Source organism: Pseudomonas sp. BN102, assembly GCF_029871245.1.
Classification (GTDB): domain Bacteria; phylum Pseudomonadota; class Gammaproteobacteria; order Pseudomonadales; family Pseudomonadaceae; genus Metapseudomonas.
Window position 1 is genome coordinate 1 of record NZ_SSON01000031.1, and the last position, 56,580, is coordinate 56,580.

At 66.3% G+C, this 56,580-nt stretch carries 48 protein-coding genes and 1 tRNA gene (1 of these 49 only partly in view); 19 read left to right on the forward strand and 30 right to left on the reverse strand.

All coding sequences use genetic code 11. The features are described 5' to 3' along the window. The first annotated feature begins 123 nt into the window (after positions 1–123). The 5 genes from E8F12_RS04945 to E8F12_RS04965 all read left to right on the forward strand — a co-directional run bounded on the left by E8F12_RS04945 (position 124) and on the right by E8F12_RS04965 (position 2,986). Positions 124–199: transfer RNA gene (locus tag E8F12_RS04945), tRNA-Glu, on the forward strand. A gap of 174 nt (positions 200–373) precedes the next feature. Next, the gene (locus E8F12_RS04950; protein ID WP_280324177.1) at positions 374–913 is read left to right on the forward strand and encodes a TetR/AcrR family transcriptional regulator; all 540 of its coding nucleotides are present in this window, start codon (positions 374–376) and stop codon (positions 911–913) included. An 11-nt stretch (positions 914–924) separates the two neighbouring features. Further along, on the forward strand, positions 925–1,773 hold the full coding sequence (locus E8F12_RS04955; protein ID WP_280324178.1) for an alpha/beta fold hydrolase: 849 nt from the start codon (positions 925–927) through the stop codon (positions 1,771–1,773). 116 nt (positions 1,774–1,889) lie between these two features. Continuing rightward, the gene (locus tag E8F12_RS04960) at positions 1,890–2,540 is read left to right on the forward strand and encodes a bifunctional 4-hydroxy-2-oxoglutarate aldolase/2-dehydro-3-deoxy-phosphogluconate aldolase (RefSeq protein ID WP_280324179.1); all 651 of its coding nucleotides are present in this window, start codon (positions 1,890–1,892) and stop codon (positions 2,538–2,540) included. Continuing rightward, positions 2,537–2,986, forward strand: a complete 450-nt coding sequence (locus E8F12_RS04965; protein ID WP_280324180.1) for a thioesterase family protein — start codon at positions 2,537–2,539, stop codon at positions 2,984–2,986. Before E8F12_RS04960 ends, E8F12_RS04965 begins: the two co-directional genes overlap by 4 nt. 3 nt (positions 2,987–2,989) lie before the next feature. Here the strand turns inward: E8F12_RS04965 and E8F12_RS04970 are convergent, their stop codons facing one another. Beyond that, positions 2,990–3,379 carry a hypothetical protein gene (locus E8F12_RS04970; protein WP_280324181.1) on the reverse strand — a complete coding sequence of 130 codons (390 nt, stop codon included), beginning with the start codon at positions 3,377–3,379 and terminating at the stop codon, positions 2,990–2,992. Between the two features lie 126 nt (positions 3,380–3,505). On the opposite strand from E8F12_RS04970, the gene E8F12_RS04975 reads away from it, so the two are divergent. Further along, complete coding sequence (locus E8F12_RS04975; RefSeq protein ID WP_280324182.1) at positions 3,506–4,480, forward strand: tRNA-dihydrouridine synthase; 975 nt, start codon at positions 3,506–3,508, stop codon at positions 4,478–4,480. A 101-nt stretch (positions 4,481–4,581) separates the two neighbouring features. On the opposite strand, the gene E8F12_RS04980 is transcribed toward E8F12_RS04975, so the two are convergent. Together E8F12_RS04980 and ada are read right to left on the reverse strand one after the other, a co-directional pair. Beyond that, a complete protein-coding gene (locus tag E8F12_RS04980) occupies positions 4,582–4,815 on the reverse strand; it encodes an Ada metal-binding domain-containing protein (RefSeq protein ID WP_280324223.1) in 234 nt (77 codons plus the stop codon). 20 nt (positions 4,816–4,835) lie between these two features. Further along, positions 4,836–5,900, reverse strand: a complete 1,065-nt coding sequence (gene ada, locus E8F12_RS04985) for a bifunctional DNA-binding transcriptional regulator/O6-methylguanine-DNA methyltransferase Ada (RefSeq protein WP_280324183.1) — start codon at positions 5,898–5,900, stop codon at positions 4,836–4,838. Positions 5,901–6,065: 165 nt separating this feature from the next. On the opposite strand from ada, the gene E8F12_RS04990 reads away from it, so the two are divergent. Beyond that, on the forward strand, positions 6,066–6,695 hold the full coding sequence (locus tag E8F12_RS04990; protein WP_280324184.1) for a class I SAM-dependent methyltransferase: 630 nt from the start codon (positions 6,066–6,068) through the stop codon (positions 6,693–6,695). 236 nt (positions 6,696–6,931) lie between these two features. Here E8F12_RS04990 and E8F12_RS04995 read toward each other — a convergent pair whose 3' ends face one another. Continuing rightward, entirely contained in the window at positions 6,932–7,174 is a 243-nt protein-coding gene (locus E8F12_RS04995) for a hypothetical protein (RefSeq protein ID WP_280324185.1), read from the reverse strand. 178 nt (positions 7,175–7,352) lie between these two features. Here E8F12_RS04995 and E8F12_RS05000 point away from each other — a divergent pair, with 178 nt between their 5' ends. Together E8F12_RS05000 and E8F12_RS05005 are read left to right on the forward strand one after the other, a co-directional pair. Continuing rightward, complete coding sequence (locus tag E8F12_RS05000) at positions 7,353–8,003, forward strand: FadR/GntR family transcriptional regulator (protein WP_280324186.1); 651 nt, start codon at positions 7,353–7,355, stop codon at positions 8,001–8,003. A 28-nt stretch (positions 8,004–8,031) separates the two neighbouring features. Beyond that, the gene (locus tag E8F12_RS05005) at positions 8,032–9,312 is read left to right on the forward strand and encodes a CynX/NimT family MFS transporter (protein WP_280324187.1); all 1,281 of its coding nucleotides are present in this window, start codon (positions 8,032–8,034) and stop codon (positions 9,310–9,312) included. Between the two features lie 121 nt (positions 9,313–9,433). On the opposite strand, the gene E8F12_RS05010 is transcribed toward E8F12_RS05005, so the two are convergent. Beyond that, positions 9,434–10,366, reverse strand: a complete 933-nt coding sequence (locus E8F12_RS05010) for a LysR family transcriptional regulator (RefSeq protein ID WP_280324188.1) — start codon at positions 10,364–10,366, stop codon at positions 9,434–9,436. 119 nt (positions 10,367–10,485) lie between these two features. Between E8F12_RS05010 and E8F12_RS05015 the strand changes: the two genes are divergently transcribed. After that, complete coding sequence (locus E8F12_RS05015; protein ID WP_280324189.1) at positions 10,486–11,235, forward strand: 3-oxoacyl-ACP reductase family protein; 750 nt, start codon at positions 10,486–10,488, stop codon at positions 11,233–11,235. A 203-nt stretch (positions 11,236–11,438) separates the two neighbouring features. On the opposite strand, the gene E8F12_RS05020 is transcribed toward E8F12_RS05015, so the two are convergent. The 9 genes from E8F12_RS05020 to E8F12_RS05060 all read right to left on the reverse strand — a co-directional run bounded on the left by E8F12_RS05020 (position 11,439) and on the right by E8F12_RS05060 (position 22,201). After that, positions 11,439–12,362 (reverse strand): aldo/keto reductase, encoded by a 924-nt coding sequence (locus tag E8F12_RS05020; protein WP_280324190.1) that lies wholly within the window; start codon positions 12,360–12,362, stop codon positions 11,439–11,441. Beyond that, positions 12,359–13,651, reverse strand: coding sequence for an MFS transporter (locus E8F12_RS05025; protein ID WP_280324191.1), 1,293 nt, complete (start codon positions 13,649–13,651; stop codon positions 12,359–12,361). Before E8F12_RS05025 ends, E8F12_RS05020 begins: the two co-directional genes overlap by 4 nt. 223 nt (positions 13,652–13,874) lie before the next feature. Next, complete coding sequence (locus tag E8F12_RS05030; protein WP_280324192.1) at positions 13,875–15,197, reverse strand: sigma-54 dependent transcriptional regulator; 1,323 nt, start codon at positions 15,195–15,197, stop codon at positions 13,875–13,877. Beyond that, positions 15,194–17,107 carry a sensor histidine kinase gene (locus E8F12_RS05035; RefSeq protein ID WP_280324193.1) on the reverse strand — a complete coding sequence of 638 codons (1,914 nt, stop codon included), beginning with the start codon at positions 17,105–17,107 and terminating at the stop codon, positions 15,194–15,196. The genes E8F12_RS05030 and E8F12_RS05035 overlap by 4 nt, the downstream gene beginning before the upstream one ends. A gap of 112 nt (positions 17,108–17,219) precedes the next feature. Then, complete coding sequence (gene ggt, locus E8F12_RS05040) at positions 17,220–18,893, reverse strand: gamma-glutamyltransferase (protein WP_280324194.1); 1,674 nt, start codon at positions 18,891–18,893, stop codon at positions 17,220–17,222. Positions 18,894–18,972: 79 nt separating this feature from the next. Continuing rightward, on the reverse strand, positions 18,973–19,707 hold the full coding sequence (locus E8F12_RS05045; protein WP_280324195.1) for an amino acid ABC transporter ATP-binding protein: 735 nt from the start codon (positions 19,705–19,707) through the stop codon (positions 18,973–18,975). Then, complete coding sequence (locus tag E8F12_RS05050; protein WP_280324196.1) at positions 19,704–20,372, reverse strand: ABC transporter permease subunit; 669 nt, start codon at positions 20,370–20,372, stop codon at positions 19,704–19,706. Before E8F12_RS05050 ends, E8F12_RS05045 begins: the two co-directional genes overlap by 4 nt. Further along, positions 20,369–21,115: an amino acid ABC transporter permease gene (locus E8F12_RS05055; RefSeq protein WP_280324197.1), complete on the reverse strand. Its 747-nt coding sequence runs from the start codon at positions 21,113–21,115 to the stop codon at positions 20,369–20,371. The genes E8F12_RS05050 and E8F12_RS05055 overlap by 4 nt, the downstream gene beginning before the upstream one ends. 177 nt (positions 21,116–21,292) lie before the next feature. After that, on the reverse strand, positions 21,293–22,201 hold the full coding sequence (locus E8F12_RS05060) for a glutamate/aspartate ABC transporter substrate-binding protein (RefSeq protein WP_280324198.1): 909 nt from the start codon (positions 22,199–22,201) through the stop codon (positions 21,293–21,295). Positions 22,202–22,940: 739 nt separating this feature from the next. On the opposite strand from E8F12_RS05060, the gene E8F12_RS05065 reads away from it, so the two are divergent. From E8F12_RS05065 to E8F12_RS05075, 3 genes are all read left to right on the forward strand, one after another. After that, a complete protein-coding gene (locus E8F12_RS05065) occupies positions 22,941–23,873 on the forward strand; it encodes a peptidoglycan-binding protein (RefSeq protein WP_280324199.1) in 933 nt (310 codons plus the stop codon). A 67-nt stretch (positions 23,874–23,940) separates the two neighbouring features. After that, the gene (locus tag E8F12_RS05070) at positions 23,941–25,515 is read left to right on the forward strand and encodes a hypothetical protein (RefSeq protein ID WP_280324200.1); all 1,575 of its coding nucleotides are present in this window, start codon (positions 23,941–23,943) and stop codon (positions 25,513–25,515) included. Between the two features lie 62 nt (positions 25,516–25,577). After that, a complete protein-coding gene (locus tag E8F12_RS05075; RefSeq protein WP_280324201.1) occupies positions 25,578–26,975 on the forward strand; it encodes a tetratricopeptide repeat protein in 1,398 nt (465 codons plus the stop codon). A gap of 130 nt (positions 26,976–27,105) precedes the next feature. On the opposite strand, the gene E8F12_RS05080 is transcribed toward E8F12_RS05075, so the two are convergent. Next, entirely contained in the window at positions 27,106–28,020 is a 915-nt protein-coding gene (locus tag E8F12_RS05080; protein ID WP_280324202.1) for a LysR substrate-binding domain-containing protein, read from the reverse strand. Between the two features lie 229 nt (positions 28,021–28,249). Between E8F12_RS05080 and E8F12_RS05085 the strand changes: the two genes are divergently transcribed. The 4 genes from E8F12_RS05085 (at position 28,250) to E8F12_RS05100 (ending at position 34,110) form a co-directional block, all read left to right on the forward strand. Beyond that, positions 28,250–29,740 (forward strand): aldehyde dehydrogenase, encoded by a 1,491-nt coding sequence (locus E8F12_RS05085; RefSeq protein ID WP_280324224.1) that lies wholly within the window; start codon positions 28,250–28,252, stop codon positions 29,738–29,740. 165 nt (positions 29,741–29,905) lie between these two features. Further along, complete coding sequence (locus E8F12_RS05090; RefSeq protein ID WP_280324203.1) at positions 29,906–30,961, forward strand: ABC transporter substrate-binding protein; 1,056 nt, start codon at positions 29,906–29,908, stop codon at positions 30,959–30,961. 146 nt (positions 30,962–31,107) lie between these two features. Beyond that, complete coding sequence (locus tag E8F12_RS05095) at positions 31,108–32,529, forward strand: APC family permease (protein ID WP_280324204.1); 1,422 nt, start codon at positions 31,108–31,110, stop codon at positions 32,527–32,529. Positions 32,530–32,727: 198 nt separating this feature from the next. Beyond that, the gene (locus E8F12_RS05100) at positions 32,728–34,110 is read left to right on the forward strand and encodes an aspartate aminotransferase family protein (RefSeq protein ID WP_280324205.1); all 1,383 of its coding nucleotides are present in this window, start codon (positions 32,728–32,730) and stop codon (positions 34,108–34,110) included. 195 nt (positions 34,111–34,305) lie between these two features. Here the strand turns inward: E8F12_RS05100 and E8F12_RS05105 are convergent, their stop codons facing one another. Beyond that, a complete protein-coding gene (locus E8F12_RS05105; RefSeq protein WP_280324206.1) occupies positions 34,306–35,190 on the reverse strand; it encodes an SDR family NAD(P)-dependent oxidoreductase in 885 nt (294 codons plus the stop codon). Further along, entirely contained in the window at positions 35,187–36,743 is a 1,557-nt protein-coding gene (locus tag E8F12_RS05110; RefSeq protein ID WP_280324207.1) for an NAD(P)/FAD-dependent oxidoreductase, read from the reverse strand. The genes E8F12_RS05105 and E8F12_RS05110 overlap by 4 nt, the downstream gene beginning before the upstream one ends. Positions 36,744–36,858: 115 nt before the next feature. On the opposite strand from E8F12_RS05110, the gene E8F12_RS05115 reads away from it, so the two are divergent. Beyond that, positions 36,859–37,563: a TetR family transcriptional regulator gene (locus tag E8F12_RS05115; RefSeq protein WP_280324208.1), complete on the forward strand. Its 705-nt coding sequence runs from the start codon at positions 36,859–36,861 to the stop codon at positions 37,561–37,563. Between the two features lie 15 nt (positions 37,564–37,578). Here the strand turns inward: E8F12_RS05115 and E8F12_RS05120 are convergent, their stop codons facing one another. The 4 genes from E8F12_RS05120 to E8F12_RS05135 are packed head-to-tail and all read right to left on the reverse strand — an operon-like array spanning position 37,579 to position 46,484. Next, positions 37,579–43,287, reverse strand: a complete 5,709-nt coding sequence (locus tag E8F12_RS05120) for an EAL domain-containing protein (RefSeq protein WP_280324209.1) — start codon at positions 43,285–43,287, stop codon at positions 37,579–37,581. A gap of 46 nt (positions 43,288–43,333) precedes the next feature. Further along, the gene (locus tag E8F12_RS05125; protein ID WP_280324210.1) at positions 43,334–43,870 is read right to left on the reverse strand and encodes a response regulator; all 537 of its coding nucleotides are present in this window, start codon (positions 43,868–43,870) and stop codon (positions 43,334–43,336) included. Further along, the gene (locus E8F12_RS05130; protein ID WP_280324211.1) at positions 43,870–45,213 is read right to left on the reverse strand and encodes an HD domain-containing phosphohydrolase; all 1,344 of its coding nucleotides are present in this window, start codon (positions 45,211–45,213) and stop codon (positions 43,870–43,872) included. The genes E8F12_RS05125 and E8F12_RS05130 overlap by 1 nt, the downstream gene beginning before the upstream one ends. After that, entirely contained in the window at positions 45,210–46,484 is a 1,275-nt protein-coding gene (locus E8F12_RS05135; protein WP_280324212.1) for an ATP-binding protein, read from the reverse strand. The genes E8F12_RS05130 and E8F12_RS05135 overlap by 4 nt, the downstream gene beginning before the upstream one ends. A 166-nt stretch (positions 46,485–46,650) precedes the next feature. On the opposite strand from E8F12_RS05135, the gene E8F12_RS05140 reads away from it, so the two are divergent. Then, positions 46,651–47,358: a hypothetical protein gene (locus tag E8F12_RS05140; RefSeq protein ID WP_280324213.1), complete on the forward strand. Its 708-nt coding sequence runs from the start codon at positions 46,651–46,653 to the stop codon at positions 47,356–47,358. A 167-nt stretch (positions 47,359–47,525) separates the two neighbouring features. Here the strand turns inward: E8F12_RS05140 and E8F12_RS05145 are convergent, their stop codons facing one another. The 9 genes from E8F12_RS05145 to ccoG all read right to left on the reverse strand — a co-directional run. Then, entirely contained in the window at positions 47,526–48,362 is an 837-nt protein-coding gene (locus tag E8F12_RS05145; protein WP_280324214.1) for a metal-dependent hydrolase, read from the reverse strand. A gap of 245 nt (positions 48,363–48,607) precedes the next feature. Next, positions 48,608–49,156, reverse strand: coding sequence for an adenine phosphoribosyltransferase (locus E8F12_RS05150; protein ID WP_280324215.1), 549 nt, complete (start codon positions 49,154–49,156; stop codon positions 48,608–48,610). A gap of 67 nt (positions 49,157–49,223) precedes the next feature. Continuing rightward, positions 49,224–49,958 carry a fumarate/nitrate reduction transcriptional regulator Fnr gene (gene fnr / locus E8F12_RS05155; RefSeq protein ID WP_280324216.1) on the reverse strand — a complete coding sequence of 245 codons (735 nt, stop codon included), beginning with the start codon at positions 49,956–49,958 and terminating at the stop codon, positions 49,224–49,226. Positions 49,959–50,232: 274 nt separating this feature from the next. Next, positions 50,233–51,615: an oxygen-independent coproporphyrinogen III oxidase gene (gene hemN / locus E8F12_RS05160; RefSeq protein ID WP_280324217.1), complete on the reverse strand. Its 1,383-nt coding sequence runs from the start codon at positions 51,613–51,615 to the stop codon at positions 50,233–50,235. Positions 51,616–51,696: 81 nt separating this feature from the next. Further along, positions 51,697–52,422 carry a sulfite exporter TauE/SafE family protein gene (locus E8F12_RS05165; RefSeq protein WP_280324218.1) on the reverse strand — a complete coding sequence of 242 codons (726 nt, stop codon included), beginning with the start codon at positions 52,420–52,422 and terminating at the stop codon, positions 51,697–51,699. Then, positions 52,415–52,636 (reverse strand): cbb3-type cytochrome oxidase assembly protein CcoS, encoded by a 222-nt coding sequence (gene ccoS / locus E8F12_RS05170; protein ID WP_280287741.1) that lies wholly within the window; start codon positions 52,634–52,636, stop codon positions 52,415–52,417. Before ccoS ends, E8F12_RS05165 begins: the two co-directional genes overlap by 8 nt. 27 nt (positions 52,637–52,663) lie before the next feature. Continuing rightward, positions 52,664–55,063, reverse strand: a complete 2,400-nt coding sequence (locus E8F12_RS05175; protein ID WP_280324219.1) for a heavy metal translocating P-type ATPase — start codon at positions 55,061–55,063, stop codon at positions 52,664–52,666. 9 nt (positions 55,064–55,072) lie between these two features. Then, complete coding sequence (locus tag E8F12_RS05180) at positions 55,073–55,573, reverse strand: FixH family protein (protein ID WP_280324220.1); 501 nt, start codon at positions 55,571–55,573, stop codon at positions 55,073–55,075. Positions 55,574–55,587: 14 nt separating this feature from the next. Then, positions 55,588–56,580, reverse strand: partial view of a cytochrome c oxidase accessory protein CcoG gene (gene ccoG / locus E8F12_RS05185; protein ID WP_280324221.1) — the 3' portion only. It continues 423 nt past the right edge of the window; the window shows 993 of its 1,416 coding nt (coding positions 424–1,416); the start codon falls outside the window, past its right edge — the gene reads right to left on this strand; its stop codon occupies positions 55,588–55,590.

Genomic DNA, 56,580 nt, shown 5'->3' on the forward strand with positions numbered 1-56,580 from the left:
TGGGAGAGCGCTTGCATGGCATGCAAGAGGTCGACGGTTCGATCCCGTCTAGCTCCACCAAATCGATGCCTCGCGCATCACTCAGGGCCAGCCCAAGTGCTGCTCCTGCTGTTCGAAGGTTCTGTCCCCTTCGTCTAGTGGCCTAGGACACCGCCCTTTCACGGCGGTAACAGGGGTTCGAGTCCCCTAGGGGACGCCACTTTCCGATTTCCCGCACTGCGGGCTTTTCAAGGGTCATTCCTGTTTGGGATGGCCCTTTTGTTTTTCTGGCCTCCCAAAACCCTCAGAGCCGTGCCGACGAACGGAGCAAGGAACGCCTTGCCAATTTGTATTACGCAAATAATATTATGACTGTAATTAAAAGGAGGCCGTGATGAGCGACAAGAAAGCCCAGACCCGCGAACGCATTCTTCAGGCCGCCGCCTCGGCCATGCTGCAGGGCGGCCCCCAGGAGCCGGGGGTGGCCGATGTAATGGGCGCCGCCGGGCTCACGGTGGGCGGCTTCTATGCCCACTTCGCCAGCAAGGACGCACTGATGCTGGAAGTCTTCGAACAATTGCTGCGCAAGCGCCGGGAGCTGATGGCCCAGGTCGACCGGACCCTGCCCGGCGTGGAGCGCCGCGCCCTGGCCGCCGGCTTCTACCTGTCGCGCAAGCACCGCGACTCCACCCGTTCCGGCTGCCCGCTGCCGAGCTCCCTCGGGGCGCTGCCGCAATTGCCGGACGCCTATCAGACCATCCTGGCGGAGCACCTGGAACTGATGAGTGCCGAGATGAGCGAAAACCCCGAGGAGGCCGACAAGGCGCTCGCCGACCTTGTCCTGATGGTGGGTGGACTGGCCCTGGCGCGGGCGTTGGGCCCCTGCGACCTGTCCGACCGAGTACTGCGTGCCGCCAAGTCTGCGGTGATCTGAGGAGTCGAACGATGAACCACCTGAGCCTGATTCGCGGATTCCACGCCACCATGGGCCGTCTGGCGCCGAAGACCATCGCCCGCCGCATGCGCCGCCAGTTCATGACACCGCGCAACCAGCCGCCGCGGGACTGGGAGATGCCGCTGCTCGGCAGCGCCGAGCGCATCACTCTGCGCTTCGGCCTGTCCGCCCTGCGCTGGGGCAGCGGCCCCACGGTGCTGTTGATGCACGGCTGGGAAGGGCGGCCGACCCAGTTCGCCAGCCTGATCGAGGCCCTGGTCGCTGCCGGCTATGGCGTGGTGGCGCTGGATGGCCCCGCCCACGGACGTTCGCCGGGGCGTGAAGCCAGTGTGGTGCTCTTCGCCCGTGCCTTGCTGGAGGCTGCCGGCGAATTGCCGCCACTGCATGCGGTGATCGGCCACTCCATGGGCGGTGCCAGCGCGCTGCTGGCCAGCCAGATGGGCCTGCGCGCCAAGGCACTCGTGAGCATTTCCGCGCCCAGTCGCATCCTCGGGCCGCTGCGTGGCTTCGCCAATTACATGGGCCTGCCACCGAAGGCGCGGGCACATTTCGTCCACCAGGTGGAAACCCATGCCGGGATGCCGGCGGCACACCTCGATGTGAAATGCTACCAGTTGGATATCCCCGGCCTTGTGGTGCATGCCAAGGACGATCCGGTGGTGCCGGCGAGCGAGGCAGAGGTGATTCACGACGCCTGGTTCGACAGCCAGCTGTTGCGCCTGGAGCGGGGCGGCCACCAGCGCCTGCTGGCCGATCCGCGGCTGATCGGCGCGGTGGTTGGGTTGCTGGAGGAGCTTCGCGAAACCCAGGCGAGTGGCGTGGCCGCCGCGCAATGCTAGAACCCGTGCGCGGGGCTGGCAGGTGACCCGCCGTCAGTGCTCTACTTCCAAGGTTCGCCGGCCCGGCATGGTGGGATCTGACACGGGCCTGGGAACTTTGCAATGGGAGAACAGACATGAGCCTGACGATGGATGTGGTGCTGCAGCGGGCGCGACCGGTTCTGCCCGTGCTGGTGATCGAGGATACCGGGCTGGCCCTGGACCTAGCGGGGGCACTGCGTGCCGGCGGCGTCGAAGTGCTGGAGGTGACCCTGCGCACGCCGCGGGCGCTGGATGCGCTGGCGGCGATCCGCAAGGAATTCCCCGACCTGCTGGTGGGGGCGGGCACCTTGATCCACACCGAACAATTCCTGGAGGCGCGCGACGCCGGGGCGCATTTCGCCGTCAGCCCCGGCTGCACCGAGCGCCTCGCCGCGGCCGCCGAGGATTCCGGCCTGCCTTATCTGCCCGGCGTGATGACGCCCTCCGAAGTCTTGCTGGCGCTGGAGTACGGCTACCGCTCGTTGAAACTGTTCCCGGCCAATGGCAATGCCAGCGTGAAAATGCTGAAAAGCTTCAAGGGGCCTTTCACCGGCATCCGCTTCTGCCCCACGGGCGGGATAACCCCGGACAACCTGCTGACCTTCCTGGGGTTGCCCAATGTGGCCTGCGTTGGCGGCACCTGGATCGCACCGTCGAACCTGATCCGCGCCCGCGCCTGGGACCAGATCACCCAACTCGCCAGCGAAGCCCGCGAACTGGCCTCCAGCCTGGAGCTCCACCCATGAACTGGGACATGCCCAACCCCTTCGTCATCGATATCAAGGTCGCTGCCGACGACATAGATGGCCTCGGCCATGCCAACAACGCGGTCTACGTCAGCTGGCTGGAGCGCTGCGCCTGGCGCCATTCCCAGAACCTGGGCCTGGACCTGGCCGAATACCGGCGGCTGGATCGCGCGATGGCGGTCCTGCGCCACGAGATCGACTACCTGGCCGCCGCCTACGAGGACCAGGAACTGCAGATGGCCACCTGGATCGTGGAGTCGGACCATCGCCTGAAGATGGATCGGCGCTTCCAGCTGGTGCGTCCGGAAGACGGCTCCACTCTGTTGCGGGCCAGGACCACTTTCGTCTGCATCGAACTCTCCAGCGGCAAGCCCAAGCGCATGCCGGAGGAGTTCGTCGAGGGTTATGGTCGCGCGCTGCAGCCGCCATTCCCGATGGAGCTTTGAGGGTCAATCCGCCGCCGGCGCGAGGAATACCTCGTGCTGGTTCTGCACGATGCGCAGGTGGCGAACTTCGCCGGGCTGGATGATCGCCGACTGCGGGCCGCCGGTGGCCTTGTCGCAATAGCCGGAGCCGTTCTGGGCCACCCGCACGGCGATTTCCCCGGCGGGCACCGGGATGCTCACCGACTGGCCCGGCGCTATCTGCGCCACCAGCTCGTTCTGTACATACAGTTCGATGTCGCAGGCGTTCGCTGCATTCTCGTCGCGGCTGACCAGCAGTTCGCCAAGGGCGTCCGGCGCCGACTGCGACGGGGGCGAAAGGATCGCCTCGCTGGCGGCGAACACCGCGGTGGTCGCCAGCATAAGGGCGGCAAGGACGGGGACGAGCGAGTTCATCCTGGCAGTTCTCCTGCGTCGAGCGGGTGAAAATTCGACCATCAGTCCAGCCGGATGCTCCCCGGGATACTCGCCGTCCGTCTTGCTGCGTAAACTACGCGCCTTTTTCCTGTGAGCCTGTCATCCATGCAAATCGCCCTGGCACCCATGGAGGGGCTGGTCGACGAGATCCTCCGCGATGTGCTGACCCGTGTCGGTGGCATCGACTGGTGCGTGACCGAATTCATCCGGGTCTGCGACCGCCTGCTGGCGGCCAGCACCTTCGAGAAACTGGCCCCCGAGCTGGCGCAGGGCGCGCGCACCCGCGTCGGCACGCCCATGCGTGTGCAGCTGCTGGGCTCCGACCCGGTCTGCCTGGCGGAGAACGCGGCGTTCGCCTGCGAGCTGGGCGCGCCGGTGATCGACCTCAATTTCGGCTGCCCCGCCAAGACGGTGAACAAGTCCCGTGGTGGTGCGGTGCTGCTCAAGGAGCCTGAACTGCTCCACGCTATCGTTCGCGAGGTACGCCGTGCTGTGCCGGCGGCCATTCCGGTGACGGCGAAGATGCGCCTCGGCTTCGACAGTCCGGACGGCGCGCTCGATTGCGCCCGGGCGCTGGCCGAAGGCGGCGCCGAGCAGATAGTGGTGCACGCGCGGACCAAGGCCGAGGGCTACAAGCCGCCGGCGCACTGGGAGTGGGTGGCGCGAGTGCAGGAAGCGGTCAAGGTGCCGGTGTTCGCCAATGGCGAGGTCTGGACCCTGGACGACTGGCGGCGCTGCCGCGAAGTGAGCGGGGTGGAGGACATCATGCTCGGCCGCGGCCTGGTGTCGCGCCCTGACCTGGCACGGCAGATCTCCGCCGCGCGTGCGGGTCGGCCGGTGGTGGAAATGAGCTGGTACGAATTGCAACCGCTATTGCAGGACTTCTGGCGCCAGGCCCGGCGCAAGTTGGCGCCGCGCTATGCACCGGGGCGCCTCAAGCAGTGGCTGGGCATGCTCACTCGCGGCTATCCGGAGGCCGTGGTGCTGTTCGCCGAGGTTCGTCGTGAGAACGACTGCGCGCGAATCGATGCACTGCTTGGTGCTCCCAGTCTGGAAGAGGCCTGGGCCGAGGCGGTCTGAGGCGCAGAGGGTGGTAGAGGCACCGGGCTGCGGTCTGGTGAGGTAGGGTGCGCCGCGCGCACCGGCCCTTGGCGGCGGCAGGCCCTGGTCGCGTTCGGGGATTACCGGCGCAGCGCTTTCCAGCGCAGGTAGTCCTCCGTCATGCAACGTGCGCAAGGCCGGTACCCTGCCGCCCAGGCCGTGGCTTCGTCGAGGAAGAACACCCGCTCCTTCACATAGCCGCCCCGCGCAATGGCGCGCAGGGCAGTGGGACAGTCGAGTCGGCCATAGACGCCTGTTCTCCGGTGCCCGCCAAGGGTGCCAGGCACGGCGCTCTGATAGGGTCCACCGTCCATCCCCAGCAGCGTCCAGCGCCTCACCCCTCGGCCTCGCGCTCCAGCAGGCGGCGCTTGCGTTCCACGCCCCAGCGATAGCCGGAGAGGTTGCCGTCGCTGCGTACCACCCGGTGACAGGGTATCGCCACCGCCAGGCTGTTGGCCGCGCAGGCCTTGGCCACGGCGCGCACGGCGCGGGGCGAGCCGATGCGTTCGGCGATTTCCGCATAGCTGGCGGTGCTGCCCGGCGGTATCTCCCGCAGGGCCTGCCAAACCCGCTCCTGGAAGGCCGTGCCGCGCACATCCAGGGGCAGGTCCAGGCCCAGGTTGGGCGCCTCGATGAAGCCCACCACCTTGGCCACCAGTTGCTCGAACTCGCTGTCGCCGCCGATCAGCCGGGCGCGGGGGAACTTGTCCTGCAGGTCGCGCAGCAGCGCGTCCGGGTCGTCACCGAGGAGGATGGCGCAGACGCCTATGCCACTCTGCGCCACCAGGAAGTGCCCCAACGAGCATTCCCCCAGGGCGAAGCGAATCTCGGTATTGGTGCCGCCGGCGCGGTAGTCGGCGGGCTTCATCCCCAGCACCTGGGTGGAGGCGGCGTAGAAACGGCTGTTGGAGTTGAAGCCGGCGTCGTAGAGCACCTCGGTCACCGAGGCGCCCGGGCCGAGCTGGTCGCGTACGCGCCGGGCCCGCTTGGCCAGGGCGTAGGCCTTTGGCGTGAGCCCGGTAACGGCCTTGAACACCCGGTGGAAGTGCGAGGGGCTCATGCCCGCCGCATCGGCCAGGGAGTCCAGGCCGGGGGCGTCCTCGGCTGACTCGATCTGCCGGCAGGCGGCGGAGACCAGCGCCGCATGCTGTGCGGCGACGCTGGTCATATCGGCGGCGGCGCGGCGGCTGGGGCGGTAGCCGGCGGCCTCGGCTTGCTCGGCGCTGTCGAAGAACTCCACGTTCTCCGGGCGCGGCAGACGGGTCGGGCTGCTCGGCCGGCAGTAGACGCCGGTGGTCTTCACCGCATAGACGAACTGCCGGTCCGCGGCCGGGTCGCGCGACTGTACCGCGGCCCAGCGCGGGTCCTGTTCGGTGGCGATCTTGGCTGAAGGCTTCATGGGCTCATCCGCGTGCTGTTCGGTCATGGCAAAGAGTATGCGGCGAATGGCGGTCCCGCATCCCGGCTCTTGCGCTCGAATTCGGCGGCATGGAGCGGGGCGGTCCAGCCGGGCTGCGGAGGCGGTAGAATCTTCCATCTCCTCCCACCTGTGTCCGAGTCGAAGATGCCCTTGCGCCCCGAAGACCTCGCCAGCATCACCGCCACCACCCTGGACGACTACAACCGCAATGCCGAGGGTTTTCGCGAGGGGACTCGCGACCACGACGTGAGCCAGAACATCCAGGCCCTGCTGCGGCATATCCGAGGCAGCGCGCCCTTCACCATCCTCGACTTCGGTTGCGGGCCGGGGCGTGACCTGCGCTCGTTCATCCGCCTGGGGCACCGCGCCATCGGCCTCGACGGTGCGGAAAGCTTCGTCGCCATGGCGCGGGCAGACTCGGGTTGCGAGGTATGGCACCAGGATTTCCTCGCCCTTGACCTCCCCGCCGAGCGCTTCGACGGCATTTTCGCCAACGCCAGCCTGTTCCACGTCCCGCGCCAGGAACTGCCCCGCGTCCTGCGCCAACTCCGTGCCGCCCTGAAGCCCGGCGGTGTGCTCTTCAGCTCCAACCCGCGCGGCGGCAATGATGAAGGCTGGAGCGGCAACCGCTATGGCGCCTGGCACGACTACGAATCCTGGAAAGCGCTGCTGGAGTACGCCGGCTTCGAAGCTCTGGAGCATTACTACCGTCCCGCGGGGCTGCCGAGGGAGCAACAGCCCTGGTTGGCGAGTGTGTGGCGCAAGCCTGAGTAAGCCGGTGGGCGCGCTGTGGGGGCGATTTCCCACAGCAGAGGGCTCACCAAGCCACCAATATGGGCTGCTCCTTGGTGTCCCGCATCGAAGGCGTTGGGCTTCGCCTTGCTCAGCCACAACCTACAGGAGCCAAGCCCGAAACGAGAAACGCCGCACCTTGTGAGCGCGGCGTTTTTTCTGCGGGGAAGAATGGGTCCCCACAGGGGATGGGCCGGGTAGGGCCATCCGGAAAGGGTTCAGCTCTTGCGCGGTATTTGCTTTGGCAGGTCTTTCCCGGCCTCGGGCACCTTGGGGTGGAGGATGGCCTGGCGCAGCTTTTCGTAGTCGTCGTATGGCAGGCCGCTGCGGCTGAGCATTTCCAGGGCGAACTGCTTCACCTCGGCGTCGGTATAGGGGCGTTGCTCGGGTTCGGGTTGGCTGACGCAGCCAGCGAGGATCAGTGCCATTACGGTCAGCGCAAGGATGTGTGCGTGCTTCATGGGTGTCCCCGAGCGGTGTTGGTGAGTGCATGTAGGCTACCAACGCCCAGGGGCGGGAAAAAATCATCGCAGCTGATAATGACTATTTCGTTACCCGCAAGGATGCGCGGTTGCGGTGGGCGGATCGCACGGCTAATCTTCGGCTCCTTCTAAGTCATCCGATGATTGGATGTTTGCCATGCCTGCAGCTTCCCTCAAGCGTTCCCTGGTGGACATTGCCCTGGAGCAGATCCGCCGACGTATCGACGACGGCACCTGGCCCCTTGGCCAGCGCCTGCCGGCGGAACCCGAACTGGCCGAGATCATCGGCATCAGCCGCAACACGGTACGCGAGGCCGTGCGGGTGCTGACCTTTTCCGGCGTGCTGGAAGTGCGCCAGGGCGACGGCACCTATGTGCGTGCCTGCGCCGACCCCCTGGCGACCATGCTCACCCTGGCCCGCAGTTCGGTGGAGCAGGCCCTGGAGGCGAGGGGGATGATCGAGATCGAGGCTTCGCGCCTGGCCGCCTTGCGCCGCACCGAGGAGGACCTGGCCGCCCTGCGCGTGGCCCTGGCCGCCTCCGCCGCGCGCTCCAGCTTTGATGACCTGGAGGACTACATCGTCCACGACCTGGCCTTTCACCAGCGCGTGGTAGACAGCGCCCACAACCCGGTGCTCAGCGAGCTCTACCGCTACTTCTCCCAGGTGATCCGCGTCGGCCTGGAACGCACCATCTCCGACCCCGAGCGGCCGCAGCCAAGTTTCGACCTGCACCGCCAACTGCTCGACGCCATTGAACGCCAGGACGCGGACGCCGCCGCGGCGGCCAATCGCGCACTGTTGATCTGATCTGCCCCTTCGTTACGGAACTGCCCCCATGACCACATCCCGCCCCCTGGATGACGCACCCGACATTCCGGCCTGCACCCCCGAAGAACTGCTGATCGACGCCGAGGCCGACGACGAACCCCTGCCGCAGGCACTGCCCGGTAGCGCCGTGCTCCTGCTGGTGGGGCTGGTGATGGTGGCGCTCAACCTGCGCCCGGCGTTGTCCAGCCTGGCGCCCTTGCTCAACCTGGTGCGTGAGAACACCGGCCTCTCAGCCTCCGGCGCCGGCCTGCTGACCACCTTGCCGGTACTCTGCCTCGGCCTCTTCGCGCCGCTGGCACCGATCCTGGCGCGACGCCTGGGCAGCGAGCGGACCATCCTGCTGATCCTCCTCACCTTGGCCTCTGGCATCGTCCTGCGCAGCCTGTTCCCGCTGGCGGGGCTGTTCCTTGGCAGCCTGCTGGCCGGGGCCAGTATCGGCATCATTGGCGTATTGCTGCCGGGCATCGTCAAGCGCGACTTCCCCCATATCGCCGGACTGATGACCGGCGTCTATACCATGGCCCTGTGCCTGGGCGCGGCCCTGGCCGCCGGCGCTACCGTGCCCCTGGCCGAGCTGCTGGACGGCGCCTGGCAACCGGCCCTGGCCTTCTGGGCGCTGCCGGCGATCATCGCGGCGCTGATCTGGTTGCCCCAGGCGCGCCAGGGCCAGCACGCGCACCGCCAGGCCTACGAGGTGACCGGTCTGTGGCGCGACCCGCTGGCCTGGCAGGTGACCCTCTACATGGGCCTGCAATCCTCCCTGGCCTACATAGTCTTCGGTTGGCTGCCTTCGATCCTGATCGATCGGGGCCTGAGCGCCGTGGAGGCGGGGCTGGTACTGTCCGGCTCGGTGATGGCCCAGCTGATCAGCGCCCTCGGCGCGCCCTGGCTGGCCACCCGGGGCCGCGATCAGCGTCCCGCCGTGCTGCTGGTGATGGGCCTGACCCTGGCCGGGCTGTTGGGCATGCTCTACGCGCCGTTGTCCGGCATCTGGGGCTGGGCCGTGGTGTTGGGCCTGGGGCAGGGCGGGACCTTCAGCATCGCCCTGGCCCTGATCGTGCTGCGCTCGCGGGACGCCCATGTCGCCGCCAACCTGTCCGGCATGGCCCAGGGCGTGGGCTACACCCTGGCCGCCATGGGCCCGCTGCTGGTGGGCGTGGTGCACGACCTGACCCACGGCTGGAGCGCGGTGGGGATCATCTTCGTGGTGGTGAGCCTGGCGGCCACGGCCTTCGGCCTAGGCGCGGGGCGCAATCTGCTGGTGGCCGCCCGCAGCGAGCATCTCTGACGACGCGCCCTATGCACGGGGCTGAAGCGTAGGTTGGGCCGAGGTCAAGAAGCCCAACGATCCAGCCTGTCACTTTGGGCTTCGCAGGCTCAGCGCCAACCCGCAGGGCCACAGTGCGAAATCAGGGTCGCCAGTTGGCGTTGAACTGTTCCGCCAGTTTCTGCTGGCGGAAGCGCTCGACGATGAAGTCGATGAACACCCGGGTCTTGGCCGGCAGCAGTTTCTGCGCGCTGAAGTAGAGGGACAGGCTGCCGGTGTCCACGTACCAGTCCGGCAGCACCCGCTCCAGGGTGCCGCGCTTGAGGTAGGGCAGCGCATGCACCGTGCTCACCAGGGTGACGCCCAGTCCCTGCATGGCCGCGTGGCAGGCCGCTTCCGGGTCGCTCATGGCCATGCGCAACTTCAGTTCGAAGGCAGCCTGGCGGTCGTCGCGGGTGCGTAGCGGCCAGGAACGCACGCGGCCGGTCTGCGGCGAGCGGATGAGGATGCCGTCGTGCTGCGCGAGGTCCGTTGGGGATTCGATGGCAGGGTGGCGCGCCAGGTACTCCCGCGTGGCCAGCAGCACCCGGTGGGCCGGTGCCAGGTGGCGGGCGATTACCCCTTGCGGCAGCTCGAAACCGCCGCCGATGGCCGCGTCGAAGCCTTCGCCGATCAGGTCCACCGGGCGGTTGTCGAAGTGCCAGTCCGGGACAATCGCCGGGTAGCGGGCGAGGAAGTCGCCGAGGTGCGGCAGGATGTAGTCGCGGCCGAAGGCCATCCCCATGCTCACCTTGAGGGTGCCGGCTGGCTGGCCCTGGCTGCTGGCGAGGTTCGCCACCGCACCCTGGATGCTCGCCAGGCCGCCGCTCACTTCCGCGAGGAAACGTTCGCCGGCCTCTGTCAGGGTCAGCCGGCGGGTGCTGCGCAGGAATAGCCGCACGCCGAGGTTTGACTCCAGCCGCGCCACGTTCTTGCCCACCGCCGCCGGGGTCAGGCCCAGGCGACGCGCGGCTTCGGCGAAGCTCCCGGCCTCGGCGGCACGGACGAAGCACTCGATACTGCTGAGGGTTTCCATGGGGGCTCCATAAACCGTTGGTATCGACTGAATATAGCGATTGCCAGCTTATCGGTTGCGAATGGGCGATCAATACTGGGGCCGTATCCAACCTAACCCCCAGTTCCAGGAGAACCCACATGAGCATTTCCAAGACTCTCGAAGGCAAGGTCGCATTCATCCAGGGCGGTTCCCGCGGCATCGGCGCAGCCATTGCCCAGCGTCTGGCGAAGGAGGGCGCCGCCGTCGCCCTGACCTATGTCGCCTCTGCCAGTGCTGCCCTCGAGGTTGTCGAAGCAATAGAAGCCGCCGGCGGCCGCGCCATCGCCATCCAGGCCGACAGCCGCGACGAGCTGGCCATCCGCGCCGCCATCCGCCACACGGTGGAGACTTTCGGTCGCCTCGACATCCTGGTGAACAACGCCGGCGTATTGGCGGTGGCGCCCATCGAAGAGTTCAGCATCGATGATCTGGACCGCACTCTGGCGGTGAACGTCCGCAGCGTGGTGATCGCCAGCCAGGAAGCCGCCCGCGTCATGGGCGAGGGCGGCCGCATCATCACCATCGGCAGCACCAACGCCGAGCGCATGCCCTTCGCCGGTGGCTCGGTCTACGCCATGAGCAAGGCGGCGGTGGCCGGTTTCACCAAGGGCCTGGCCCGTGACCTGGGGCCGCGCGGCATCACCGTCAATAACGTGCAGCCGGGCCCGGTGGACACCGACATGAACCCCGAAAGCGGTGAGTTCGCCGAGGGCCTGAAGCAACTCATGGCCCTGCCGCGCTATGGCCAGGCCGAGGAGATCGCCAGCTTCGTCGCCTACCTGGTCGGCCCGGAAGCCGCCTATATCACCGGCGCCAACCTGATGATCGATGGTGGGTTTTCGGCCTGAGGAAGTGCGGGAACTGCTTCCGTAGGATGGGTCGGGCGGCGTTCCGTAGAGGAACGAAACCCATGCGGACCGTGATCGATGGGTTTCGCAGGCTCTACCCATCCTACAAAAGCAAATAGATCCGTAGGGTGGATCACGCCTCATCGAACCACCATCGGAGGTCGGCTTGGCACCGATGGTGGAAATGAAGAGCGATTTCCACCCTACAAAAGGCGGATCAACCTGTCCCGCATCGCCTGATCCGCTTCCTTCCCCCGCCCGGCCTGGAGGTTGTCCAGCATGTGGCGGGGGTTGCCGGTTCCGGGGATCACGCAGGTCACCGCCGGATGACTCAGGCAGAACTTCAGCAAGAGTTGCGGCCAACTGCTGCAGTCGTAGTCGTCGGCCCAGTCCGGCACGGGCTGCTGCAACAGGTGGCGCAGCAGGTTGCCACCGCCGAACGGGCGGTTGACCAGCACCGCCACGCCGCGCTCCCGGGCCAGTGGCAGGATGCGCTCTTCGGCGTCGCGGTCATCCAAGGCGTAGTCGATCTGCAGGAAGTCCAGCTTTTCGGAGCGCAGTACCTTCTCCAACTCGTCGTAGCCGCTCGATGTGTAGTGGGTGACGCCCAGGTAGCGGATGCGGCCTTCCTCCTTCCACAGCCGCAGGGTGGTCAGGTGCTCCTTCCAGTCCACCAGGTTGTGCACCTGCATCAGGTCGATGCGCTGGCGCTGCAGCAGGCGCATGGAATGCTGCATCTGCGCCACACCGCGCTGGCAGCCCTGGGTCCAGACCTTGGTGGCGACGAAGGCGCGTTCATGGGCCTGTAGCTCGTTCAGCAGGCCGCCCACCACTTCTTCCGCCTGGCCGTACATGGGGGAGCTGTCGATCACCGAGCCGCCGGCTGCGAACAACGCTTCCAGTACCTTGCGGCAGTCGGCCCAGGCCACACCGTCACCAGAGGAGATATCGAAGCCGCGGTAGGTGCCGACGCCGATCACCGGCAGCTGCTCGCCGCTGGCAGGAATGGCGCGGCGACGCAGCGGCTGCTGGCCCATGTCGGCGCCCGGGCTGAAGGGACTCATGGCCAGAAGCGCCGCGCTGGCGCCCAGGCGGAGGAATTCGGCGCGCGTGATGCCGGTTCTCATGGTTCGACCTCCTGTGGGATTGCGGATGGAGCGGACCGCTCGTGGCGCGAGCCGAGGCGCCAGCCCAGCAGGCTCCAGGCCAGGGCGACGCCCCCACCCACCAATGCCACCAGGGCGGCGCCGAGGCCGATGCCGTCCAGCAGGGCCTTGAGCCAGGCGCTGACGGCGTCACCTCCGCGGTAGACCACGGTATCGATGAAGTTCTTCGCCCGGTACTTCTCCTGGGCGCCGAGCGGCACGAAGAGCATTTCCCGCCCCGGCCGCACGAAGGCGTATTCGCCCACCCGGCGCAGCACCATCACCCCGGCCAGCACGGCGAACTGCGGCAGCAGCGCCAGCAGCAGGAAGCCCAGGGCCACCAGCAGCGGCACCACGCCTAGCAAGGCACTGACACCGAAGCGCTGGGCCACCCGGCCGGCGATGAACAGCTGGCAGAGCAGGGACAGCGCCTGCACGGCGAAGTCGATCAGACTGAACACGCGGATCTGCTGCTGCCCGTCCGGGAACAGCGCCGCCACCAGCCGCGCCTGCTCGAAGTAGAGGAAGGTGCTGGTGCAGGACAACAGCAGGACGAAGGCGCAGATGCCCAGCAGGTAGGGCGAGCCCAGCACCAGGCTGATGCCGGCGAAGGGGTTGCCGGGCACCGGCCGCTCCGGCGGTTCGGCCTCCACCCCGGTGCGCCCGGCGCCGCCCTGGCCGCGCCAGGCCATCAGGTAGCGCCGCAGCGGCAGCGTCGGCAACAGGAGCAGGGCCGCCAGTACCAGCAAGCCGGCGGTGCCGAGGCGACTCACCAGCAGGCCGCCCAACAGCGGGCCGAGCAGACCGCCCAGGCTGGCCCCGGCGGCGATGGAGGGAAACAGCCGTTTCGACTGGCGGCGGTCGAACACGTCGGCCAGCAGGCTCCAGGCCAGGGACACCACGAACAGGTTGTACACCGACAGCCAGACATAAAAGGCCCGCGCCGCCCAGAGCGGGTCGGGGATGCGCGACAGCAGCCAGGCGAAGCCCAGCAGGTTGCTGGCGAAGAACAGGTAGACCCAGTCGAGGAACACCCGCCGCGGCACCCGCGCATTCAGCCAGCCATAGGCCGGCACCGCCAGCAGCATCGCGACGAAGGTGGCGCTGAACAGCCATTGCAGGTTCTCCACCCCGCCCGCGATGCCCATGGTTTCGCGCACCGGGCGCAGCATGAAGTAGCCGCCGAACAGGCACAGCAGCAGGGCAAAGGCGGCCAGGGCCGGGGCCAGTTCACCGGCCCTGGCGTGGATGGCGCGGTGCAGCGGGGACATGGCGGTGGGTTTGTAGCTGGTGGTCCTGTGGTTTTAGACCATGGGGGAGCGGGGCGCTGGAATCAGCTGTTGCAGGGTGTTGGGGTGACGCATTGATTTGTGGGGGCGATTTCAATCGCTAAGCAGGCCGCAGGTCTGCCATTCAACGTCCGATGGGGCAGCTGCGCTGCCCATAGCGAATGAATTCGCCCCCACAAGTTTTGACCCGCCACCGGGCGGGTGATCAGAGCCCGTATTTCTTCACCTTGTCGAACAGCGTGGTCTTGGCCATTCCCAGCGCCACACTGGCTTGGCTGAGGTTGCCGCCGTGGCGTTCCAGGGCGGCGCCGAGCAGGCTTCTCTCGAAGGCTTCCACGGCTTCGGCGAAGCGCGGTTCGTTGCTGTCCGGGGTCTGGCCGCTCTTCTTGAACACCGGCAGGCCGAGGGCGAAGCGTTCGGCCACGTTGCGCAGTTCGCGCACATTGCCCGGCCAGTCGTGGGCCATCAGCGCGGAGACCGTCGCGTTGTCCAGCTCGGGGGTGGCGCGGTCGAAGCGTAGGGTGGACTGCTGCAGGAAGTGCTCGAACAGCAGCAGGATGTCTTCGCGACGGTCGCGTAGCGGCGGCAGTTCCAGGGTGACCACGTTCAGGCGGTAGTAGAGGTCACTGCGGAAGCGCCCGGCGCGGCCTTCCTCGTCCAGGTCGAATTTGGTGGCGGCGATGACGCGGCAATCCACCGGGATCGACTGGTTGGAGCCCAAGCGTTCGAGGGTCTGCTCCTGCAGTACGCGGAGGAACTTGATCTGCAGGTTGATCGGCATGCTCTCGATCTCGTCGAGGAACAGCGTGCCCTGGTGGGCATGCTCGATCTTGCCGATGCGGCGCTTGCTGGCGCCGGTGAAGGCGTGGGCCTCGTGGCCGAAGATTTCGCTGTCGAACAGGTTCTCCGGCAGGCCACCGCAATTGAGGGCGACGAACTGTTTCGACTGGCGCCGGCTGTAGTCGTGCAGGCAGCGGGCGACCAGCTCCTTGCCGGTGCCGGTCTCACCTTCGATCAGCACGTTGGCCGAGGTGTCGGCGACGTTGGCGATCAGCTCGCGCAGGGCCTGGATGGCTGGCGAACGGCCAATGATGCGCTGCTCCAGGGACTGGCGGCCGGCCAGCTGGCGGCGCAGGTGCGACACCTCGCGGGCCAGGGCGCGCTGCTCCAGGGCACGGCGGGCCACGTCCACGAGGCGTTCGGGGGAGAAGGGTTTCTCCATGAAGTCGTAGGCGCCGTCGCGCATGGCCTGTACGGCCATGGAGATGTCGCCGTGGCCGGTGATCAGCACCACCGGCAGAGAGCGGTCGCGGGCCTTGAGGCGTTCCAGCAGGGTCAGGCCGTCCATGCTGGGCAGGCGAATGTCGCTGACGACGATGCCGGCGAAGTCCTCGCCCACCTTCTGCAGGGCTTCCTCGGCGCTGCCGACGCCGATGCTGGGGATGTCTTCCAGGTCCAGGGCCTGCTGGCAACCCAGCAGCACGTGGGGGTCGTCCTCGACTATCAGGACGCTGAGCGGCTCGGTCATGGGGCAGGGCTCGCGGGGGATTCTTCGGGGCTTTCCAGGCGTGGCAGGCAGAGCTCGAACGCCGTGCCGCCGCTTTCCGGGTGGTGTGCCGCCAGGCTGCCGCCGGCGGCGGTGGCGAGGCTGGCGGAAAGGGTCAGGCCCAGGCCCAGGCCATGTTCGCCGGGCTTGGTGGTGAAGAAGGGCTCGAACAGGTGCACGCGGTTGGCCGGGTCGATGCCAGGGCCGTTGTCGCGCACCTGCAGGCGGTACTTTTCGCCGTCCGCCTCGCCACTGAACCACAGCTGGCAGTCGGCCTGGCCGCTCATGGCGTCCAGGGCATTGGCGATGAGGTTGACCAGGATCTGCTCCAGGCGGGTCTGGTCGATGGCCAGCAGGGCATCGGCGAAGTCCCGGTGCAGGGTCAGCGGCGTGCGTTCCAAGCGGGTGTGGAGGAGGAAGAGGGCGGCATCCACCGCGTTGGCCAGGCGCGCCTGGCCATGGTCGTCGGAGCGCCGGGCGAAGGCACGCAGGCTGGCGGTGATACGGCCCATGCGGTCGACCAGTTCGTTGATCGCCGCGAGGTTGGTGCTGGCGGTGTCCAGGGCGCCGCGCGCGAGGAAGCGCACGGTATTGCCGGAGAGGGTGCGCAGCGCGGCCAGGGGCTGGTTGAGTTCGTGGGCGATGCTGGTGGACATCTGCCCGATCACCGCCAGCTTGCCCGCCTGCACCAAGCCGTCCTGGGCCTTGCGCAGGTTGTCTTCGGTTTGCTTGCGCTCGCGGATTTCCGCCAACAGGCGGCTGTTGCTGGCGCGCAGGTCCTGGGTGCGTTCGGCGATCCTGCGTTCCAGTTCGTTATTGGCCGCCAGCAGCGCCTCGCGGGCGGCGAGGCGGGTGGCGATGACCTTGCGCCGCTCGTTCCAGGCGATCAGCAGGAAGGCCAGCAGGGCGAAGCCGACCGCGGCGAGCATGCCCTGGATCACTGCCTCATGGCGCAGATCGGCCAGCGGCGAGAACAGGGTGAAGTGCCAGGGGGTGTCGTTGAGGGCGCGGGTCTGTGCCAGGTAGGCGACTTCGCCTTCGGTCTCTCCCGCGGGCCCGCTGGCGGCGAAGCTGATGGCCTCCAGGCCTTCGCCCAGCACCTCGCGGGAGCGCGGCTCCCATTCGTTCAGGGCCCACCAGTAGTACTGCAGGCTGCGGGCCAGGCGCTCCTTGTCTTCGGCGCTCAAGGGGCGCACGGCCTTCATACGCAGGGCCGGGTCGCTGGAGAGGATGATGATGCCGTTCTCGTCGCTGACGAAGGCCTGCAGGCGGGCCCTCTCCCAGCGCTCCTGGAGGGCTTCCAGCTTCACCTTGACCACTGCCACGCCAATGATCCGGCCCTGGTAGCGCAGGCCGTGGGACAGGTAGTAGCCGGCTTCGCCGGTGGTGCTGCCGATGCCGTAGAAGCGGCCCGGCCGGCCCTGCATCGCCTCCTGGAAATAGGCGCGGAAGGACAGGTCTTCGCCCAGGTAGCTGTCCGAGTCGCGCCAGTTGCTGGTGGCCAGCACCCGGCCGCTGGTGTCCAGCAGGTAGATGGCGCGGGCCTCGCTGCGACGGTTGAGCCCTTCGAGGTAGTCGTTGACCAGGTTGCGCCGGTAGGGCGTGGGGTGCAGCAGCAGGTGGCTGACGCTGTCTTCCAGCTCCAGCAGGCTGGGCAGGTAGGTGTAGCGGTTGATCTCGCTTTCCGCGGCGCGGGCATGGAGTTCCAGCTGGCGCTCGCCGTTATCCCGCAGGTCGCGGATGCCCGATTCTTCGCTGAGGTGATAGCCGACATAGCCGAACCCCAGCATGCACAGGAGCAGCAGCAGGAACAGCAGCAGATGGCGGAGCAGGCGTGGTTTCACGATGGTCAGCGGCAATGGCACGGAGCTTGGGAGAGTAGGGCATTGCATCACAGTCACCGTGGCCGGACCAGCCCGCCGCAGGGGAATGGCGACGGGCCGGGTTCGGCGGTATTACAGGAAAAAGCGCGGAAGGCGCGGCAGGTAGCCGCGCCCGCCGTTATTACGGTTTCACCACCAGGCCGACGCCACGGCCACGGGGGTCGGACGCGGTTTCCAGGGCCTTGCCGTCGACGCGGATGGCCTGGATGTCGCCTAGGTTCCAGCCCTGGTCTTCCAGGGTGTAACCCATGGCTTTCAGTTCGTCGGCGACCTTGCCGGCGAGCGGCGCGTAGGCGTCGTAGTAGATAGTGTCCTTGGGCAGCAGCTGATGGTGCACGCGCTGCGCGGCTACGGCTTTCGCCAGCGGCAGGTGGAAGTCGTAGACGTTGTTCAGGACCTGGAAGATCGAGGTGAAGATCCGCGAACCGCCGGGAGTGCCGAGCACCAGGCTGACCTTGCCGTCACGGGTGACGATGCTCGGGCTCATGGAGGAGAGCATGCGCTTGCCCGGCTCGATGGCGTTGGCGTCGCTGCCGACCACGCCGAAGGCGTTGGCCACGCCCGGCTTGGCGCTGAAGTCGTCCATCTCGTCGTTGAGCAGGAAGCCGGCGCCCTTGACCACCACGCCGCTGCCGAAGTCCCAATTGAGGGTGTAGGTGTTGCTCACGGCGTTGCCGTCGGCGTCGACGACGGAGAAGTGGGTGGTCTGGTGCGGCTCCAGGCCGGGGCGAACCTTCTCAGTGGGGGAGATGGCAGTCGGGTTGACCTCGGCGGCGCGCGTTTTGATGTAACCAGGGTCGGTCAGCTTGGCCTCCGGCACCTTGGAGAAGTCCGGGTCGCCCAGGTAGTCGGCGCGGTCGGCGAACACGCGCTTCTCGATCTCGGCCAGCAGGTGGATGTAGCGCGCGGAGTTCAGCTCCACACCCTTGAAGTCGGCGGCGCGGGCTTCCTTGATGCCGATCAGCTGGGCCAGGGCGATGCCGCCGGAGCTGGGCAGCGGGGCGGTGTAGAGGGTATTGCCCTGCCAGTCGATGCGCATCGGCTCGCGCCATTTGACGCGGTAGTCGTTGAGGTCTTCCTGGCTGATCAGGCCACCGTCCCGCTGCATCTGCGCCACCAACAGCTTGGCGGTCTCGCCCTTGTAGAACTCGTCCGGGCCCTTGGCGGCGATGCGCTCCAGGGTCTTGGCCAGTTCCGGCTGGGTGAAGGTCTCGCCGGCCTTCATGGTGCCGAAGTAGTCGCCGAAGTTGGTCTTGCCGTTGAACAGGGCAATGGCGTCCTGGCGGTACTGAAACTGCTTGTCGGCAATCTTGAAGCCTTTCTGCGCATAACCGATGGCCGGGGTGACCAGCTCGCTCCAGGGCAGCTTGCCGAAGCGCTTGTGCGCCTCCCACAGGCCCATCACGGTGCCGGGCACGCCGGCGGCCTTGGCGCCGATCAGGCTGAGGTTCTCGATGACCTCGCCCTTGTCATCCTGGTACATGGTCTTGCTGGCGGCCTTGGGGGCGATTTCCCGGTAGTCGAGGAAGTACGGCTTGCCGTCCATGTACAGGGTCATGAAGCCGCCACCGCCGATGTTGCCGGCTTCGGGGTAGGTCACGGCCAGGGTGAAGGCGGTGGCGACCGCGGCATCCACCGCGTTGCCGCCGGCCTTGAGCACCTGGGCGGCGACCTTGGCGCCATATTCGTCAGGCGCGGCGACGGCGCCGCCTTCCAGCGTGGCGGCGAAGACGGATGAGCTGGCTGCAGCGATGGCGACACTGAGGGTCAGTGTCCGGAATTGGACCAGACGCATGGAATATCCCTATTTGTTGTTGTGGGTCAGGTGAGGCGGCCGGCCCCGCGCCCGTCAGCGCGGGGGCGGCAGGGGTGCATCAGTGTTGCAGGATCTTGGCGAGGAACTGTTGGGCGCGGTCGGAGCGGGCGTTGACGTCGCCGAAGAACTCGTCCTTGGCGCAGTCTTCGACGATCTGCCCGCGGTCCATGAAGATCACCCGGTCGGCGACCTTGCGCGCGAAGCCCATCTCGTGGGTCACGCACATCATGGTCATGCCTTCCTGGGCCAGCTCGACCATCACGTCGAGCACTTCGTTGACCATCTCCGGGTCGAGCGCCGAGGTCGGTTCGTCGAACAGCATCACCACCGGGTCCATGGCCAGGGCACGAGCGATGGCCACGCGCTGCTGCTGGCCGCCGGAGAGCTGGCCGGGGTGCTTGTGGGCATGGGCCTTGAGGCCGACGCGGTCGAGCAGCTTGAGGCCCTTGTCGACGGCCTCATCCTTGTTGCGGCCGAGCACCTTGGTCTGGGCGATGGTGAGGTTCTCGGTGATCGACAGGTGCGGGAACAGCTCGAAGTGCTGGAACACCATGCCGACGCGCGAACGCAGCTTGGGCAGGTTGGTGGCCTTGTCTGCGATCGAGGTGCCGTCGACCACGATGTCGCCCTTCTGGAAGGGTTCCAGGGCGTTGACGCACTTGATCAGGGTGGACTTGCCCGAGCCGGACGGGCCGCACACCACCACCACTTCACCTTTCTTCACCTCGGTGCTGCAGTCGGTCAGCACCTGGTAGTCCCCGTAAAACTTGTTGACGTTCTTGATGGAAATCATACGACTAACCTTTTCTGCAGGAGTTTGACCAGCTGGGAGGCGGCGAAGCTGACGGTGAAATAGACCAGGCCGGCGAAGATCAGGAATTCGTGGGGCTGACCGATGATGTCGCCACGGGAACGGGCGGCGTTGAGGAAGTCCATCAGGCCAACGGTGTAAACCAGGGAAGTGTCCTGGAACAGGATGATGCTCTGCTGCAGCAGCAGCGGGGTCATCTTGCGGAAGGCCTGGGGCAGAATGATCAGGCGCATGCACTGGCCGTAGCTCATGCCCAGTGCCTGCGCCGCGCCCATCTGGCCCTTGGGGATGGCTTGAATGCCGGCGCGGACGATTTCGCAGAAATACGCCGCCTCGAACATCATGAAAGCCACCAGGCAGGAGGTGAAGGCACCTACCGGCGTGTCTTCGCCAGTGATCGCGCGGAGCAGGAAGGGCACCGCGAAGTAGAACCAGGTGATCACCAGCAGCAGTGGGATGGAGCGGAAGTAGTTGACGTACAGCCCGGCAATCTTCGACAGCATCGGGCTGTGCGACAGGCGCATGAGAGCCAGCAGGGTGCCCAGGGCCACGCCGCCGAACACGCCCAGCAGCATCAGCTTGAGGGTCATCAGCAGGCCGTCGGCGAGGCCCGGCAGAGCCGGAATGATCGCGCTGAAATCCATCACTTACCCCCTACGGAAATCAGGCCGGGCACCGCCACCTTCTGCTCTACCAGGCGCATGAGCAGCATCAGGCTCATGTTCAGGGTGAAGTAGATCAGGGTGGCCAGGGTGAAGGCCTCGAACAGGTTGGCGGAGAACTCGGCGGTCTGCTTGGTCTGGGCCAGCAGCTCCATCAAGCCGATCAGGGAGGCCACCGAGGAGTTCTTGAAGATGTTGAGGAACTCGCTGGTGAGCGGCGGAATGATGATGCGAAAGGCCTGGGGCAGCAGCACGTAGCGGTAGATCTGCGGCAGGCGGAAGCCCATGGCGCGGGCCGCGCCGAGCTGGCCCTTGGGCAGTGCCTGGATGCCGGTGCGCACCTGCTCGCAGACGCGGGCGGCGGTGAACAGGCCGAGGCAGACCACCACACTCAGGTACGCAGAGGTGGCCGGGTTGAGGTCCTGTTTGAACCAGAGTTCCAGCGGCTCGGGCAACAGGTCTGGCACCAGGAAGTACCAGAGGAACAGCTGCACCAGCAGCGGCACGTTGCGGAAGATTTCCACGTAGACGGTGGCGAAGCCGGAGACCCAGCGGTTCGGTACGGTGCGCATCACGCCGAGCAGCGCGCCCAGCAACAAGGCGATGATCCAGCCCGCGAGGGCGATGGCGATGGTCCAGCCCAGGCCGGTGACGAACCAGTCCAGGTAGATTTCGCTGCCGATCCCGGTGGACTTGAAGAACACGCCCCAGTCCCAGTTGTAATTCATCAGGGTTGTCCCCTATCAGGTCGATCGTTCTGCGGTGAAGGCAGTGGAAGGGAGAGGGCTGGGGTGAGGGAAGCCCGACTGTGCGCGGCCTCCAACACCCTCTCCCCCGGCCCCTCTCCCTGAAAGGGTGAGGGGGGAAGAGCGGCCCATCTCCCGGAAGGAGATGGGAGGGACAGGTCAGATTTCTTCAGCCGACTTGTCGGTGGGGTTGGCCACCAGCTTCTTCAGCTCTTCGCTCATGGGGAAGTTCAGGTTCAGGCCCTTGGGCGGGATGGGCTGGGTGAACCACTTGTCGTAGATGCCGTTGATTTCGCCGGAGGCGTAGGTGGCGGCAATGGCCTTGTCGACCACTTGCTTGAAGGCTTCGTCGTCCTTGCGAACCATGCAGCCGTAGACTTCGAAGGACTGCGGCTTGCCGGTCACGACCCAGTCATCCGGCTTCTTGGCCTTGGCCATTTCGCCGTAGAGCAGGGCGTCGTCCATCATGAAGGCCACGGCGCGGCCGGATTCGAGCATCAGGAAGGACTCGCCGTGGTCCTTGGCCGAGATGATGTTCATGCCCATCTGCTTCTCGGCGTTCATCGACTTGAGCAGGCGTTCGGAGGTGGTGCCGGCGGTGGTCACCACGTTCTTGCCCTTCAGGTCGTCGAATTCGTTGATGCCGGCGGATTTCTTCGACAGCAGGCGGGTACCAACTTCGAAGATGCCCACCGAGAAGCCAACCTGCTTCTGGCGCTCCAGGTTGTTGGTGGTCGAACCGCACTCCAGGTCCACGGTGCCGTTCTGCACCAGCGGGATACGGGTCTGGGAGGTGACCAGGTTGTAACGGACTTTCAGCTCCGGCATGCCCAGTTCCTGCTTGATGGCCTCGACCACTTTCAGCTGGATGTCATGGGAGTAGCCGACGGGCTTGCCCGGCTCGGTGCCGAGGTAGGAGAAGGGGATGGAGGCGTCACGGTGACCGAGGGTGATGGTGCCGGTTTCCTTGATCTTCTTCAGGGTACCGGTCAGCTCGGCGGCGAAGGCCGGAGCGGAAATCAGGGTTGCTGCGATAGCGGCGGCCAGAACCTTGGGGAGCATACGCATGAACTTCAGTCCTCGACGATGTTTGTTGTTATCGGCGCGAGCGGGATATTCGCGTCCGTCGGGGATCTGTATTCGCAGGATGCGTGCCATCTGTATGGTGTCTTTGTTATTTCGTTAAGTTATTGAATGTAAAGAATTTATTTTTATTTTCCGAAGTGCCTTGAACCAAGGTTGTCCGGGCTTCCGAATATCTCACCGGAATTCGTTCGGATTTCCGAACGAGATTCGAGCGACCCGAATCCAGTCAGGCCGTCCGCCCGGCGCCAGCCTGCCGCCCTTCGTCGTTCCACCGGCCCGGCCAGGTGGACAGCACTGTGGCGCTCGACTAGCCCTAAATATGCAGCGTCGATGAGCAGGACGCTCGCGAGCAGGTGTAGCTCGCAGTACCTGAGCCGGGTGTCGCTCCTCGTCATCGGAACGGTGAGGAGGTTGATAAGCTCGGATCGGTGGATCTGACCGCCAGGGTTGGCATGCCGGCGCGAGACTCCCCCCTGACCCCTCCATCATCTCCCCTTGTCCCTGGTGGGCCTTCGCCCTGAAGGCCGGCGCCAGGGCTGTCCGTGAAGCCTTGCTGGTGCGTCTGGCCGTTTGCCAGGGCGCGCGCCTGGCGTGGCACTGCCCGGCGGGTGTCCCGGTCGATTTCTCCTCCTGTGCACCAGCGGGCAGCGACGCTTCGTCACGCCCGGCGCAAATGCCGTCCGGGCCCCGCGTAGTTCGTCATATGCAAGGGAGAAGAACCATGCTGACGCCGATGCAGAAGAGAACCGCCCAGGCCATCGTCAATATCTTCGAAACCAGCAGCGTCCTGGGGGACTACGGCAGCGTCACGCTGATCAAGGGTGATCCCGGCCACCTGACGTTCGGCCGATCGCAGACCACGCTGGCCTCGGGCAACCTGCATGAGCTGATCCAGCGCTACTGCAATAACCCGGGCGCGCGATTCGGCCATCGCCTCGCCGAATATCTCGATCGGGTCGGCGCCCGCGACCTGACGCTCGATCACGACCGGCACCTGCACAACATCCTGCGCGCGAGTGCCGATGACGCGGTGATGCGCGAGACCCAGGACCTGTTCTTCGACCAGGTCTACTGGCAACGCGCCGAGAATGCCGCCGAAGAGCTGCACATCACGACGCCGCTGGGACTGGCGGTCGTCTATGACAGCACGGTCCACGGCTCCTGGGGACGTATCCGCGACCGAGTCCTGGCGGACAGGGGCAGTCTGGAGGCGGTAGGTGAGCAGGAGTGGATCAAGGCCTACGTTGAGGCCCGTGAGGATTGGCTCGCCAACCACGACAACCGGGTGCTGCACGCCACGGTCTATCGGACGCAGGCCTTCAGCAGGCTGATCGAACTCGGCCACTGGGGGCTGGACCTGCCGCTGGTGGTACGTGGCCTGGAAATCTCCATGGCGACCCTGAACGCGACGCCACCGGGCTGCTATGACGGGCCGCAGCCAGGCAGCCGCCCCCTGGCGTTGCAGACGCCGATGGCGCGTGGCTTGGACGTGCGCCTGGTGCAGCTCGGCCTGTCCGCCCATGGCGCGGACATCAAGGCGGATGGCCTGTTCGGGCAGACCAGCGCCGCGCGGCTCAAGGACTACCAGAACGCCAAGGGGCTGCCAGCGACCGGTGTCGCGGACGCGGCGCTGATCGTGCAGCTGGTGGCCTGACGCCCGACCGCCGCAGGCCTCCGCCCGGGGGCCGCGGCCCACTGACCCGCCAGCAAGGAGCGCCAGCATGCCTGCCTCTAACCTGCACCCTTACCACCCGATCATCTATGTGCGCGGCTTTGCCGCGACTTCCGGCGAGATCGACGACGCCGTCTCCGACCCCTACATGGGCTTCAACCTCGGCTCTACGCGTGCGCGCAGGGGCTGGACCGGGGAGACCCAGCGTTACTTCTTCGAATCGCCGCTGGTGCGTCTGATGGGCGAATACCAGTACGACGACCTGTTCGACGATGGCCTGGAGAAACTCGATGGCGCCGATGCGCAGATTCCTTACCGCTGCGTGGTCATCTACCGCTACTACGACGAGGCCTCTGAGGTATTCGGCTCCGGTAATACGCCGCCGATCGAGCACTTCGCCAGGGGGCTCGGTGCCCTGATCCTCAAGCTCAAGCAGAAGGTACTGGCCAATCCCGCCAATGGCATCACTGCCGCCGATTTCCGGGTGCACCTGGTCGCCCATTCCATGGGCGGCCTGATCTGCCGTGCCTTTCTGCAGAACAGCGGGTTCGGTACCGCCGAAGCTCGCACGGCGGTGGACAAGCTCTTCACCTATGCCACCCCGCACAACGGCATCGACATGCGCATCGTGCGCAATGTGCCGGGTTGGCTGACCTTCGGGGACGTCGACAACTTCAACCGCGAGCGGATGGCGGGTTACCTGGGCCTGGCGAAAGGGAGCGACGACGTATCCGTGGTCCAGGGCTTCCCGCCGCAGCGGATCTTCAACCTGGTGGGAACCAATCCCAAGGACTACAAGGTCCTCGCCGGCGCGTCGGCCTGGGCGGCCGGGGATGCCAGCGACGGCCTGGTGCGCATCGCGAACGCCACCACCCACGGCCCCGATGCCGATGGCAAGGACCTTTGTTCGCCGCGGGCATTTGTCCATCGCAGCCACTCCGGCTACTACGGCATCGTCAATTCGGAAGAGGGCTACCAGAACCTCACCCGCTTCCTGTTCGGCAAGTTGCGGGTCGACGGCGTGCTGGATATCGACGACATCACCCTGCCTGTCGAAGTCCAGAAGGAGCTGGAGGCCGGCAAGGAGGTCAAGGCGTCCTACCAGTTCGAGGTGGCCGTGAGCATCCGTGGCAGCCAATGGCAGATCACCCGCCGCGAAGTGCGCGAGAACTCGGCGATCTTCCGTTCCTTCGACCAACTGTTCCCTCGCGCTCCCGGTAACAAGCGCGCCCCGGACCGCAGCCAGAGCCCGCACCTGTTCTCCGTGTTCCTCGATCCGGAGAAGAGTGTGAAGGCCTCGGGGTCGGTCAGCTTCGCGTTCGAGTTGCGAATCCTGGTGCCGGACTACCGGGTGGATGGCGTGCTGTTCCTCGAAAGGCATTACGAAGGGGGGTACCTCCTGCATCGGCAAATTCTGGTCGAGGCCTTCCCCGATGCGAATGCAATCGGCGGCTGGAGCCTGAAGTACGGCCTCCAGGAGACCAATCCGGGCAAGCCGGGAATCGCCGCCGCCAATACCCCCCTGCCCGGCGGCTCAGGTGTGAGCTTCGACATACCCATCGAGCAGAAGGTGCGTCCGGGCGTGAAGGGCACCTTGCGCATCGAGGCGCGTCCCTGGACCTGAAGAGGGCGAGGTGTGGGCGAAGGTTTGGTCAGTCCTCGATCGAGAGGAAAGGAGTCACGAGAATGAAAGCGATGACCCTGAGGCAAACAGCCCTGCTGGTGCTCGTTTGCATATCTGTGAGCCGCCTGGCCTTCGCTGACGGCTTGGATGACAGCATTACCCAGGCGTACTTCAACGACATTCTCAAGGAGTGCGAGGACCAACTCAGCGAGTGGCGGCGGTTGTGGCGCATCGAGATCGGGCTGGCCGTCTTTATCCTGGTCCTTGGCGCCATATCCGCTGCGATTCAGAACTTCAACTTTCAGTCGGTGAAAGTGATAACCGTTGTTTGCGGGGTTCTGATCAGCATCACGACCGGAATCGTCAGCCTGGCTGGTCTGGACAATCACCGCTCGTTGAGCAAGTCGATAGAGAGCGTGGAGTACATCGTTCTGAACATGAAGCGGAAGGTGAAGGACTATGGAATGTTCAAGGCGGAAGACAAGCAGGTTCCCTTGAATGAGTTCTATGCCCTTTATGCGAAGTTCAAGAAGATCCAGGATCCCGACCTGGCACAGGTTGTCGATCGTCGCGGACTGGGGGTGATCGGCCTGGCCTACGCAGCAGACGACGTGCCGACCTGGGTCGGGTCGATTCCCGAGGACAGTCGCAACCTTTATTTCGTTGGGGTCGCCGATGGTCCCGACTTGCGGGACGCCCAGGACAACGCGAAGAAAAATGCCATCCACAGCGCCAGCCGGTTCCTCGCCGGGGCCCTGAACTCCAGCAACGATCAGCTCGATTCGGTCCGGCTTGCCACGGACCTCTCGGCTTCCGCTGAAGTCGTCGACAGCCATGTGATCCTAGATGAGCAGAGCGGAATCTACAGGTATTACAGCCTGCTTCGCGTGAACAAGTCGCTTGCCGAGGCAGGTACCAGGCTGTTTGCCACCCAGCGCGGAATCAGCGCGCCGCAGGGCGCGATACAGGCCATTGCCGACTCCCAGCGCAAGCGCGATGACTATTCGTCCAGGCAGCTTGTGCAATACGAGGCGCTGCTGGACAAGACGAGCAGCATGCTGAGCCCGGAGGAGTATCGGGAGTTCGCCGAAGCGCGCCAGTTGCGGAGGGCCGAGGGCAACAACGAGAAGGCCATTGCCATGCTCAAGGGCGTGCTCGAGAAGAAGCCAGGCTTCTATCTGGGTTGGTACAACATCGCATTGGCCTACTCCGCAGCCGGAAACAGTGCCGATGCCCGCAGCGCATACGATAAAGCGGTAGCCCTGGAGCCGACGCAGCCCCTGAGGGATGGCACCGTCTACAACTCCTACGGCCATTTCCTCCTGAAACAACGGCAATTCTGTGACGCCCAGACGAAGTTCGAGAAGGCTGTTGCCCTGGACCCGCAGAATCCAAAGGCACTCAACAACCTGGCCTTGGCCAAGCGCAAATTGCAGGAGTCGGGCACTGGCTGCAATTGACGGACGGTAAGGCGGGCGGCGGCAGCGACGGCTCGATGGGGATCTGCGGCTGTCGTTGCCCCAGGCAAAAACCGGGGGCGTTCAAGCGTGTCTTGCTACCCATACCCCAGGACGCGCAGCTTCGCGGCGATCACTCCCTGGCCCCTGCTTTCAACCGCTCCCGGCAGAAATCCACGAACAGCTGCGCCGGCTTGGTCAACTGGCCGCGCTTCAGGCGCGCCGCCACCAGCCCTGAAGTGGCCACGGGCTCGGTGATGTCCAGGGTCACCACTTTCTTGCCGTCGTAGGTGCACTCGGAATGGGGGCGGGTGACGAGCAGGGAGAAGCCGAAGCCCTGGCCGACCATGCCGCGCACCATCTCGATCGACGGCGAGCTGAAGACAATGTTGGGCGTCAGGCCGAGTTCGTGGAACAGGCTGACGAAGTAGGTGCGGCTCGGCTGCACATCGAGCAGGATCATCGGCTCCAGGCAGAGGTCGCGCAGCGAAACCTGGGTCTGGCTGGCGAAGCGGTGGTTTTCCGGCAGCAGTGCGTAAGGCTTCTGCGGCGGCATCAGCGGCTCGGTCGCTATCGTGCTGTCCAGGTCGTGGTCGTAGAGGAAGGCCAGGTCGAAGGTGCCGGCGGTGAGGCCCTGCACCAGTTCCTGCTGTTCGCCGTCGCGGATGCGGATGTCCACCCCCGGATACTGCTCGCGAAAGCCCGCGATCAGTTGCGGCAGGTAGAGCGGGGCGACGGTTTCGAAGCAGCCGATGTCGATCTGCCCGGCGACTATGTCGTTGTCGGCCAGGGCGTTCTGTTCGAACTCGCGGGCCACCCGCAGCAGTTCCTGGGCCTTCTGGTAGAAGCGCGTGCCGCTGGGCGTCAGGGACACGCCCTGGGCGTGGTGGCGGATGAACAGCTGCACGCCGAAGCTTTCCTCCAGGCCCTTGATGGCGGTAGAGATGGACGGTTGGGCGATGTACAGCTTGCGCGAGGCTTCGGCCACGCTGCCGGCCTCTACCGTCGTCACGAAGTACTTGAGTTGTCGCAAGGTATAGGTAGCCACGGGCACCTCTGTTTTTCGGCCGCGGGCGCTTGCGCGGGCGGCTGGTTCTTCTCGTCGTCGTGGGTCGCACCTTACCCCAGGGAGGGCGTGCCGGGCCCGGCGAGCTGCCGAGTTTTTTCATATGACTCGAGCATATTTTTAATAATTTTCCTCTGCCGGACTCTGGCGCACCATCTGCCTCGACCCGAAAAACAACATGACCGCGCAGACGGTCGACTGGGAGTGCAGCGTGTTCGATCTCGGCTATTGGCAGCAGAAGGCTGCCCGGCAAGCATTCAACGACAAGGCACTGATCGGTGGCCGCCAGGTCGCCGCCGCCTCCGGCGAAACCTTCGATTCCATCAACCCGGCCACCAACCAGCTGCTGGCCCGTGTCGCCGCCTGCGGCGAGGCTGAGGTGGACCTGGCCGTGCGCACTGCGCGCCGCGCCTTCAACGAAGGCCCCTGGGCGCGCATGGCGCCGGTGGAGCGCAAGAAGGTGCTGCTGCGCCTCGCCGAGCTGATGCTGGCCCACCGCGAAGAACTGGCCCTGCTGGACTCGCTGAACATGGGCAAGCCGGTGATGGATGCGTACAACATCGACGCGCCCGGCGCCGCCCATGTGTTCGCCTGGTACGGCGAGGCGCTGGACAAGCTCTATGACCAGGTGGCGCCGACCGCGCCGAATGCCCTGGCCACCATCACCCGCGAGGCCCTGGGCGTGATCGCCGCTGTGGTGCCCTGGAACTTCCCCCTCGATATGGCCGCCTGGAAGCTGGCGCCTGCGCTCGCCGCCGGCAACAGCGTGGTGCTCAAGCCCGCCGAGCAATCGCCGTTCTCCGCCCTGCGCCTGGCCGAGCTGGCCTTGGAGGCCGGCCTGCCGGAAGGCGTGCTGAACGTGGTGCCGGGCCTGGGCGAAAGCGCCGGCAAGGCCCTGGGCCTGCACCCGGACGTGGATTGCCTGGTGTTCACCGGCTCCACCCAGGTGGGCAAGTACTTCATGCAGTACTCGGCCCAGTCCAACCTCAAGCAGGTCTGGCTGGAGTGCGGCGGCAAGAGCCCGAACCTGGTGTTCGCGGACTGCCAGGACCTGGATCTGGCCGCCGAGAAGGCTGCCTTCGGCATCTTCTTCAACCAGGGCGAAGTCTGCTCGGCCAACTCGCGCCTCTATGTGCAGCGTTCGATCCAGGACGAGTTCATCGAGCGCCTGGTGGCCAAGGCCCGCGACTGGATGCCCGGCGACCCGCTCGACCCGGCCAGCCGTGCCGGCGCCATAGTCGATGCCGGGCAGACCGCGCGGATCATGGCCTTCATCGAGCAGGCGCAAGGGGAGGGCGCCCGCCTGCTGGGCGGTGGTCGCCGCCTGAGCTTCAACGGCTCCAGCAACTTCATCGAGCCCACCCTGTTCACCGATGTCGGCAGCGACATGCAGCTGGCGCGGGAGGAAGTGTTCGGCCCGGTACTGGCCATCAGCGCCTTCGACACGGAAGAAGAGGCCATCCGCCTGGCCAACGACAGCGTCTACGGCCTGGCCGCCTCGGTGTGGAGCGATGACCTCAACCGCGCCCACCGCGTCGCCCGCGCGCTCAAGGCGGGGACGGTTTCAGTGAACACGGTGGACGCCCTGGACGTCGCCGTGCCCTTCGGCGGCGGCAAGCAGTCCGGCTTCGGCCGCGACCTCTCGCTGCATTCCTTCGAGAAGTACAGCCAGTTGAAGACCACCTGGTTCCAGCTGCGCTGAGTTCCTCGGTCGCCATGACGACCCGGCCGCATGCCCCTGCAGCGCGCGGCCGCCCATAACGAGAAACACCTTCCTGTCGCGTGGTGCCACGCGCGGGTTCACGGCTTCCTGGCCACAACTGCCTCAGCAACTGACCACAACCGAAAAAGTAGTGAGGGAGTCTCCATGTTCAAGTCCTTGCACCCGTACGTCCGTGTCACCCTCGGTCTTGCCCTGCTGGCTGGCGCCAGCGCTCCGGCCCTGGCCCAGTCCGATAGCCTCACGGTTATTTCCTTCGGCGGCGCCACCAAGGCCGCGCAGGATGCGGCCTATTTCAAACCCTTCGAACAGAGTGGCGCCGGCAAGGTCGTGGCCGGCGAGTACAACGGCGAGCTGTCCAAGGTCAAAGCCATGGTCGATATCGGCCAGGTGACCTGGGACGTTGTGGAGGTGGAAAGCCCCGAACTCCTGCGCGGCTGCGAGGAGGGCTTGTTCGAACGGATGGACCCGGCCCTTCTCGGCGAGTCCGCCAGCTACATGCCTGGCACCGTCAGCGAGTGCGGCGTGGCCAGCTACGTCTGGTCCATGGTGCTGGCCTACAACGCCGACAAGCTGGCCAGTGCGCCCAGCTCCTGGGCGGACTTCTGGGACGTCTCGCGCTTCCCCGGCAAGCGCGGCCTGCGCAAGGGCGCCAAGTACACCCTGGAAGCCGCGCTGCTGGCCGACGGGGTCAAGCGTGAAGACCTCTACAAGGTGCTGGAAACCCCGGACGGCGTGACCCGCGCCTTCCGCAAACTGGACGAGATCAAGCCGCATATCCAGTGGTGGGAAGCAGGCGCCCAGCCGCCGCAGTGGCTGGTGGCCGGCGACGTGGTGATGTCCGCCGCCTACAACGGCCGCATCGCCGCCGCACAGAAGGAGGGCTCCAAGCTCGCCATCGTCTGGAACGGCAACCTGTACGACCCGGACCACTGGGCCATCGTCCGCGGCAGCCCGAACAAGGCCCTGGCCGAGCGCTTCATCGCTTTCGCCAGCCAGGCCGAGACGCAGAAGAACTTCTCCAGCCAGATCCCCTACGGCCCGGTGCACAAAGACGCCCTGAGCGCCTTGCCCGCCGCCACCCAGGCGCAACTGCCCACCGCGCCGGCCAACCTGGCCGAGGCGCAACTGGTCAGCGCCGAGTTCTGGGTCAACCACGGCGAGGAGCTGGAGGAGCGCTTCAACGCCTGGGCTGCGCGCTGAAATTTGCGCCCCGCAGGCGCCGGCGCATACGGCGACCGAGTGGGGCGTGACTGGCGAGGCCGGCCCCTGTCGTGCCTCGCACTACCAAGCCCACCGGCAACCACGGCCGGACGGGCGCATAACAAGTACAAGATCGGGAGAGTGTCATGAGTGCAAGTGTGTCCATTCCTGCCCAGGGGCAGGTGGAAGAGGGCGGTTTCCGCCGGGTGCTGGGTCTGGGGGCGCTGCTGTCGGTGGCGATCGGCCTGGTGGTGTCCCAGGGGGTGATGGTGCTGATGCTGCAGGGCGCCGGTTTCTCCGGCCTGGGTTTCATTGTGCCGCTGGGGCTGGCCTACCTGCTGGCCCTGAGTTACGCGTTCTCCTTCTCCGAACTGTCGCTGATGATTCCCCGCGCTGGCGGCCTCTCCAGCTACACGGAAGTCGCCCTGGGCCACTTCCCGGCCATCCTGGCGACCTTCTCCGGCTACGTGGTGGTGGCGATGTTCGCCCTGTCAGCCGAGCTGCTGCTGCTCGATCTGATCGTCGGCAAGGTGTACCCGGGCGTGTTCCCGCCCTTCAGCATCGCCTTCGGCGTGCTCGGCCTGTTCACCGTGCTCAACCTGATGGGCATCGACATCTTCGCCAAGCTGCAGACCGCGCTGGCGGTGGTGATGGTGTTTGTGCTGCTGCTGATCGGCCTGGCTGCCATTTTCGAGGGCGCGCCGACGGAAACCGCCAGCACCGTGCTGCGCGGCGACTGGAACCCGATGGGCGCCGGGGTGCTGACCCTCACCGCGCTGGCCGTATGGGGCTTCGTCGGCGCCGAGTTCGTCTGCCCGCTGGTGGAGGAAACCAAGCGGCCGGAGCGCAACATCCCGCGCTCGATGATCATCGGCCTCACGGTGATCTTCATCACCATCGGCCTCTACTGCCTGGGCGCGCTGTTCATGGTGCCGCGCGAAGCCCTGACCACCGACGCGCTGCCGCACTACCTGTTCGCCACCACCGTGTTCGGCAAGGCCGGCGAGCTGTTCCTGGTGATCGCCTCCGTCACCGCCACCTTCAGCACCCTGAACTCCTCGCTGGCGGCCATCCCGCGCATGCTCTATGGCATGGCGCAGAACGGCCAGGCCTTCCCGGTGTTCAAGCGCCTCAGCCCGCGCGCCCGTACGCCCTGGGTGTCGGTGCTGTTCGTGGCGGCCATCACCGGCCTGCCGATCCTGGTGCTCGGGCAGGACTCCGCGTCCATCAGCCTGTTGCTGCTGGCCGCCGCCCTGGCCTGGCTGCTGGCCTACATCATCGTCCACCTGGATGTGATCGCCCTGCGCCGCCGCTACCCGGCCATTGCCCGACCGTTCAAGACACCGTTCTATCCGCTGCCGCAGCTCTTCGGCATCGCCGGCATGTTCTACGCCATCTGGTACGCCTCTCCGAGCCCGGACATGACCGGCAAGATCTTCGGCATCGCCGGCGTGGTGCTGGGGCTGGTGTCGCTGATCGCGGTGGTCTGGATCAAGCTCGTGATGCGCAAGGACCTGTTCCGCCCCGAACCCCTGGAGCGCGTCGCCGGCGAGCCGGCTGACCGCTGATCGATTCGTCCGGGGTGCGCCACGCCCCGATCTCACCCGGCCTCTTGCCGGGCCCTGCCCGCCGCGCACCGTGCGCCGGGACGCGCGGCGGGCAGGGCAGCTTTTTCGTATAGCTCGAAGACATATTTAGTATTTTCTCTGCCCGGCGGCTTCGGCCAGCATCGGTGCAACAGAAAACGGGACGAGGAGACCCCATCGATGAACGCTCAATTCAAGGCCCAACGCGAAACCCGTGACTACCAGGCCGCGGATGCGGCCCACCACATCCACGCCTTCCTCGACCAGAAGGCGCTGAACGCCGAAGGGCCTCGGGTGATCGTCGGCGGCGAGCGCCTCCACCTCTGGGACAACGACGGCAAGCGCTACCTCGACGGCATGTCCGGCCTCTGGTGCACCAACCTCGGCTACGGCCGCAAGGACCTCACCGCCGCCGCCACCCAGCAGCTGGAGCAGTTGCCGTACTACAACATGTTCTTCCACACCACCCACCCGGCGGTGGTGGAACTGTCCGAACTGCTCTTCAGCCTGCTGCCGGGCCACTACAGCCACGCCATCTACACCAACTCCGGCTCCGAGGCCAACGAGGTGCTGATCCGCACCGTGCGCCGCTATTGGCAGATCCTCGGCAAGCCGCAGAAGAAGATCATGATCGGCCGCTGGAACGGCTACCACGGCTCCACCCTCGGCGCCACGGCGCTGGGCGGCATGAAGTTCATGCATGAGATGGGCGGCATGCTGCCGGATATCGCCCACATCGACGAACCCTATTACTTCGCCAACGGCGGCGACCTGACACCCGAGGAGTTCGGCCTGCGCGCAGCCCGCCAGTTGGAGGAGCGGATTCTCGAACTGGGCGCGGACAACGTCGCCGCCTTCGTCGCCGAACCCTTCCAGGGCGCCGGCGGCATGATCTTCCCGCCGGAGACCTACTGGCCCGAAATCCAGCGCATCTGCCGCAAGTACGACGTGCTGCTGTGCGCCGACGAAGTCATCGGCGGCTTCGGCCGCACCGGCGAGTGGTTCGCCCACCAGTACTTCGGCTTCGAGCCGGACACCCTGTCCATCGCCAAGGGCCTGACCTCCGGCTACATCCCCATGGGCGGGCTGGTGCTGAGCAAGCGCATGGCCGAGGTGCTGGTGGAGCAGGGTGGCGTGTTCGCCCACGGCCTGACCTACTCCGGCCACCCGGTGGCGGCGGCGGTGGCCATCGCCAACCTCAAGGCGCTGCGCGACGAAGGCGTGGTCAGCCAGGTGAAGAACGACACCGGCCCCTACCTGCAGCAGTGCCTGCGCGAGGTGTTCGGCAACCATCCGCTGGTGGGCGATATCCAGGGCACCGGCCTGGTCGCCGCGCTGCAGTTCGCCGAAGACAAGGCCACCCGAAAGCGCTTCGCCAATGAGAACGACATCGCCTGGCGCTGCCGCACCATTGGCTTCGAGGAGGGCCTGATCATCCGTTCCACCCTCGGCCGCATGATCATGGCGCCGGCCCTGGTGGCCACCCGCGCCGAGCTCGACGAGCTGGTGGCCAAGACCAAGACCGCGGTGGATCGCACCGCACAGGAGCTGGGGCTGCTTTAAGCCTCGCTACGGGCTGCCGGCTACCAGGGCCGGCAGCCCGCTCACCACAGCTGCAAGGCAGTTTTACGGCGCCCGGGATTGCTGCCCGCGCGCCGATTTTTTTGTTGGCACAAGGGTGAGCGTCGTTGCGGCCCGGTTCGCGTTCTGCCTGTGGGGGCGATTTCGATCGCGAAGGGCTGCGCAGCAGCCCGCGTCTCACTCCGCAGCATTGGATGCCTCCACCGCCTTCGGCCTGGGCGCGAAGCGGGCCGCCAGGCGCATGGAGCCGGTGACCAGGCGCTGGTAGAGGGTCGGCAGCAGGCGCTGCATGCCGTCCAGGGCCCAGGCGTCGGCGCCGATGAGGATGCGCCGATTGTCCCGCAGCACGCCGCGCAGGATCACCTCGGCGGCCTTGTCCGGGGTGGTGCGTAGCAGCTGGTCGTTGAACTGCTGGCGGGCGCGGCTGGCGTCCTGGCCGGTGACGCTGGCCAGGCTGTCGTTCATCCGCGCGGTCTTGGCGATGTTGGTCTTGATGCCGCCAGGGTGTACGCAACTGGCGGAGACCCCGCAGTCCTCCATGTCCAGTTCCTGGCGCAGCGACTCGGTGAAGCCGCGCACGGCGAACTTGGTGGCGTTGTAGGCGCTCATGCCCGGCTGGGCAAACAGACCGAAGACGCTGGAGACGTTGACCACATGGCCCTCGCCGCTGGCCTTCAGGTGCGGAAGGAAGGCCTTGGTGCCGTACACCACGCCCCAGAAGTTGATGCTCATGATCCACTCGTATTCCGAGTAGTCGCTGCCGTCCACCGTGCCGGCATGAGCGACGCCGGCGTTGTTGAAGATCAGGTTGACCCGGCCGTGGTCCAGCACCACCTGTTCGGCCCAGGCGTGCACGGCCTCGCGGTCGGCGACGTTGACCAGGGTCTCGGTAACCTGCACGCCGAGCTTGCGTACCAGGGCGGCGGTTTCCGCCAGGCCTTCGGCATTCACGTCGGCCAGGGCCACCTGGCAGCCCTGGCGGGCGAGGGCGCAGGCCAGCGCGCGGCCGATGCCGGAGCCCGCGCCGGTGACGGCGGCAACTTTGTTCTCGAAAGACTTCATGCCGGCACCTCCTGAGCGGTAAGTTGCAGGGCGCCCTGGGCGGCATGGGACGGCACGCTGCGGCTGAAGTGGTAGGCCGCCGGATCGAAGTTGCGGGTCAGCAGGCGGAAGCGCCAGGTGAAGCCGGGCCAGACGGTGCAGTTGCGGCCGCTCACCGGGTGCAGGTACCAGCTCTTGCAGCCGCCGGCGTTCCACACGGTATTGCCCAGGCTGCCCTGGAGCTTGCCGTTGAACCTGTCCTGCACGTCGCGCTTGACCTCCAGGCTGCGCAGGCGGCGTTCACCGAGCAGGTCGAGGGCGCCGAGCACGTAATGGATCTGCGATTCGATCATGTAGACCATGGAGTTGTGGCCCAGGCCCGTGTTCGGCCCCATGAGGAAGAACAGGTTGGGGAAGCCAGCGGTCATGGTGCCCTTGTAGGCCTCGGGGCCTTGCGGCCAGGTGTCCAGCAGGTCGACACGACCGCGGCCGAAGACCACGCCACGGGGCAGCGGGTCGCTGGGGGTGAAGCCGGTGCCGAAGATGATGGCGTCGACGTCGCGTTCCTGGCCGTCGGCGGTGACGATGCTGCCGGCGCGGATTTCCCGGATGCCGTCGGTGATCACGTCGACATTCGGCTGGGTCAGGGCCGGGTAGTAATCGTTGGAAATCAGCACCCGCTTGCAGCCCATCGTGTAGTCGGGGGTGACCTTGGCGCGCAGCACCGGATCCTTGATCTTGCGCTTGATGTAGCCCGTGGCGACCCACTGGGCCAGCTTCATCACCCGCGGTGTCAGGGCGAAGCCGATGACGCGGCTTTCGAGAACGGCGTAGATGGCGCCGCGCCAGAGTTTCTGCAGGATCGGGAAGCGCTCGAAGCGGGACCGCTCGCCGTCGCTGATGGCGCGGTCGGGCTTGGGCATTATCCAGGGCGCGGTGCGCTGGTAGAGGTCGAGTTGGCCGACCTGGCGCTGGATCTGCGGGACGAACTGGATGCTGGAGGCGCCGGTGCCGATCACCGCCACGCGCTTGCCGGCCAGGTCGTAGTCATGATTCCACTGCTGGGAGTGGAAGCTCGTGCCCTGGAAGTTCTCCAGGCCATTCAGCGCCGGGATCGACGGGGTGGACAGGGCGCCCATGCCGGAGACCACGAACTGGGCGCTGTAGTGATTGCCGGCGGCGTCTTCGATCTGCCACAGCTCGTCCTGGTCGTTCCAGGCCAGGCGAGTGATCTCGGTGTCGAGCAAGGTCTTGTCCTGCAGCCGGTACTTTGCCCAGCAGCCTTCCAGGTAGCTCTTTATCTCGCCCTGCTTGGCGAACATGCGCGTCCAGTTCGGGTTGGGCTCGAAGGAGAAGGAATAGAGGTGCGATTGCACGTCGCAGCCGCAGCCGGGGTAGTTGTTCACCCGCCAGGTGCCGCCGATGCCGGGCTCCTTTTCGAACATGAGGAAATCGTTCTCGCCCTTCTGCTTCAGGCGGATCGCCATGCCCAGGCCGGAGAAGCCGGAGCCTATGATGGCGATCTTGCAATGACGGGCAGGGGGGCGGGGTGAGGCTGACGCTGGCGCATTCATGGGCCGAACTCCTGTTCTTGTTAGTTGCGACGTATACAGCTGTATACCAAGGTAGACAGATGTATACTCGCCGGCAATCCAGCGCCGTCACAACCAACCTTAGGTAGGGCCAACCATGATTTCCGCCAGCGCCGACGAACAGCCGCCCCGCGACAGAAGTCCCGATGCTCCGGGCAAGCGCCTGCTCATGGAGGCGGCGCTGCGGCTGGGCTCGCAGAGTCGCAGCCTGGGCGGCCTGGGCCTGCGCGAGCTGGCGCGGGAGGCGGGGCTGAACCCCAACACCTTCTATCGCCACTTCAAGGATGTGGACGACCTCGGCCTGGCGATCATCCGCAACATTTCCACCCAGCTGCGCCAGCCCCTGCGCGAGCTGCGCCGCGAGGCGGCGGCCCGCGCGGTGCGGGGTTCCCAGGCGGAGATGCCGAAGCTGCTGGGCATCGACCTCGGCCGCGGCCGGCGGGTGTGCCGCGAGACGGTGCAGCTGTTCTTCGATTTCGTCGACGGCAACAGCGAAGCCTTCATCATCGGCGTGCGCGAACTTCATGGCTCCTCGCCAGTGCTGCGTGCGGCACTGCGCAAGGTGATGGACGATTTCACCGCCGACATGGCCGAGGACATCAGCGAGTTCCAGCTGCTGCCGGCGCAGGTCGAGCCAGACGTGGTACGGCGGGTATCCAGCCTGGTCAGCCGCAACCTGTTCCAGATGTCCCTGGACTACATCGGCCAGCCGGAGCGCCGCGAGGCCATACGTGCGGAGGCGGAGGAGCAGGTACTGTTCCTCTTTACCGGGGCCAGTGTGTTGCAGGCGCTGGGGGTGTAGGGGCGCTGAGCTTCCTCATTCAGCGCCCTGTTCCACCACCGCGTTCTCCTCCTTGGCCTTGGCCATGCTGTGGTGGAGGAAGGCCTGGGTGATCACGGCGCGGAGCTGGTCATCGTCCCAGGGCTTGGTGAGGAACTTGTAGATGGCGCCCTGGTTGATGGCGTCGGTGACCGATTTCAGGTCGGTGTAGCCCGAGAGTACGATGCGGATGGTGTTGGGGTAGAGGTCCTTGACCCGGCTGAGGAACTCGGTGCCGTTCATCTCCGGCATGCGCTGGTCTGAGAGGATGACCTGGATGTCGTGCTTGGCCAGGTGGGCGAAGGCGTCCTGGGCGCGGGTGGCGGTGAAGATCTGGTAGCCGTCGCGGCGCAGCACGCGGGTCAGTGCGCGGAGGATGTTTTCCTCGTCGTCCAGCAGGAGCAGGGTCTGCGCGCTGCTGGGGCCGGCGCGGGTCTCCAGGTAGGCGGCCGGGCTCTTGTGGTGCTCGTGGAGGAATTGCTCCAGCTGGTCGAAGGGCATGGGGCGGGCGAAATAGTAGCCCTGGAATTCGTCGCAGTGGCTCTTCTTCAGGAAGGCGAACTGGGATTCGCTCTCCACCCCTTCGGCGATCACCCGCAGGCGCAGGTGGTGGGCCATGGAGATGATGCCCTGGGTGATCGCCGCGTCATGGCGGTCGCTGATGATTTCCTGGACGAAGGCGCGGTCGATTTTCACCTTGTCGATGGGCAGGCGCTTCAGGTAGTTGAGGCTGGAGAAGCCGGTGCCGAAATCGTCGATGGACAGGCGCACGCCCAGGGTCTTGAGCGCCTGCAGGGTGGCGATGGCGCGCTCGGCATTGTCCAGCAGCACGGTCTCGGTGATTTCCAGCTCCAGCAGTTCGGCCGGCAACCGGGTCTCTTCGAGGATGCGGCGCACGCTGTCGACGAAAATGTTGCGCTGGAAATGCACCGCCGAAATGTTCACCGCCACCACGGTGCTGGTCATGCCGCAGTCGAGCAGTTCCCGGCAGTCGCGGCAGGCGGTGGCCAGTACCCATTCGCTCAAGGGGATGATCTGCCCGGTGTCCTCGGCCACCGGCACGAACTGCGACGGGGAGATGAAGCCGAGCAACGGGTGATGCCAGCGCAGCAGGGCCTCGTAACCGGTGACCCGGCCGTTGCGGCCGTCGATCTGCGGCTGGTAGTAGAGCATGAAGGCATTGCTCTCTATGGCCTTCTGCAACTCGTTGCGTAGGGTCACCCGCTCGCTGACCTTCTGCTCCAGGTCTGTGGTGTACCACTGGTAGCAGTTGCGCCCGTGCTGCTTGGCCTTGTACATGGCCAGGTCGGCCTGCTGGATCAGTTGCATGGGCTGCTGCATGCCCTTTTCGCTCAGGGCGATGCCCAGGCTGGCGGTGATGTGCAGTTCGCTGCCGGAGATGGGGTAGGGCCGGGCGATGCAGTCGATGACCCGCTCGGCCACCTGCAGCACGTCCTCCTCACGGGCGAGGTCAGGCAGGATCAGGATGAACTCGTCGCCCCCCAGGCGCGCCACCGTATCGCCGGGGCGTACCTGCTGGCTCAGGCGCCGCGCCACTTCCACCAGTATCTGGTCGCCGATGCCGTGGCCCATGGAGTCGTTGATCGGCTTGAAACCGTCGAGGTCGATGAACATCACCGCCAGCTTGCGCTGGTAGCGCTGGCTGATCTGACAGCCCTGGCGCAGGCGGTCCTCCAGCAGCGAGCGGTTGGGCAGCCCGGTGAGCACGTCGTGGCTGGCGTTGTAGGCCAGTTCGGACTCCACGCGCTTCTGCTCGGAGATATCGTTCTGCACGCCGATGAAGTGGGTGATCTCGCCGTTCTCGTCGGGGACCGGGGCGATGTAGAGGTCGTTCCAGAAGGGCGTGCCGTCCTTGCGGAAGTTGCGCAGGACCACATGCACTTCGCGCTTCTCCGAAATCGCATGACGGATTTCGGCGATGCCCGGCTGTTCCCGGTCGCTGCCCTGGAGGAAGCGGCAGTTGCGTCCCAGGGCCTCGCCTGCGGTGTAGCCGGTGATACGCTCGAACGCCGGGTTGACGTAGATGATCGGTAGATCGGGGGCCGTGGCGTCACAGATCATCGCGCCGTTGTAGCTGGACTCGATGCTGCGCTGGAGGATGCGCAACTGCCGTTCGGATTCCTTGGCGCGGCTGATGTCGCGGAAGGCGATGACCCAGCCGCCGAGGGTCTGGGCGTGCAGCAGCGGCGCGCAGTCGTAGGCGATATGGCGCTCGCCGCCCAGGCTGACTTCGCCGTGGCGGATGACGGCGGCCGGGGCGCCGTAGAGATCCAGCGGCAGGTGGTCGGCCAGCGCCTGGCCGAGTAGGGTTTCGGCGCTCTGCCCGAGCAGTTCGGCGCCCGCCGGGTTGACGAAGTTCAGCCGGCCCTGCCGGTCCACCGCCAGCAGGCCTTCGCCGACGCTGTCGGTGATGGCCGAGGTGAAGTCCAGTTGTTCCTGCAGGCGCTGCTCGCCGGAGAGCACCTGCTGCACCAGGCGGATGTTCTCCAGGGCGGCCACGGCCATCTGGGCGAATTGCTGGGCGATGGCCAGGTCGTCCTGGTCGAAATCGCCTTCGAACTTGTCGGAGAGCTGGATCAGGCCGAGGTTGTGCCCGCCATGGTCGATCAGCGGCGCCGCCAGCCAGCCCAGTAACGGCAGCTGGCCGCAGGCCTGGTCCCCGGCGGCTTCCAGCTCGGCGCGGCTCAGCAGGATCGGCTGGTTGTCGGCGCAGGCGCGGGCGTAGAGGGCCAGGCCTTCGGCCGACAGACGCGGAGCTGACCAGCCCTGGTACCGCTCGGAAAGGGAAATGGCGTCCAGCCCCTGGCCGTCGGCCAGGCTCAGCATCGCCTGGTGGGCGCCCACCAGCAGGCGCAGTTGCTCGCACATGAAGTCCAGCAGGGCGCGGGTATCGAGGATGCCGCCAATGTGCAGCGCCGTTTCGCTGAGACCGCGCAGCAGCTGGGCCTTGCGCTCGGACTGGGCCAGGGTCTCTTGCAGGGCACGGGTCATGCGGTTGCGCTCGCCTATGTCCTTGGCGATGCCGAACACCCCGACGATGCGCCCCTCGACCACGATCGGCAGGTTGATGACGTCCAGTTCCAGCAGGTCGCCGGCGCGGGTGCGGCAATGCACCTCATAGCGCTGCGCCTTGCCGTCCAGCACGTCGCGGAAGTGCCGGCGCACGCGCTCTATGTCTTCCTCCAGCACCAGGTTGGTGAAGGGCCGGCCGATGAGCTCGGCCGGGCTGAAGTCGATCAGTTCGCTGGCGGCCTGGTTGAGGCTGAGGTAGCGCCCTTCGCGGTCGAAGGAAAACACCGGGTCGGGGTTGAAGGTGAAGAGCGAGCGGTAGCGCTGCTCGCTTTCCTGCAGGCGCAGGCGGTCATGCTGGCGCTCGATGGCGATGGCGGCCAGTTGCCCGGCGGTGCCGATGAGCTGCAGCGCCTCGTCGTCCGGCGCGCAAGGCTGGCGCAAGTGCACGGCGAAGGTGCCGAGCACGTCGCCATGGTGCGAGATCAGCGGGATCGCCCAGCAGGCGCGCAGATCGTGACGCAGCGCCAGGTCGCGGTGCTCGCGCCAGAGCGGGTCTTCGCTGATGTCCTGGCTCACCACCATCTGCCGGCGGAACACAGCGGTGCCGCAGGTGCCCGCCAGGGGGCCGATGGCGTGGCCGTTGAGGGCCTTCTGGTAGGCGTCCGGCAGGCTTGGCGCGGCCCCCAGCAGTAGACGCTTGCGCTTGCCGTCCACCAGCAGCACGGAACAGAGCGCCGAAGGCTCCAGGGTCTCGCTCATCAGGCAGATGGCCTTGAGGATGTCCGGCAGGGGCTGGTCGGTGGAGATCATGCTGAGGATGTCGCGCTGGTCCTCGGCATAGGCCTCGTGGCGGACCAGGCTGGTGATGTCGTGGGCGACGGCGAAGAGGGTGCGTTCGGTGTCCGACCAGCTGGCTGACCAGAGCAGGTGGACCTGGCTGCCGTCCTTGCGCTGGCAACGGTTGCGCACGGCGTCCCAGGATTCGCCGCGGATCAGTGCCTGGACCTCGGCGCGGGTGCGCTCGCGGTCCTCGGTCACGACGAAATCGGTATAGCGGCGGCCGATCAGCTCCTCGGGCCGGTAGCCCAGTACGGCATGGCAGGAGGGGCTGACCTGGGTGAAGCGCTCGGCCTCGTCGATGGAGCAGAGAACGTCCATGGAGTGGTCCATGATCCGCTGGTTCTGCAGTTGCAGCCGGGCCTGGCGCTGCAGGCTCGATTCCAGTTCCTGGTTGCTCTCGCGCAGGCGCTGGCTGCGTTCGAGGGCCAGGCGGGAAAAGCTCTGGCTGACCATCAGCAGCAGGGTGAAGCCCAGGCCGAACAGCATGAACAGTGGTGGCACGTAGACCGCGCCGGAGTCGCTGCGCGGAAGGGCCCGATAGGTATGCATGCGCCAGCGCCCTTCGGGGCCGAGATTGGCGCTCTTCTCGCCCACCTGGAACAGGCTGTGTTCCTGGTGGCCCGCGCCCGATTCGAAGACGCGCTTGGGACCTTCGAAGACTTCCAGGACGAAGCCGTCGAGATCCCTGCCCAACTGGCGCTTCAGGGTGGCGTCGATATCGAGGATGGCCACCACCAGCGCGGTGGGCTGTCCAGGGACTTTCAGGGGGGAGGCCACCAGCGTGCTGTCGTCTTCGGAAGTGAAACTCTGCGCCGCGCTCATCTGCGCGCCCTTGCCCTGGCGAACCTGTTCCAGCCAGGTGCGCAACTCGGGCCGGGCGAGAAAGCGCGTGAGCCAGTCGTGGGCCTGCCGGTTACGCCCCTGCTGCTGGAGCGGCTGGAGCCCGGCATCGAGTATCGCGACCAGGTTGATGTTGGGGAAGTCGCGCAGGTAGCTGCCGGCTTCCTGCTCCCAGAGCGCAGCCGGCGGCATGTCGTTGAGGCTCTGCCAGCGCTCGGCCATGCGCTGGATCAGCTGCAGGCGCACGGTCAGGGTGTGCTCGATGGAGGTCTGGGCACGCAACAGCAGCTGGTGGCTGTGGGCGTTGAGGTTGGCGACCTCGTGCAGGCTGAGGAGGAGCCAGCCGAGGCAGGTCAGCAGCGCGCCAAGCACGCCGGTGGCCATGGTGCGGCGGTCGAGCAGGCGCCTGTGGTCGTCCGGCAGGGTGCAGAGCATCAGCACCGCGGCGCCGATCAGGGCGATCAGAAGATTGGCGATGTGCTCCGATTCCGGGCGAAAAGCGAAACGCGGCAAACCGTAGCCCGCGCCCAGCACGGCGAGCTGGGAGACCAGCGCCAGGCCGATCAGGGCGATGCCGCAGAGCTGGCCGAGCCAGCGGCCGCCCTGGTGGATCACCGCCAGGACCATGGCCAGGCCAAACAGGCAGGCGACAATCGCCAACTCGCTGCGCACCCGCCAGTAGCCACTGACCAGCGAAACGCCCTGGTTGCTGCCGCCGGCCAGCACATTGTGCGTGAGGCTATAGCCGGCGAGGGCGATCAAGGCCAGGCCGGCGAGCCGCGAGAAGCTGTGCAGGCCGCGGGTGGCGCTCAGCAGTGCGGCGCCGGCGAGGAGGCTGAGCAGGGCGCTGTCGGGCAGCAGTGCCAGGTCCTCGCGGACCGGGCTGGCCAGGGCAAAGAAGGCGGCCAGGCTGATGCAGCCCAGCGAGATCAGGGCGAATGCCAGGCAGTGCAGGTAGGCCTGGAAGATGAGCGTACGGTTGTGCTGGGCCATGGTGTCGCGCCGTTCCGTTGGCTGGGGCGGTTCCGGGTGAGCGGGATCATTCGTCCAGGTCGTAGCCCTCCAGCAGCACGGCGCCGTCGCTGTCGCGGCGTACCCGGGTCAGACCGGGGTGCTCGCTCTCCAGGCGAAGCAACTCGCGGCGCTGGCGTTCGAGGGCATCCTGCTGACCACGCACCTGCTGCAGCAGGGACTGGTTTTCCTCGCGCAGCTGGTAGAGGTCGATGGCGGCCTCCAGGGCGCTTTCGATTTCGTAGTTCTCCCAGGGCTTGGAGAGAAAACGATAGATTTCGGCGCGGTTGATCGCCTGCATCAGGGTGGCTCGGTCGCCGTGGGCGCTGAGCAGCAGGCGCAGCGCGTCGGGCTGGCGCTGGCGGGCGAACTGCAGGTAGGTCAGGCCATCCAGCTGGGGCATGTTGAGGTCGCAGATGATCGCCGCGTAGCGATGCTCGATCAGCGCCTCCAGCGCCGCCTGCGGGTCGTGGAATGCGTGCAGGGTCCAGCCCCGGGGGCGTAGTTGGCGCTGCAGGGCCGCGAGGATGTTGGGCTCGTCGTCCACCAGTTGGATCTTGATCATCAGGACTGCTCCTTGGCCGGGCCCGCGGCAGCCTCGGGCTGGCGGACATGGAGTGTGTAGCGCGCGCCTTCGCTGGCCTCGAAGGCGATCAGTTTGTCGATCAGGGTGCGGCTGAGCTGCTTGCCGGCATTGAGCAGGAGCATGCCGCTGTCGGCCTGGAGGTTGCGCACCAGGATCATGCCCGGCTCCAGGCGGCGGGTGTCGACCGCCATGACGCCGGGGGCGGCGTCCTGCAAGTCCGGTTCCTGCCGGGTGCAGAGGTCGATGAAGGCCTCGCAGAGCGTGGGGTCGTAGAGGCGTCCGGCATAGCGCGCGAGGAACTGCAGGGCGTCCGCGCGTGGCAGGGGACGCTGCAGCACCAGGCCGCACTGCAGCTCAACGAAGTCCACCGCGAGCTTGAGCAGGCGCGCGCCGAAGGGGATCTCTTCACCGCGCAACTGGTCGGGAAAGCCGGTGCCGTTCCAGCGTTCCTGATGGTGGCGGATCAAGCGGCCTGCGTCGTGCAGCGGTTCCAGAGCCATCAGCAGGCTTTCGCCCTGGGCCGGATAGCAGCAGTAGCGCTCGCGCTCCTCGCGGTGCAGCAGGTCGCTGGGGCGGTTCAGCAGGTGGTCGTTCCAGGTCAGCTTGCCGAGGTTGTAGAGGGCTGCAGCCATGGCCAGGTCGCGGCTGTCGGTTTCCGGCAGCCGGTGTTCGGCGGCGTAGGCGCGCACCAGGGCGATGACCTGGGCGTTGCCCTGCCTGTCCCGCGGCAGGCGTTGGTTGAGCAGGGCGGAGAAGACCTCGGTGGCGGTCACGTAGCTGTGCCGCAAGTCGCCGTAGGCCAGATCGAGCATGTCGGCCGTCTGCTGCAGCTCGGCGGTGCGGGCGCGAACCCGTTCTTCCAGGCTGGCATTGAGCTCCTGCAGGCGCCGGTTCTGCTCCAGGGTCAGGCGTTCCAGGCGCTGGTGCTCGCGTTCGGCATGCTGGTGGGCAAGGGCCTGACGCAGGGTGACACGCAGTTCATCGTCGTTCCAGGGCTTGCTCAGGTAGCGGTAGATCTGTCCCTGGTTGATGGCACGGATGCTGGTGTCCAGGTCGGTGGCGCCGGTCAGCAGGATGCGCAGGGTGCCGGGCCGGCGTTGCTGGACCTCGGCCAGCAGGGAGGGGCCGTCCATGCCGGGCATGCGGGCGTCGGAAACCACCAGGTCGACTTCGCGCTCGGCCAGCAGCGCCAGGGCGTCGGCGCCACTGGACGCGTTCAGCAGTTCGTAGGGTTCGCTGCGCAGGACCCGGCGCAGGGCGCTGATGACGTATTCCTCGTCATCCACCAGCAGCAGGGTGGGGCGGCTGGCGGCTTCGCTCACGTCGATACCTCGCCGGGCAGGGGCTGGCGCTCGGGCAGCCAGACGCGGAAACGGGTGCCCTGACCCGGATGGCTGGAGACTTCGATGCGCCCGTTGTGCTTCTGCACGATGTTGTAGGAGAGCGCCAGGCCGAGGCCGGTGCCCTTGCCCACGGGCTTGGTGGTGAAGAAGGGTTCGTAGATGCGGTGGAGAATGGCCGGGTCTATGCCCTTGCCGTTGTCTTCCACCTCCAGCCAGACCCAGCCGCCGTCATGGCCGCTGCGCAGGGTGATGCGGCCGAAGCTCTCGATGGCGTGAGCGGCATTGATCAACAGGTTCATCACCACCTGGTTGATCTGCGAGGGAATGCACTCCACCTGGGGCAGCTCGCCGTACTCGCGCACCACCTCGGCCTTGTACTTGAGCTCGTTGTTGACGAGGTTCAGGGTGCTGTCGAAGCCCTTGTGGAGGTCAACGGCGCGGAACGCCTCTTCCTCGATATGGGAGAAGTCCTTGAGGGCCGTGATGATCTTCTTGACCCGTTCGATGCCGTCCTCGGATTCGTGGATCAGCGCCTCGACATCGTTGCGGATGTAGTCGTACTCCAGGCTGCGCTTGAGCTGCTGCAGCTCCTCCAGGCTGCCGACGCCCTCCACCGCATCGACGATGCGCAGCAGGTCGTTGACGTAGCCGGTGAGCGTCTTGAGGTTGGAGAAGACGTAGCCGATGGGATTGTTGATCTCGTGGGCAACGCCCGCGGCCAACTGGCCGATGGCGGCGAGCTTTTCCGATTGCAGCAATTGGGCGTTGGCTTTCTCCAGCTTGTGGATCAGCTGTTCCTGTTCCAGCTGCTTGCTGCCCAGGGCGTTCAGGGCCGCCGCCAGTTGCTCATTGGAGCGGGCAAAATCCGTGGTGTCGTAGAGCAGCAGGCCGAAGCAGCGCTCGCCACGGCAGTCGAAGGGGAACAGCAAGGTGCTCTGCAGGCGCAACGGCGCCACTCGGCCTTCGGGGCTGTAGGGCAGCTGGATCAGGTAAGGGTCTTCGCGCCAGTGGGTGTAGGCGTGCAGGCCCTGGTCGCGGGCCTTGGCCAGCATCTGGCCGAGCAGCGGCGTGTCCGCCTCCGGGAACACGCTGGTGAGGGGTTGCCGCAGCGCCGGCCCCAGGGCCTTGCCGCTGCGTCGGCTGATGAAGGCGTTCCAGTGAAGGATGCGCAGATCCTGGTCGAGGATGATGACGCCCACCTCGATGTCTTCGACCAGGGCCCCGGCAAGGTCCAAAGGGCTTCTATCCATGATTTCGCCCGCTTTTTTCGCTATGGGAGGAGTGGCAGGGTTGAATGCCGCTGTTTGTCCTACTCTGTTGTACGAAGTGTATGTCAGATTTCAGGCGTCCGAATATTGTCGAAAGCCGCCTGGGTCGCTGTCGAAAATTCCCTTTCACAGGAGGTCAGGGTAGACCATGGGGCACGAACAAAGGGCGGAAATGCCGGTCCGCTACGAATTCCGCTTCCCTGATGGCCGCCTCTGGGTCCATGAGGTGGACGTTGCGGAGCCGGTGCCGGCAACAGGCACGGAGAACGGGCCGGAGTGGGCGCGGCTGGAGTTCCAGCAATGCGAACACTGCCCATTGAAGGCAGCCGACGTGCGGGACTGCCCCTTTGCCCGCGCGCTGGTGCGGCCGGTGGCGGTGCTGGCGCGCTCGCCGTCTTACGAACAGGTCTTGGTGAACGTGTTCTGGCGGGGCCGGGAAATCCGCCAGCAGACCACCTTGCAGCGGGCCTTGGGGTCGTTGCTGGGGCTGCTTGGGGCCACCAGCGGCTGCCCCCATACCCGGATGCTGCGGGCCATGGCCTGGTTCCACTGGCCCTTCAGCACCTCGGCAGAGACCCTCTACCGCTCCCTCGGTACCTACCTGCTGGGGCAGCACCTGCGCCAGGAGCGCGGCCTGGAGCCGGACTGGGAGATGGACGGCCTGCGCGAGCTGTACCGCAACCTGCGCCTGGTCAACCTGGGCATGGCCGCGCGCCTGCGCGCCGCCGCCGAGGAGGACTCCAGCCTGAATGGGCTGATCCTGCTGGACCTGCTGGCGGCCGATACCCTGTACTCGCTGGACAGCTACGAGGGAGAGCTGGATGGGTTCTTCGCGGAATACTTCGAGGAAGGGTGAAGCGTTTGCCGGGATGAGGCTGGGCATCGTTTTCCTGTAGGGGCGAATTCACTCGCCAAGGGCAACGACGTTGCCACCTTGAGCGCCTCAGGGCGGACCTGCGGCCCGCCTGGCGATTGAAGCCTCCCCTACAGATCTTGTTCAGCCCTGATTTCCGTCTGGGGCGGTCAGCCAGTGAAGCCCAACCGTTCCTTCCAGCGCTTCTCCAGCGCCTTGGTCTCGTGGTCGAAGGGGTGGAAGCCTGGGCGGTAGTAGTCCAGGTAGGGCCTGATCATCTTCGGGAAGTAGCCGTTGCGCGGGCCGAGCAGGGTCTTGAGCCCGTGCGCCCAGCTGCGCCAGTTGAACAGCTGGCCGTCCTTGCGCATCAGGTGGACCTGGAAGCCGATGATCACGCCGAAGAACAGGAAGGTGGTGAGGGCCATGGTGACGGTGCGAATCAGGTAGCCACCGCCGATGGCGTTGTAGGCGTCATAGCAGACCGCCTTGTGCTCGTTCTCCTCGATGGCGTGCCACATCCACAGCTTGTACATCTTCGGGTCGTCCATCTGGGTATTGATGTCCTCGCGGCGCAGCAACTGCTCGGCCATGGTCGCGGTGAAGTGCTCCAGGGCGCAGGTGGCGGCCAGGCGCTGCTTGCGGCTGGTGAGGCGGGTCACCCATTCCAGCAACACCTTGATGCGAAGTTCCAGGCGCTCCAGGTCGATGCCGTGCTCGGCGGCGTAATCGTTGTAGGTGGCGTGCTCCTTGGAATGCATGGCTTCCTGGCCGATGAAGGCACTGATGTCCTTCTGCAGCTGCGGGTCGCTGACCTGGTCGCGCACGGCGCGCACGCTGTCGACGAAGAACTTCTCGCCATAGGGGAAGAGCGACGAGAGGTTGTTCATGAAGTGGGTCATGAAGGGGTCGCCGCTCCACCAGTACTTCTGGGTCGACGCGAAACTGAAGTCCATGCGGCGAACCGGGAAGGCGGCCTTGGGCTGGGTGGCGGTGGCGGTGATGGTCATGCGGGATCCTCTCGGGCTCGGGGAGCCGTCCGTTGTTGTCATCGGTGACACGGGCGACCGTGCCATCAGTCGATGTAACTATTGAGGATCGAGCAGGCGGGCGCGAGGGCCCGGGCGCCAACTTTCGGCGGGAGATCGCTGTGCGCGGTGGGGAGAGGGGTAACGTCGGCCGAAGGGGGTGTAACCCGCCGGGGCGGGCCGTGCTTCGGTTGGGGCGGGTCCGCAACTGCGGACCCGCAGGGCGTTCAGCGCTCGTCGAGGGCGAAGGCGGTCAGGCAGAAGCTGGCGATGCCGGCTTCTGCCAGGCGCTCGGAGCCGCCCAGTTCCGGCAAGTCGATGATGGCGGCGGCCTCGAACACGCTGGCGCCCATGCGTCGGACCAGGCGGGTGGCGGCCAGCAGGGTACCGCCGGTGGCGATCAGGTCATCGAAGATCAGCACCTTGTCGCCATCGCACAGGCTGTCGCTGTGCACTTCGAGGAAGGCTTCGCCGTACTCGGTCTGGTAGGGCTCGGCGAGCACCTCGGCCGGCAGCTTGCCCTGCTTGCGGAACAGCACCAGGGGTTTGTTGAGTTCGTAGGCGATGATCGAGCCGATCAGAAAGCCGCGGGCGTCCATGGCGCCAATGTGGCTGAAGTCTGCTTCGACGTAACGCTGGATGAAACTGTCGGCGACCATGCGCAGGGCCCGTGGCGACTGGAACAGGGGGGTGATGTCGCGGAACACCACGCCGGGTTTGGGAAAGTCCGGCACGGGGCGGATCAGGGATTTGATGGAGAATTCGTCGAAGATCATCGTCGATGCCTGAAGGGTCGGTCAGGGTGGGACAGGCGGGCCCGCCAGGGTGGCAGGTCCGCGGGGGTCAGCCTTCGATACTGCCGCCGGCCATGGCGCAGAGTTCGATGGGGTCGAGGATGTGCACTTCCTTGCCTTCGGCGGCGATCAGCTGGCTCTGCTGGAAACGGGTGAAGACCCGGGACACGGTTTCCACCGCCAGGCCCAGGTAGTTGCCGATCTCGTTGCGCGACATCGCCAGGCGGAACTGGTTGGCCGAGAAGCCGCGAGCACGGAAGCGCGCCGAGAGGTTGACCAGGAAGGTGGCGATTCGCTCGTCGGCGGTCTTCTTGGAGAGCAGCAGCATCATCTGCTGGTCGTCGCGGATTTCCCGGCTCATGACGCGCAGCAGTTGGCGGCGCAGTTGCGGCAGCTGGACCGAGAGCTCGTCCAGGCGCTCGAAGGGGATCTCGCACACCGAGGTGGTTTCCAGGGCCTGGGCGGATACCGGGTAGAGCTCAGTGTCCATGCCGGAGAGGCCCACCAGCTCGCTGGGCAGGTGGAAGCCGGTGATCTGTTCTTCACCGGTGTCGGTGACGGTGAAGGTCTTGAGGGCGCCGGAGCGCACAGCGAAAACCGAGCCGAAGGCATCACCCTGGCGGAACAGGAGTTCACCCTTCTTCAGGGGACGGCCGCGCTTGACGATCTCGTCCAGCGCGTCCATGTCCTCCATATTCAGCGACAGGGGCAGGCAGAGCGCGGCCAGGCTGCAATCCTTGCAGTGGGCCTGAGGGACGTTGCGCACCTTGATGATCTCGGACATGGGCTCTTCCTTGCGAGGCAAACACACAATGGGCGTAAGGTTAACGCAGGGTGTAGGCAACAGCCAGAAAAAGCCTCCCTGACCCTTCGATCAGGATTGGCCGCTGACAGCCCTTGATCGTACGGATTTCAGCCCGGCACAGCTCTGCATTGCGCCCGGACATCAACGGCCCGCCTTGCCTGTCGCGGGGACGGTGTGGCGTGAGGTCGCACGGCGGGTCGGAGGACCGGCGGGCGCCGACCGGGCAACCGTTTGGGTCCCGCCCGGGCCGGCCTCAGATCACCCGGGAGAAGCGCTGCTGGTTCTGCCCGGCCAGGTAGTGGTCGAAGAGCATGCACAGGGAGCGTACCAGTAGGCGCCCGGCGGGCAGCACGTCGATGCGACTGGCGCTGAGGTCGATCAGGCGATCCCTGGCCATTTGCTCCAGTTGCGGCCAGATGTCGGCGAAATAGCCACGAAACTCGATGTTGAAGCCGGCCTCGATGCGCTCGAAATCCAGCTCGAACTCGCAGATCAGTTGCTGGATCACCGTCCGCCGGATGCGGTCGTCGTCATTGCAGACGAGGCCGCGGCAGGTGGCCAGCTGCCCCTGTTCCAGGGCGAGCTGGTAGTCGTTCAACTGGACGTTGTTCTGGCAGTAGAGGTCGCCGATCTGGCTGATGGCCGATACCCCGAGGCCGATCAGGTCGCAATGGCCGTGGGTGGTGTAGCCCTGGAAGTTGCGCTGCAGGCGGCCGTCTTCCTGGGCGACGGCCAGTTCGTCGTCAGGCAGGGCGAAGTGGTCCATGCCGATGTAGCGATAGCCGGCGGCGCTCATCTGTTCGATGCTGCGCTGGAGCATGTCCAGCTTCTGTCCGGGGCTGGGCAGGTCTTCGTTGCGAATGCGCCGCTGCGGCAGGAAGCGTTCCGGCAGGTGGGCGTAGTTGAAGACCGAAAGCCGGTCCGGTTGCAGCGCGATCACCTCGTCCACGGTGCGGGCGAAGCTCTCCGGGGTCTGCTTGGGCAGGCCGTAGATCAGGTCGAGGTTCAGCGAGCGATACTGCAGGGTACGCGCGGCTTCGACTATGGCACGCGTCTCTTCCAGGCTCTGCAGGCGGTTGACCGCGCGCTGCACGGCTGGGTCCAGGTCCTGCACGCCGAGGCTGACGCGATTGAAGCCCAGGTCGCGGAGCAGACCCATGGTCGACCAGTCGGCCTCGCGCGGGTCGATCTCGATGCCGTAATCGCCCGAGTCGTCATCCAGCAGATTGAAGTGCGTGCGCAGGTGGCCCATGAGCCGGCGCAGTTCATCGTGGCTGAGGAAGGTCGGAGTGCCGCCGCCGAAATGCAATTGTTCGACCTTCTGCTGCGGGTCGAGGTGGCAGGCAATCAGCTCGATCTCCCGTTCCAGGCGTTCAAGGTAGGGCAGGGCGCGGCCGCGGTCCTTGGTGATGACCTTGTTGCAGGCGCAGTAGTAGCAGATGTTCGCGCAGAAGGGCACATGGACGTAAAGCGACAGCGGACGCCTGGCCTTGTGACTGTCGCGCAGGGCATGGAGCAGGTCGAAGGACCCCACCCGGTGGTCGAACTGCACTGCGGTGGGGTAGGAGGTATAGCGTGGGCCTGGGGTGTCGTAGCGGCGGATCAGGTCCGCGTCCCAGCGAATGTTGTCGAGCATGCGGGAGTCCCCAGTTCGGTTGTCAGTACCGGGGAGTCTATGGGGCGCCCGCCAGGGCCATCTTGATTTGTATCAAGCCGTTCAATGGCTGTGCTGGTGCTCACTGCTGGCGGCAGTGTGGCCGCCATGGCCCATCAGCCAGGCCTGGTGCGGGCCGGGAAGGGTCCAGAGGCCGAATAGAATCACCAGCAGGCCGCCGGCGATGCGCACGCCGCGCTTGCGCAGCAGGGCGGTCAGGCGCTCCGCGGCCAGGCCCGTGGCGACCAGGACCGGCAAGGTACCTACGCCGAAGGCCAGCATCAGCAGCGCGCTGTCGCCGGCCGAGCCCTGGCTCGCGGACCAGAGCAGGGTGCTGTAGACCAGGCCGCAAGGCAGCCACCCCCAGAGCCCGCCGAGGAGCAGCGCGCGGGGCAGGCTGGAAACCGGCAGCAGCTTGCGCGCCATCGGCTGGATGTGGCGCCAGAGGCCCTGGCCCAGGGCTTCGATCCGGGTCAGGCCGCTCCACCAGCCGGCCAGGTAGAGCCCCATGCAGATCAGCAGCAGCGCCGCCACCACGCGCAGGGCCATGGCCGCCGGGCTGCTGGCGATGGCCCAGCCAGCGAGGCCGATGAGCAGGCCGGCCAGGGCGTAGCTGAGGATGCGGCCGAGGTTGTAGGCCAGCAACAAGCGCATGCGGCGGGCGCGCTGTTCGGGGGGGATCGCCAGGGTCAAGGCGCCCATCAGGCCGCCGCACATGCCCAGGCAGTGGCCACCGCCGAGCAGGCCGAGGATGAGGGCGGAAAGGAGCAGGGGCGCGAGTTCAGCCACGGGGCTTGTCCTGCTCGTCCTGTTTGTCCTTGTCGCTGCCCTCGGCTTCGGCTATGCCGGCCTGGTGTTTGGGATCCTCGTCGTCGAAGAGGATGCTGTGGGCCGGGCCGTCGAGGTCGTCGTACTGGCCACTGTCCACGGCCCAGAAGAACAGCCAGATGGCAAAACCGACCAGGCCGATGGCGACCGGGATCAGTATGTAAAGCGCTGGCATCAGGGGCTCCGATAACAGTTGCGTGGGTCAGGTGCGGGCCAGGCGCAGGGCGTTGACCACCACCAGCAGCGAACTGACCGACATGCCGAACGCCGCCCAGAGAGGGGTGATCCAGCCCAAGGCGGCGAAGGGCAGCACCAGGCCATTGTACAGGGTCGCCCAGGCCAGGTTCTCGACGATGATGCGGCGGGTCCGGCGGGCCAGGGCGAAGGCCTGCACCAGGCTGTCCAGGCGGTTGGATAAAAGCACCGCGTCGGCGCTGGTCTTGGCGAGGTCCGTAGCGCTGCCCATGGCGACGCTGATGTCGGCGCCGGCCAGTACCGGCACGTCGTTGACCCCGTCACCCAGCATCAGCACCTTGTGTCCCTCCTGGTGGAGCTGGCGCAGCACTTCCAGCTTGGCATCCGGGGTGAGGCCGCCACGGGCGTCCAGGATGCCCAGTTCGCGGGCGATGCCGGCGACCATGGGCGAGCTGTCACCGGAGAGCAGCAGCAGCTTCCAGCCGCGTGAGCGGCAGGCATCGAGCAGGGCGGAGGCATCCTCCCGTAGGCGGTCGTCGAGGACGATCCAGGCCAGCGGCCCCTGCTCGTCGCCCAGCAGCAGCCATTGGCCCTGGTCGCCGGGAATGGCCGGCGCCGGCTGGCTGCCGAGTTCGGCGACGAAATCGGGCTGGCCGATGCGCAGGCGGCGCGAACCGACCCGTCCTTCGAGGCCGCGGCCGGGAATGCTGTCCACCTGTTCGGCGGCCTGTGGCGCGCGGCCAAAGGCGCGGGCAATGGGGTGTTCGGAGCGGTTCTCGAGGGCAGCGGCCAGGGCCAGGCAGGCGTCGCGGTCGAGCTCGGCCAGCGGGTGGATGGCGTTCAGGGTCAGGCGGCCTTCGGTGAGGGTGCCGGTCTTGTCGAAGATCACCGTGTCGATCTGGTTCAGGCCTTCCAGCACGTGTCCACGGGTCAGCAGCAGGCCGAGCTTGTGCAGGCTGCCGGTTGCGGTGGTCAGGGCCGTGGGGGTGGCCAGGGCGAGGGCGCAGGGGCAGGTAGCCACCAGCAGCGAGAGCACGACCCAGAAGGCTCGGTCCGGATCGATCTGCCACCAGACGAGGCCGACGATGGCAGCGGCGCCAAGGACGATCAGCAGGAACCACTGGGCGACCTTGTCGGCCAGTTCGGCCAGGCGCGGCTTGTCGGCCTGGGCGCGCTCCAGCAGGCGGACTATCGCGGAAAGCCGGGTATCGTCGCCCAGGGCCTGGACTGCGACGGTCAGCGGCCCTTCGACGTTCAGGGTGCCCGCGGTGACGGCATCACCCTCGCCGCGCGGGTGCGGCAGGTATTCGCCTGTGAGCAATGACTCGTCGACGCTGGACTGGCCGGCGAGGATGCGGCCATCGGCGGGCAACAATGCACCCGGCGGCACCAGGACCTGGTCGCCTACCCGCAGTTCGCTGAGCAGGATGCGTTCGCCATGACCCTCGGCATCCAGGCGCAGGCAGGAGGCCGGCAGCAGGTTGACCAGTTGCGCCGTGGCCGCGGCGGTGCGCTCGCGAGCGCGGCGTTCCAGATAGCGCCCGGCGAGGAGGAAGAGGGCGAACATGCCCACCGCGTCGAAATACAGCTCGCCGACCCCGGTGACCGTGGACCAGATGCCGGCGACATAGGCGCCGCCTATGGCCAGGGAGACCGAGACGTCCATGGTCAGGTGACGGGTGCGCAGATCGCGCAGGGCACCTCGGAAGAACTGGCCGCAGCAGTAGAAAACGATGGGCGTGGTGAGGAACAGGCTGACCCAGCGCAGGATGGTGTCCAGCTCCGGCGACAGGTCGATGTTGAACTCCGGCCAGGTGGCCATGGCGGCCATCATCACCTGCATCCACAGCAGGCCGGCGACACCCAGTTGACGCATGGCGCGGCGGTTCTCGGCGGCCAGGCGTTCGGCGGCTTCGTCGGCCTTGTAGGGGTGGCCGGCGTAGCCGATCTTGCGCAGCTCCTTGAGCAGGTGGCTGAGCGGCAGCTGGCTGTCGGCCCAACGCACCTGCAGGCGGTGGTTGGACAGGTTGAGGCTGGCCTCGGCCACACCCGACAGGGTGCGCAGGTGTTTCTCGATCAGCCAGCCGCAGGCGGCGCAGCTGATGCCTTCGATCAGCAGGCAGGTCTCGCTCAGTTCGCCCTGGTGCTCGACAAAGGGCTGCTGGACTTCGGCGCGATCGTACAGCGCCAGTTCATCGGGCAGCTCGCGGGGCAGGGCGTCGGGGTTGGCGGCGGTGTCGCTGCGGTGGCGGTAGTAGTTCTCCAGGCCGCCGGCGACTATGGCCTCGGCCACCGCTTGGCAGCCCGGACAGCACATGGCCCGCGTCTCTCCCAGCACGCGGGCCTCGAAACGGCTGCCGGCTGGAACCGGCAGGCCGCAGTGATAGCAGGAAAGCGGGGCGCTCATGGGAAGCGCTTATTCGCCGAGGCGGATCACATCACCCTTTGCCAGGGTCTCTTCTTCGAACAGGCGCCAGTCCTGGCCCTGCTCCTGGCCGATCAGCTCGACGAAGCGGCGGCCAGTGACCCTGTCCTGCAGCTGGCCGCGGTAGTGACCGTCGGCCTGGGGCTGCAGCACGATCCGGCGATCCTTCTCCGGCTGGGTGGGGGAGAGCAGGCTTAGCACCAGCTGCTGCGGACGGCTATCGCCGGTCAGTTCCAGCTCGACCTGGCCGCTGGCTTCGTCCAGGTCCAGGCTGGCCTGCATGCCGAGCTTCCTGGCGAGGTTCTCACGCTCTAGCGAGGTGTTGATGCCCTTGCCGACTTCGTAATAGTTGTCGGACACGAGGCTCGGCGGGTTCTGCGTGGCGATCACCAGCATGGTGGTGCCGAGCACCACCGAAGTGCCGAGGATGCCGAGGATGAACCAGGGCCAGAACTGCTTGTACCAGGGGCTGACGGGCGTTTCGGACTGCATGGGATTTCCGTTGTCTAGCGGACGCTCGGGCCGATGAAACGGCTATCTGCGTCGGTCTTGATGCTGGGATCGTCCGCGCTGCGGACGCGGAAGAGGATCTTGTTGGTGCTGGACGGCAGCTGGTCGGGGTCGATGGACAGCTCCACCGGCACCGAGAGTACTTCGCCGGCGTCGGCAAGGACTTCGCGCTTGCCTTCGTAGACCAGGCCGTCAAGGCCTTCGGCGTCGATGACGAAGGTCTGGTCGACCTGGGACTTGTTCATGATCTTCAGGGTGTAGACGTTCTCGATCCGGCCCTGCTCGTTTTCGCGGAACAGCACGCGGTCTTTGATCACGTCCAGTTCCACCAGGGAGCGTATGGCCACGGCGTAGGCGAAAAGGCCGATCATGGCGACCAGGGCGATAGCGTAACCGATCAGGCGCGGACGCAGCAGTTGTGTCTGCTGGCCGTTGAGGTTGTGCTCGGTGGTGTAGCTGATCAGCCCTTTCGGGTAGTTCATCTTTTCCATGATGCTGTCGCAGGCGTCGATGCACGCGGCGCAGCCGATGCATTCGATCTGCAGGCCGTCGCGGATGTCGATGCCGGTGGGGCAGACCTGGACGCACATGGTGCAGTCGATGCAGTCGCCGAGGCCCTGGGCCTTGTAGTCGATGGTTTTCTTGCGCGGGCCACGGGTTTCACCGCGACGCGGATCGTAGGAGACGATCAGGGTGTCCTTGTCGAACATCACGCTCTGGAAGCGCGCGTAGGGGCACATGTAGATGCACACCTGTTCGCGCAGCCAGCCGGCGTTGCCATAGGTGGCGAGGGTGAAGAAGCCCACCCAAAAATAGGCCCAGCCACTGGCTGCGCCGGTGAAGAATTCGATGACCAGTTCGTGAATGGGAGTGAAGTAGCCGACGAAGGTCATGCCGGTGGCGAAGCCGATCAGCAGCCAGAGGCCATGCTTGGCGGACTTGCGCAGGAGTTTCTGGCCGCTCATGGGGGCCTTGTCGAGCTTCATGCG

Bases quoted from the DNA above. Each gene is read 5' to 3' on its own strand.
- E8F12_RS04980 (WP_280324223.1), bottom strand. From the start codon at position 4,815: ATGGACGGTGGACCCTATCAGAGCGCCGTGCCTGGCACCCTTGGCGGG.
- E8F12_RS04965 (WP_280324180.1), top strand. From the start codon at position 2,537: ATGAACTGGGACATGCCCAACCCCTTCGTCATCGATATCAAGGTCGCT.
- E8F12_RS05005 (WP_280324187.1), top strand. From the start codon at position 8,032: ATGACCACATCCCGCCCCCTGGATGACGCACCCGACATTCCGGCCTGC.
- E8F12_RS05055 (WP_280324197.1), bottom strand. From the start codon at position 21,115: ATGAATTACAACTGGGACTGGGGCGTGTTCTTCAAGTCCACCGGGATC.
- E8F12_RS04970 (WP_280324181.1), bottom strand. From the start codon at position 3,379: ATGAACTCGCTCGTCCCCGTCCTTGCCGCCCTTATGCTGGCGACCACC.
- E8F12_RS05010 (WP_280324188.1), bottom strand. From the start codon at position 10,366: ATGGAAACCCTCAGCAGTATCGAGTGCTTCGTCCGTGCCGCCGAGGCC.
- E8F12_RS05110 (WP_280324207.1), bottom strand. From the start codon at position 36,743: ATGAATGCGCCAGCGTCAGCCTCACCCCGCCCCCCTGCCCGTCATTGC.
- E8F12_RS04995 (WP_280324185.1), bottom strand. From the start codon at position 7,174: ATGAAGCACGCACACATCCTTGCGCTGACCGTAATGGCACTGATCCTC.
- E8F12_RS05060 (WP_280324198.1), bottom strand. From the start codon at position 22,201: ATGCGTATGCTCCCCAAGGTTCTGGCCGCCGCTATCGCAGCAACCCTG.
- E8F12_RS05015 (WP_280324189.1), top strand. From the start codon at position 10,486: ATGAGCATTTCCAAGACTCTCGAAGGCAAGGTCGCATTCATCCAGGGC.
- ggt (WP_280324194.1), bottom strand. From the start codon at position 18,893: ATGCGTCTGGTCCAATTCCGGACACTGACCCTCAGTGTCGCCATCGCT.
- E8F12_RS05140 (WP_280324213.1), top strand. From the start codon at position 46,651: ATGGGGCACGAACAAAGGGCGGAAATGCCGGTCCGCTACGAATTCCGC.
- E8F12_RS04975 (WP_280324182.1), top strand. From the start codon at position 3,506: ATGCAAATCGCCCTGGCACCCATGGAGGGGCTGGTCGACGAGATCCTC.
- E8F12_RS05075 (WP_280324201.1), top strand. From the start codon at position 25,578: ATGAAAGCGATGACCCTGAGGCAAACAGCCCTGCTGGTGCTCGTTTGC.
- ada (WP_280324183.1), bottom strand. From the start codon at position 5,900: ATGAAGCCTTCAGCCAAGATCGCCACCGAACAGGACCCGCGCTGGGCC.
- E8F12_RS04955 (WP_280324178.1), top strand. From the start codon at position 925: ATGAACCACCTGAGCCTGATTCGCGGATTCCACGCCACCATGGGCCGT.
- E8F12_RS04990 (WP_280324184.1), top strand. From the start codon at position 6,066: ATGCCCTTGCGCCCCGAAGACCTCGCCAGCATCACCGCCACCACCCTG.
- E8F12_RS05020 (WP_280324190.1), bottom strand. From the start codon at position 12,362: ATGAGAACCGGCATCACGCGCGCCGAATTCCTCCGCCTGGGCGCCAGC.
- E8F12_RS05070 (WP_280324200.1), top strand. From the start codon at position 23,941: ATGCCTGCCTCTAACCTGCACCCTTACCACCCGATCATCTATGTGCGC.
- fnr (WP_280324216.1), bottom strand. From the start codon at position 49,958: ATGTCCGAGATCATCAAGGTGCGCAACGTCCCTCAGGCCCACTGCAAG.
- E8F12_RS05000 (WP_280324186.1), top strand. From the start codon at position 7,353: ATGCCTGCAGCTTCCCTCAAGCGTTCCCTGGTGGACATTGCCCTGGAG.
- E8F12_RS05115 (WP_280324208.1), top strand. From the start codon at position 36,859: ATGATTTCCGCCAGCGCCGACGAACAGCCGCCCCGCGACAGAAGTCCC.
- E8F12_RS05045 (WP_280324195.1), bottom strand. From the start codon at position 19,707: ATGATTTCCATCAAGAACGTCAACAAGTTTTACGGGGACTACCAGGTG.
- E8F12_RS05135 (WP_280324212.1), bottom strand. From the start codon at position 46,484: ATGGATAGAAGCCCTTTGGACCTTGCCGGGGCCCTGGTCGAAGACATC.
- E8F12_RS05100 (WP_280324205.1), top strand. From the start codon at position 32,728: ATGAACGCTCAATTCAAGGCCCAACGCGAAACCCGTGACTACCAGGCC.
- E8F12_RS05025 (WP_280324191.1), bottom strand. From the start codon at position 13,651: ATGTCCCCGCTGCACCGCGCCATCCACGCCAGGGCCGGTGAACTGGCC.
- E8F12_RS05125 (WP_280324210.1), bottom strand. From the start codon at position 43,870: ATGATCAAGATCCAACTGGTGGACGACGAGCCCAACATCCTCGCGGCC.
- E8F12_RS04950 (WP_280324177.1), top strand. From the start codon at position 374: ATGAGCGACAAGAAAGCCCAGACCCGCGAACGCATTCTTCAGGCCGCC.
- E8F12_RS04960 (WP_280324179.1), top strand. From the start codon at position 1,890: ATGAGCCTGACGATGGATGTGGTGCTGCAGCGGGCGCGACCGGTTCTG.
- E8F12_RS05150 (WP_280324215.1), bottom strand. From the start codon at position 49,156: ATGATCTTCGACGAATTCTCCATCAAATCCCTGATCCGCCCCGTGCCG.
- ccoS (WP_280287741.1), bottom strand. From the start codon at position 52,636: ATGCCAGCGCTTTACATACTGATCCCGGTCGCCATCGGCCTGGTCGGT.
- E8F12_RS05065 (WP_280324199.1), top strand. From the start codon at position 22,941: ATGCTGACGCCGATGCAGAAGAGAACCGCCCAGGCCATCGTCAATATC.
- E8F12_RS05105 (WP_280324206.1), bottom strand. From the start codon at position 35,190: ATGAAGTCTTTCGAGAACAAAGTTGCCGCCGTCACCGGCGCGGGCTCC.
- E8F12_RS05120 (WP_280324209.1), bottom strand. From the start codon at position 43,287: ATGGCCCAGCACAACCGTACGCTCATCTTCCAGGCCTACCTGCACTGC.
- E8F12_RS05090 (WP_280324203.1), top strand. From the start codon at position 29,906: ATGTTCAAGTCCTTGCACCCGTACGTCCGTGTCACCCTCGGTCTTGCC.
- E8F12_RS05030 (WP_280324192.1), bottom strand. From the start codon at position 15,197: ATGACCGAGCCGCTCAGCGTCCTGATAGTCGAGGACGACCCCCACGTG.
- E8F12_RS05180 (WP_280324220.1), bottom strand. From the start codon at position 55,573: ATGCAGTCCGAAACGCCCGTCAGCCCCTGGTACAAGCAGTTCTGGCCC.
- E8F12_RS05175 (WP_280324219.1), bottom strand. From the start codon at position 55,063: ATGAGCGCCCCGCTTTCCTGCTATCACTGCGGCCTGCCGGTTCCAGCC.
- E8F12_RS05035 (WP_280324193.1), bottom strand. From the start codon at position 17,107: ATGCAATGCCCTACTCTCCCAAGCTCCGTGCCATTGCCGCTGACCATC.
- E8F12_RS05095 (WP_280324204.1), top strand. From the start codon at position 31,108: ATGAGTGCAAGTGTGTCCATTCCTGCCCAGGGGCAGGTGGAAGAGGGC.
- E8F12_RS05145 (WP_280324214.1), bottom strand. From the start codon at position 48,362: ATGACCATCACCGCCACCGCCACCCAGCCCAAGGCCGCCTTCCCGGTT.
- hemN (WP_280324217.1), bottom strand. From the start codon at position 51,615: ATGCTCGACAACATTCGCTGGGACGCGGACCTGATCCGCCGCTACGAC.